Here is a 57,671-nt window from a genome sequence, read left to right as displayed (position 1 = left end):
TCGAAGGGAGCGCCGCCCCAGGGGTTGACCCGATCCTGATTGACACGCGCCGAATCGGCCAGGTGGTGGCGAACCTGGTGAGCAACGCCTTGCGCCACACTCCGGCGGGCGGCAAAGTGCAAGTGCGCGCCTCCAAATCTTCCGCAGGCGTGCTGGTTGAAATTCAAGATACGGGTGAAGGGATTCGGGCTGAAGACTTGCCGTTCATCTTCCAGCAGTTTTATCGCGGCGAAAAATCGCGGAGCCGGGCCACCGGCGGCGCCGGGCTGGGGCTGGCGATTGCCAAAGGCATCGTCGAAGCGCACGGCGGCCAAATCGGCGTCGAGAGCGCAACCGAGCAGGGGGCGCGGTTCTTTTTTACGCTACCACGAGAAGTCTGATCCACAAGGACACGAAGACACACGAAGGAAATCTTAGTGAACTTCGTGTGTCTTCGTGGATTCTTTTTATGGCCTCACAAATTCATTCGTCACCGTCACGTTGAAATCAACCGGCTCGGTGATCAACCCCATTTGCAACAACGTATTTTGCGTTTGCTCCCACTGGCCCAGGTCGGCCACCCCAAGTTCCGGTGCTTGCCACAACTCAATCGAGGCGGCTAAAACCTGGCGGGCGGTGGCGGCGGTCGCTTCGTCGGCGGTCGCCAGAGTCTCCACGTACTTCTTGGAAATTTCAAAGGCCTCATCCGGGTCGGCAATCGTGTCGGTCAACCCTTTGAGCAAAGCCGTCACCATGCCCTGCACCAGTTCAGGATGCTCGGTCAACGTTTGCTCGTTGGTCACCAACCCGTTGCCGGCCAGTTGAGCATAGTCGGACACGTTGATCACGTTGATCTCCTGGCCGGTTGCTTTAAGTTTCACCGGCTCATTGCTGGCATAGCCCACCACCGCCTGCACCTGATCCGCCGTCAGGGCTTCAACTTGCGTGAAGCCGATGGCTTCCAATAGCACATCGCTTTCGGGGATGCCTTGCGAAGCAAGCAGGGCGCGCAGGCCGATATAGCTGGCCCCAAACAAACCGGGCAGGCCCACCGTGCGGCCTCGCAACCCTTCGGGATTCACAATCCCCTCCCCGGCTTTGGAGGCGATCACAATCGGAAACTTTTGATACCAGGCGAAAACATACGTCACGGGCAGGCCCTGCGCCCGCGCTTGAATCACCTGCTCGGCGCTCACATTGGCGAACTGCAACTCGTTTGCGCCAATCAGCGGCACCGAGTCGTTCTCGAACATGGTCACAAATTCGATCTCAATGCCTTGCTCGTCAAAGTAACCTTTCTCGGCGGCCACGTAGAACGGCGCAAACTGAATGTCGGGGATGAAGCCCATGGCCAGCTTGACGTGCGGGATCGGAGTCGCGGTGGGCGCTATCGTCGGGGTAGCCGTCTCTGCCGGGGGAAGCGTGTTCAGCGGAGCGGCAGTAGGCGTGTTGCCGGCGCACCCGGCAACAGCGAGCGCGAGTAGAAGAGAAATTGCCTTTTTCATGTTGATGTTTTTCCTTTGATAGTTACAGAAGTGAGATTAGCCTTTCCAGGCCAGCAAAACTTTTTCCAGCAGGGCCACACAGCCGTAGAGCGTCATGGCAATCGTAATGAGGGCCAGGACGGCCACAAACACCAGCGCCGTGTCGAACTGGCCGCGCGCGGCGCTAATGAGGAAACCCAGCCCGCGATCCGCGCCCACGAACTCGCCGACGACGGCCCCGATCACCGACAGCGTCGCCCCAATTTTCAACCCGCCCAGCAACAGCGGCAGGGCCGAAGGGAGTTCCAGAAGCATGAACGTCTGCCAGCGGCTGGCCCGCAGAGAGCGCATCAGGTCGCGCAAGTCCGGCTCCACCGAGCGCACGCCGACGATGATGTTGATCAGCACCGGAAAGAAAACGATCAGGGCGCAGATCAACACTTTGGAGGTGAGGCCGGAACCGAACCAGATGACGAGCAGAGGGGCGATGGCGACGACGGGCACGGACTGCGACGCCACCAGATACGGCGCCAGCAGGCGTTCGATGGTGCGCGACTGGGCCAGCAGGTAGCCCAGCACGGCGGCCACGGCCAGGCCGAGCGCCAGCCCGCTCAGACTCTCGCCGAGCGTAATGGAAGCGTGCCGAACGAGCGTGCCGTCAGCCAAAGCCTGCATGAGGCGCGCCCAAACGCGCGCCGGGGGCGGCAAAATAAAAGCCGGGTAGCCCTTGAACCAGATCAGGCCCTGCCAGGCCAGCAGAAGCGTCGTCAACGAGATGGGCAACAATAGCGCCTGCTGGACTCGCAGAGCGCGCAGTGAACGTTTCGAGTCCGGCCGGCTGGCCGGGTCTGCCGGGAGAATGGAGTTGAGCGGATTTGCGACGGCCATAAAAAATGCCCCACAGAAAGTTTCACCTGCGGGGCAAAGCAAACCAAACACCTGATCCAGTTGATCAGATGTTAGCCTGAGCGCAAAAAAACCCCGATTCTGGCGGGCCTGAATGACCACCCGCAGTTTCGGGGACGCGCATATAGCAAAAGCCGCGCCACTGCGGCGTTTTGCCCCTTCTTTCATCCAGACTGATCGCCCTGAGTCTCAGCCACGAATTTCACGGATTATCACGAATGAAACCATAGTTTTCAATTCGCGGAAATTCGCGTAATTCGTGGCAAGTCTTTTTCAGGTCGAATTACTGTCGGCTCCGGATTCTAACCGGATCGTGCTTCCGGGCAACCACGATTGCTTGTTCCTCGCAATCGGATTGCCTCTCGGCTCGCGGGCTTGTCGTGATGATGTTCGATGTTTGGCCCGAACACCCTGTGGCCGACTTACCGCCGATCGGGAGTTAGGAATGTCTCTTCCTGCACCCTGCCCCGAAGGTATATATTTAGTTGATCTGATTATAGCGCCCGGTGTTAGGACTTGTCAAAGAATTAATCTGCAGATTTGTTCAATTCATCTGTGGGTGCGCGCAAAACGTGTCAGCCAATTCCTGGCGGGCGCACCTGGGGTGCTGGCTCCTCAAGAGGAATTCGCCAACAGCATCAACCTTTGAGTGCATACTACGTTGCCCGGGCTGGGTGCAAGGCCCACACGACCCACAGCCGCCAACGAAGCTTGAACCAGGTTTGCACAGCGCGAGCGCGCTCGGCTGCGCCCGGCGGGTGCGGGCTGTAGCTGGCTCGCTTATATAACTCAATCAGCCAATCCGAGTCTTTGGCGGCCTCGGCCAGCGACTCGCGCCAGCGCGGGTTCTCGGCCAGCACGGCCAGGCGATTGATGAACGAGTCGGCAAATTCGTCGGCGGTGTCGCCCGTTTCAGGAGAGACGGCCAGACGTTTTGCGAAGCGGCGCAGGCGCTCGTAAATGATCGTCGTCGCCGCAACCGGCGACAGACGGTTGAGCCGCCAGCCTTCGGTGGCGGCCCAGATAACGCCCAGCCCGATCAACACCCCAACGCTCGTGAACAGAATCAACCATCCCTGTGGAGTCGGCCTCACCTGTTGGGCCGGTTCGGGCTGAGGTGTGAGTTGCAGTTCGGCAAAGGCGGCGACGGTCGCTTCCGAAGGTCGCTCCAGTTCAGCCCGGCCTCCGGTCGGCTCAAACTCGATCCAGCCGTAGTCTGGAAAATACACTTCGACCCACGAGTGGGCGTCGGCTTCGGTGACGATGTAGCGGTTGTTGGCTTCGTCGTACTCGCCGCTCACGTAGCCAATGACGAGCCGGGCCGGGAGGCCGGCGGCGCGGGCCAGCACGACCATTGAAGTGGCATAGTAATCGCAGTAGCCGCGCTTGAGATCAAAAAGGAAGTAGTCGGCCACGTCGCGGTCGGCGGGCGGGGCGGCGATGTCGAGGGTGTAGGTGTAAGCGCGAAGATATTTTTCGATGGCCCGGGCGCGGTCGTAGGGCGTGCGTTCGGTGGCGGTGAGGTCGCGAGCCAGGTCGAGGACGCGCGGCGGAATCTCGTCGGGCAAACTCAGGTAATGATCAATCACCCACTGCGGATAATTCGATCCGGCGCTTCGCAATTGCTCTTCGCTGTAAACGGGCGTCATCGAAAGGGCGCGGTAGGTTGTCGCTTCGAGGCTGACGTTGGCGCCAAAATAATCGTCCTCCGAGCGCCAAGCGATGCTGTAATCTTGATCGGTGGTGAGAAGCGTGCCGGCGGCAAACAGCAAGCCGGCCTGATCGCCGACGACTCTCACCTCTTGATCAATCAGCCGGTGGCCGGGGTTGGCCGCGATGGGCGATTCATTCGCCGCGTACTCTATCGTTTGCGTGCCGCTGGTTTGCCAGCCGCGCCCGGTGTACTGATCGTATGTCACACTGCGCCAGTAGAGGCGTGGCGGCGGTTCGTTCGCGGGCAGGCCGCGCACGGTGACCAGCAGGGCCAGTTCGCGCTCCAGTTCCTGGCCGGCGGTGAGCAGGTGACTGCGCGGCAGGCCGGGAGCGCGAATGAAGTCGAGGGGCGAGGCCGGGTTGGGGCCGGTTTGGCGGTTCAACCCCAGCGAGTCGGGAATGGGGTTGGTGTCGTTCGTCGCTTCGGTTTGCGACTCGAACAGTTTTTGAAACGAGCGGACGGCGTCGCGAATCGAGATCGAGGGCAGGAACCAGGCGGCCAGCACCAAAAACAGAGTCAACGGGATGGCCGCCCTGGCGATGTCCTGCCACAGGTCTTCGGGGAAGTCGAAACCGTCAACCCGCCAGTGAGTCAGGCGGGCGCTATACTGAGTCAGGGCGGCCAGCAACAGGGCAACGCCCACCGGAACCAGCATGGCGTTGGGGTTTGCGCCGGCGTAATAGCGAACGACGGCGAAGAGGGCAATGGCCGGAATCAATCCTTGAATGGGTTGCGCGAGACGGCGCACTGCCCAGCCCGCCCAGGCCGAGGCCAGCCACAACATGGCGCTCCACATCAGGGCCGCCGACACCGGGTCGAACGCCGATTGCCCACGCGAGACGGCCACGGCCCATTCTGCGAGTCGTCCCAGCAGAGCGCCAATGCCGATTAAAGTCTCGATGATGGCGATGAGCAGGGGATTTAGATCGGGCGGGCCAGCTATACGCCAACGAAAGAGGCCGACGACGAGCGGCGGCACGGCCCCGATCACGTTCAGCAGTTCGTCGCCCAACTGGCCCACGCGAACGATCAAGAAGAAGATACCGACGACAATGAGGGCCAGCCAGGCTAGCCAGCCGCGCACCGTGAGCCGGGCTAATAACCAGGCGAAGATCATGGCCACGAAAGCAACAGTGACGGCCAGGTTGGCGTCCAGGCCGCGAGTCACTTCCGAGAGGCCGACGGCCACGCCGCGCAAGGCGAAAAACAGAAGCAGAAAGGTCAGCAGAGGCCGCAGGCCAATTTTGCCGATGCCCCAACGCAGAAAGCGAAAGATGGTGTCCATCACGACAGCACCTTCCAGGTCAGGTCGCGGCGCGTGCGAGGCATGGCCTTGCCGTGCGGCGACACTTGCCAATCCCATTGTCCTTGTGTGCCGGGACGCAGTTCGGGCTGGTCGAGCAGATCGCGGGTGATGAGGTAGTGAGCAACGCCAAGCTCGGCGAGGGTCGTCGTCGTGGCCTCGAGTTGCTCCCGGCTCGTCCGCTTGCCGAACGAGATCGTGTCCATGAGCAACACCGTCGGGGCCACGCCACGTTGCAGGAGCGGCAGGATGGATTCGATCCAGCTTCCGTCAATTGCCGGGGTGATGATGATGACGCTGGCGAGTTGGCGGAAGGAGGGCCGCGCCCGCGCCAGCAGTTCGGAGAGCGGTTGCGGGCCACGCGCCACCAGCGCCAGCGCCCGCAAAATTTCCCAGCGTTGGCCCTCGCCCGCTTGAGGCGGCAACCACAACAGTTGATCGCTGTGGGCCACCAGCCCGACGGCCTTACCGGCGGCCAGCCCCCGGTCGGCGAGCGAGGCGGCCAAAATCACGCCATGCTCGTCGGTTGAGTCCAGGCCATGCCCGGCCTGAGCGCGCCAGTCCATGTCCAAAAAAATCCACCAGTCGCCGGCCGGGGTGCTGTCGAAGAGGCGGACAAAAAGCGACTCGCGCCGGGCCGAGGTGGGCCAGTGAATTGAATGAAGGCTGTCGCCGGGCGAGTAGTCGCGCACGCCCGAAGCGCTTACCGTTCGTTCCAGAGTGTTGGCTCGAGGCCGGCCCTCGCCGGCGCGGCCACCGGGTGAGACTTCGATGGCGGGCAGGGGGACGATGGGCGGCATGATCATGAGGGTGCTGGTGGCCGGGTTCTGCAGGGCGACGGTGTAAATGCCAAAGGGGTCGCCGGTTCGCAGGGTGGTGGGGCCGAGGGTGTATACCCCGCGCCGGTTGCACACCGCTTCGACATACCAGCGCAGAGAATCTCTGCCGCCCACGCCCGTCACCCGGCTGGCTCGCGAGCCGGGCAGGGTGGAGTGGTCGGTGATCTCGACCCAGGGCGCGGGGGCGGCGCTGTCGTTGATAAGGGTGAATCGTTCTTCGAGCCGGTCGCCCACCTGTGCCCAGCCGAATCGCATCTCGCGGGTGAGAGTCAGGCCTCGCGCCAGCAGGAGCGCCCACAGCCAGCAGATGAACCACGCGCCGCCCAGCACCACCAGCAGGATCACCCAGCCTTTGTAAGGCATGATCAATTGCAACACGATTAGCAAACCAGTGAGGATTGGCAGGAGACGGTTGTTGAGGCGCAGATCAGGTTTCATTGTTGATAGCAACGTTGACACGAAGACACCAGGGCACAAAGGCACAAAGAAAACCTGGTGTCTTCGTGTCTTGGTGACTTCGTGTTTTACCTGGCCTCGGCGCCAGGCACGGGCAGTTGTTTGAGAATTTCCTGCACGACGGCCTCGGCGGTGATGTCTTTGAGGCGGGCGCTGGGGCCGAGGATGACGCGGTGGGCCAGCGCGGGCAGGGCCAGGGCCTTCACGTCGTCGGGCAGGACGTAGTCGCGGCCTGCGATGGCCGCTCGCGCCTGCCCGGCCCGGTGCAGGGTGAGACTGCCACGCGGGCTGGCGCCCAAATACACCGCCGGGTGTTTCCGGGTGCGGCTGGTGATCTCGACAATGTAACGCTTGACGGCTGGAGAAACATGAATCGTCCGCACTGCTTCCTGCGCCTGGCGCAGTTCGTCCGCCGAGACCACCTGCTCCAGCGTTTGCAGGGGATGGCGAATCTGCTGGCGCTCCAGAATGTTGATCTCGTCTTCCATGTCGGAGTAGCCGAGCCGGATGCGAAGCAAGAAGCGATCTAGTTGGGCCTCAGGAAGCGGGAAGGTGCCTTCGTGTTCGATCGGGTTTTGGGTGGCGAGCACCATGAAGGGCTGAGGCAGGGCGTGGGTGACGCCGTCCACCGAGATTTGATGTTCTTCCATCGCCTCCAACAAAGCGGATTGGGTCTTGGGCGTGGCGCGATTAATTTCATCGGCCAGCACGATCTGGGCCATCACCGGGCCGGGGCGGAACTCGAACTGGCGCGAGACCTGGTTGAACATGGACACGCCGGTCACGTCGCTGGGGAGCATGTCGGGCGTGAACTGAATGCGGTTGAAGGAACAACCCAACGAGCGGGCCAGGCTCCGGGCCAGCATGGTCTTGCCCACGCCCGGCACGTCTTCGATGAGCAGGTGGCCTTGCGAGAGCAGGCTGATGACGGCCTGCTCTACCGCCTCGCGCTTGCCGACGATGACTTTTTCAATGTTAGCGACTATTCTTTCTGCAAAGGGTTGGACTTGAAACATGAAATCTCCGGGAGAGGCTAAAGATGGAACAATGATAGCATGTCGTTGCTAAATTAGAGTGTCTCGGCGGCGAAAAGCTTCATGGCCTATAATTAGTCTCGCCCGCCCCTCGGCACGGCTTCCATTTTTGCATGGGACAAAATTGATTAGATGGATCAACTCGTTTACGCTCTTTTGATTCTGGCCTTTGCGTTCAGCGCCCTCTCTCTCTTTGGCTCGAGAAAGATCAGGCGGGAGATCGCTGAACGCCGACAGGCGGAGGCCCGCACGCGGCAGGCGGCGGCCCACTTTGAAACACTGGCCCGGGTCACGGCCCGCCTCAGTTCATTGCTCGATCTGAACATCCTCCTCGAAGCCGTTGTCGAAGAAACAGCCCGCGCCTTGAACACGCCGGTTGCGGCGGTGAGCCGGCCCGACGACAAACAGGGCGGGCTGGTTTATGTGGCCGCCTTTGGCCTTGCGCCGGAAATTTACCGGCGGACGGCGCCCGCGCCGCGCTCGCTTTACGATCAACTCCTTCAACGCCGCGAATCATTGTTCGTCCTGCCCGACGCTCAGGCGCACACCAACATGCCGGAAAACGGCCTGTATAAATCGTTGAACGTGCGCACGGTAATGGCGGCCGTCATGCTCCGGGGCAGTCAGCTGATTGGCACGCTGGATGTGTTGACGCTCGGCCAGCAACGTTACTTCACTGCCGAAGAGATGTCGCTCTTGCAGAGCCTGGCCACCCAGGCGGCGCAGGCCGTTGCCAACGCCCGTTTGTATTCGGACAGTTTGCACCGCATGGAAAACCTGGTGGCCTTGTATTCCAGCGCCCAGAAGCTCACCCTGGGACTCAATTTGCAAGAGCTGGCCGAAGATGTCGTCCGCACTTGCGTCAATGCCTTCAACGTGCAGTTGGCCTGGCTGGGCCGGGCCGAGCCGGATGGCCGGGTGCGCTCACTGGCCCATTTCCCCGAACACGTCCGCCACCCAAGCCAGATCAACGTCCGCTGGGATGACTCGCCGCAGGGGCAAGGCCCCAGTGGCCGGGCCATCCGAAACGGCTTCCCGGTGGTCATCGCCGATTTGAACAACGAGGTGGAAACTATGTTGTGGCGGACGGCGCTGGTTCAAGGCTTCCAAACAAGCGCCGCTTTCCCCTTGATCAACCGCGACCGGCCATTTGGCGTTTTGAATCTTTACAGCGATCAGGCCGGCTTCTTTACGCCGGAGCGGGTGCAGTTTTTGCAGAGCTTTGTCAACCAGGCCGCCGCCGCGCTGGAGAACGCGCGCCTGCTGGCCGAGGCCGAGCGCAACGCCAATGAACTGGCCCTGGCTTACGATTCGACTCTGGAGGGCTGGTCGAACTTTCTCGACTTGAAAGATCGGGAGACGGAAGGGCACAGCCGCCGGGTGACCGAGATGACGTTGCGTCTGGCTCAGGCGATGGGCATTCACGACGCGACGATGCTTCTGCACATTCGCCGCGGCGCGCTTCTGCACGACATTGGCAAGATGGGCATTCGTGACGCGGTTCTGCTCAAAGCCGGCGACTTGAGCGTCGAGGAGTGGGTGGAGATGCGCCGCCACCCGATGTACGCCTACAACATCCTTTCGCCGATCACGTTTCTGCGCCCGGCGCTCGACATTCCCTACTGCCATCACGAGCACTGGGACGGCTCCGGCTACCCGCGTGGACTCAAGGGCGAGCAAATTCCGTTGGCGGCCCGCATTTTCGCCGTGGCGGATGTGTGGGATGCGCTTCGTTCTGACCGGCCTTATCGCAAGGGTTGGCCGGAAGAAAAGGTGTACGCCGAGCTTAGGGCCGGGGCCGGGACGCACTTCGACCCGCAAGTGGTGGAAGCTTTCTTGAAGCTGGTAGCGCGTTGAGGAAGCATGCCGGCAAAATGTTGAAGCCGTTTGAGGTTTATAAGGACGCGGATGAACACAGATTTTCGCTGATAAAAAATCCGCGTTTATCCGCGTCCAAAATTTCTTTTCGCGCCAACCCGGTAGAGCCTTTCGGGTAAAATGAAGTTGCCATGACTGACACACCCTCTCCCCTTCCGCCGCGCCTGAAAGAGATCGTCGAAGACTTCAACCTCTGCGAAGGCCGCGAAAAACTGGACTTGCTGTTCGACTACTCGCAGCGCATGCCGCCCCTGCCGGCCTCGTTACAGGGCCACCGCGAGCAGTTCGAGCAAGTGCACGAGTGCATGACGCCCGTCTTCGTCCACGCCGAGACGACCGACAACCAAATGAAGTTTTACTTCGACGTGCCCGAAGAGTCGCCCTCGGTGCGCGGCTACGCCGCCCTGCTCAGCGAAGGAGTGGACGGCTCGACGCCCGAAGAAATCCTGGCCATCCCCGGCGACTTTTACTATGCGATGGGCTTGCAGGAGGTGTTGAGCGGCCAGCGGTTGAACGGGATGAGGGCGATACTGGCTTATATCAAGAGGTTGGCGAAGAGGGAGTTGAATGGCGAGAACAACTGACGTGAGGCGGACATCAGCCGTCAAAAAAGAAACGCGGAAACAAATAGAGATTGGTGAGCAGGGCGGGCGCATCGTCCTGACGCCCGTCACCCACGACTTTATTCATAGCCTGCGGGGCAAATATAAGGGGTGGGGGTTGCTCAAGGCGTTGATAGAAGAAAAAAAGCGCGAGAGGAAAACCTGATACTGTATTTCTTTTTGGTCAGAGTTATGAATAATTCAGGAGATATCAACCAGAACAACCAGGAATTGCTTCGTCAAACTGAGACCAAAGGGCCGAGTATAAACTCGCGTGTTTGGATTCTCAAATGCCGACATTGTAACTTTATCTACGGATGTGATAGCACGCGCGCGCGAGAATATAAATGCCCGAAGTGCCAAAGTGGACAATCTGGTCTGGAAATTCCAGTAGAGCATGACGGAGAAAATTGGACGCGCGAAGAACACATTATTGCTTTCCATCTTTACAATCAAATCCCCTTTGGAACGATGCACATGCGCAATCCAAAAGTGATAGAGCTAGCCGCGCTTTTAGGTCGGAAAGCTGGATCTGTTTCAAATAAGCTTGGCAATCTTGCAAGGCATGATCCTGCGCTTCAGGCTCGAGGGATACAGGGACTCACCCACGGCGCGAAAGGCGAGGATGAAATTTGGACAGAATTTGTTGCCCAACCCGAGGCTTTAGCCTACGAAAGTGCGCGCCTACTTGCACAGCGCCTCAATAAGCCTATCGAGCGAGTTGAAGATATTAATGAAGATGAGTTGCCAGGTGAGGGCCGCGAACGCGAAACTTTGCTTCGTGTTCGCGTCAACCAGAGCTTTTTTCGCCGCCGAATTCTTTCCGCTTATAACTACCAATGTTGTATTACTGGATTATCCTTGCACGAGTTGCTCGTAGCCAGTCACATCGCCCCTTGGTCAGAAGACGCAAGAAACCGACTCAATCCAAGAAATGGTCTTTGTCTAAATGCCCTTCATGATCGAGCTTTTGATAGACACCTGATGTGGATAGATTCCGATCTTCGTGTCCGATTTACGAAAAGGCTAAAAGAAGCAGACAAGAACTCCAACGCAACGTTCGATTGGTTAATAAGTTTTGAAGGCAGACAGTTGATCCTGCCAAAGAGGTTTTCGCCTGATCCAGAACTTCTACTCTCTCACGCTAAACGTTGTGTCTAATAACCTCGGCCTTTCACTTTTGTTTTGTTGACATGGACCTCTTCGACCACGCCCTCACCCAGCGCCTCAAAGACGAAGCCCCTCTTGCGGCCCGGATGAGGCCGCGCGCGCTGGACGAGTACATCGGCCAGGAGCACATTGTGGGGCCAGGGCGACTTCTGCGCCGGGCCATTGAGGCCGACCGCCTCTTCTCCTCCATCCTCCTCTGGGGGCCGCCCGGAACCGGCAAGACCACCCTGGCGATGGTCATCGCCAACAGCACCCATTCCCATTTTGAAACCATCAGCGCCGTGCTCTCCGGCGTGGCCGAACTTCGCAAAGTGATCGCCGAGGCCAAAGAGCGCCGCAAATTGAACGGAATACGCACGACGCTCTTCGTTGACGAAGTGCATCGCTGGAACAAAGCCCAGCAGGACGCGCTTCTGCCCCACGTCGAAGATGGCACGATTACGTTGATCGGCGCGACAACCGAGAACCCGTATTTTGAAGTGATCGGCGCGCTCGTTTCGCGCTCGCGAATCTTTCAACTGCGCCCGCTGGCCGACGAAGAAGTGCAAAAGGTGATCGAGCGGGCCGCCGCCGACCCGGAGCGCGGCTACGGGCGCAAGCGAGTCGAAATCGCGCCCGAGGCGATGGCCCACCTGATCAACGTGGCCGGCGGCGACGCCCGCAACGCCCTCAACGCGCTGGAGTTGGCGGTAGAAACAACTTCCCCTGGTAGTGACGGCGTCACCGGAGTCAGCCTTGAAGTGGCAGTCGAATCGATCCAGCGGCGGGCGGTGTTGTACGATAAAGACGGCGACGCCCACTACGACACGATTAGCGCCTTCATCAAAAGCGTGCGCGGCTCCGATCCCGACGCGGCGTTATATTGGCTGGCGAAGATGTTGTACGCCGGCGAGAGTCCGCGCTTTGTTTTACGGCGGCTGTTGATTCTGGCGGGCGAGGACATTGGCCTGGCCGACCCGATGGGGCTGGTGGTGGCCAGCGCCGCCATGCAAGCCTTTGAGTTTGTTGGCATGCCGGAAGGCATTTACCCGATTGTCGAAGCCACGCTCTACCTGGCGACCGCCGAGAAGAGCAACAGCGCCGGCGCGTACTTCAAGGCTTACGCTAAAATTGAAGAGGAAGGCAAAGTGGACGTGCCGCGCCACTTGCAGGACACGACTCGCGACGCCAAAGCACTTGGGCACGGCGAGGGATACACTTACCCACACGAACACGACGGCCACCACGTCGGCCAGCAATACCTGCCGACGGCCATGCTCGGCACGTACTTCTATCGCCCGTCCGACGAAGGCTACGAGACGGCGGTGAAGGAACGGCTGGCCCGCTGGCGTGAAGCGCAACGCAAGGCTTTGAACATTGAAACGACGACCGATTTGCCAGACCTGTCAATGGACGAAGTGATCGCCATCAAACGCAAGATGGCGAAATGGTAACTACTCGCGGCTTCTATTAGAACGCGGATAAAACGCTGATCGTCGCTGATTTTTTTCAAAAATATCTGCGCCAATCTGCGTAATCTGCGTTCCAATTTCCTGCCTGGTGAGCAGTTACGTCAAATGAAAGAGAGCTTGCCATGAGTCAAGTGTATCGCGTGGTCAGCGTCGAAGACGAGCTGGAAAACTTCGCCATCATCAAGCTCACCCTCAAAGACCTGCCTATCGAACTCCTCCATGCCAGCAATGGCGAAGACGCCATTCGCTTGCTCTCGACGACGAAGCCCGACCTGGTTCTGCTCGACGTGACCCTGCCCGATATGCGCGGCTGGGACGTGCTGGACAAGCTGGCCGAAGACGGCAACAAGCTGGACGGCGTGCCGGTCGTCATGCTCACCTCGCACACCGAACTGACTCACCGCGTCATCGCCCGCTTTCAGGGCGTGACCGCCTACCTCAACAAACCCTTCGAGCCTTCGGTCTTGCGCGACCAGGTTCGGGAGGTGCTTGGCCTGACGACGTGACCGCTTCGCGTTCGCGTTCCATCGCCCTCATTCATTATTCGACGCCGCCAATTGTGGGCGGCGTCGAAAGCGTGCTGGCGCATCACGCCCGGCTGATGGCGGACGCCGGGCATGACGTTCGGGTGCTGGCCGGGCGCGGCGAACTCTGGGACGAACGCATCCGGCTGATTCGACTGCCGCTGATGGACTCCCGCCACCCTGAAGTGCTGGCCGTCAAAACCGAACTGGACGTGGGACGCGCCCCGCCCCGGTTTAGCCGCCTCGTCAAAGAAATCGCCTCGGTTCTGCATCCCGCCCTCGCCGACGTTGACATCCTCATCGCCCACAACGTCTGTTCCCTTCACAAAAATTTAGCCCTCACTGCCGCCCTGCATTCCCTCCGCCAGACTGCCGCCTTCCCCAAGCTCATCCTCTGGCATCACGACCTGGCCTGGACGACGCCGCGTTATCGTTCTGAATTACACGACGGCTGGCCCTGGGATTTACTGCGAATGGATTGGGGCGGGCGTCACGTGGTTGTCTCCGAGTTTCGCCGCCGTGAGTTGGCCGGCCTGCTTCACATCTCTGCCCAGTCCATCGTCGTCGTTCCCAACGGAGTCGAAACCAGACATCTGCTCAAACTTGAACCGCAAACTCAAATGCTGTTTGAAAAGCTGAAGCTGGCTGAGGCCGAGCCGCTCCTGCTCTTGCCTGTCCGCCTCACACCGCGCAAAAACATAGAGCTGGCTTTGCGCGCCCAGGCCGAACTGCGCCGCGACCTGCCGCAGGCCGCCCTCGTCGTCACCGGCCCCGAAGGCCCGCACAACCCGGCCAACGCCGAATACAAACGAAGCCTTCTGACTTTGCGGGATGAACTGGGCTTGAAGGGCGTTGCCCACTTCGTGGCCGAGCACGCCGACGCCCTGAGCGGAGCCGAAGGGTTGCCCGACTCAGTGGTGGCCGACTTTTTTAGACTGGCCGATGCCCTGCTCCTCACCAGCCGCGAGGAAGGATTCGGCATCCCACTCCTCGAGGCGGCCATTGCCCGCCTCCCGATCTTCTGCGCCGACATCCCGCCTCTTCGCGATCTGGGCGGCGAGGATGTGACGCGCTTCTCGCCGGAGGCTGAACCAAAAATTGTCGCCGGCCTGATAGCTTCGCGCCTGCAAGCCGACCCGGCTTATCGTTTTGCCGTTCGCGCCCGCCAAAGGTTCACCTGGGAAAAAGTTTACAACGAGCACATTGCGCCGTTGCTGAAAGGAGCCGATCTGTGAAGAAGCATCGCTTTACCTCGCTTCGCTCTGCTCTGGCGCCGGTTGTCTACGATTGTGATTACGATACAACCCTGGCCGCCGCCCGCGCCCTGGCGCCGGACGTGGTGCTGGTCGGTCTGGTGCCAATGCCGGCCGGTGAACCGTTGAGCGCCGGGGCGACCAAAGCGCGGCACGTGCGAAAACTTCTGCGTGAGCTGGCCGATGGCGTGCAGGTGCGGAGCAAATCGGCGGTGCTGGTCTCGCACACGCCCTGGGCCGACTTGTTGGAAGTGATCGAGTCTGAGAAGCCGGACTTGTTGTTGCTGGAGTGGCGATGCCAACTGGACTCGCTCTGCGTGACTGTGGCCGAAGTGCTGGCCCGCCCGCCGTGCGACGTGGCGCTGGTGCGCGGGCCGTTCCCCAAAGAGCCGGGCCGGGTGCTAATGCCGGTGCGCGGCGGGCCGCACGCCGAACTGGCGCTACGAGTAGGTTTAAGTTTGCGCCCTCGACAACTCACCGCGCTTCACCTGACCCTGCAGGATCAGGCCGCGACCGACGCGCCCTTTCGCGGCCTGGAGCAGGTGTTGAAGCGTTTGCCCGAGGTGCAAACAGAGTCGGCGCCCACCGCCGACCCGGCCGGGATAATTTTGGGGCGGGCCGGGGCGTTTGATCTGGTGGTGATAGGGGCGACGGCTCAACCGTTGCTGAGCAACGCCTCGCTCGGCCCGGTGGCCGACCGGGTTTTGCAAGAGTCGCCGGCGGCGGTGATGGCGGTGAAGACCCGCCGCCCGATGCCGCCCACGCCGCTTGACGAGATGGCCGGGACGCAGGCGATTTCGATTCTGGTGGACAAGTGGTTTGCCGAGAACACGTTTCACGCCGGCGAGTTCGCCGACCTGAGGCGCTTGCTGGCCCTCAAAGAGAAGCAGAGCCTTAAGATCAGCCTGGCTCTGCCCGCCTTGAATGAGGAAGCCACCGTGGGCCGGGTGATCGAAACAGTAAAGCGGGCTTTGATGGACGAAACGCCTTTGCTGGACGAGATCGTGTTGATCGATTCAAATTCCACCGACCGGACGCGGGAGATTGCCAAATCGCTTGGCGTGCCCGTTTACATTCATCAACAGATTTTGCCCGAGCTGGACGCGCGGCGAGGCAAGGGCGAGGCTTTGTGGAAGAGTCTGCTTGTGACTGAGGGCGATATTATTGCCTGGGTTGACACCGACATCGTCAACATCCATCCGCGTTTTGTCTATGGCATCATCGGGCCGCTTCTGCTCAACCCGCTCATCCAATTCGTCAAAGGCTTCTATCGCCGCCCGCTCAAAGTGGGAGACAAGACTCAGGCCGGGGGCGGGGGGCGGGTGACCGAGTTGACGGCCCGGCCCTTGCTCAATCTGTTTTATCCCGAACTGTCGGGCGTGATCCAGCCGCTGTCCGGCGAATATGCCGGCCGCCGCTCGGCGCTGGAGCAGTTCTCGTTTTTCTCCGGCTACGGCGTGGAGACCGGGTTGTTGATTGACGTGTTTGAGAAATACGGGCTGGGGGCGATTGCCCAGGTGGACTTGCTGGAGCGCATCCACCACAACCAGCCGCTGGAGGCGTTGAGCAAGATGTCGTTTGCGATCCTGCAGGCCGTGATTCGCAAGCTGGAGCGGCGTTACAACCGCGCGATTTTGGACGACGTGAACAAATCCATGAAGTTGATTCGTCATCAGTCTGGCAACTACTTTTTAGACGTAGAAGAGATCGTAGAGCGCGACCGCCCGCCGATGATCGGAATGCCGGAGTACGCGGCGCGGAGGAAAGACCGGCCATGACATTGCCTTTTCTTGAACTCCTCAAGAATCGAATCAACTTGCGCCAGATCCCATTTAGCGAGCGCGGCTCACGGCTCATGGTCTTTCACGCCGATCATCATCTCGCCGTGCGGCTGGCCGAGCGCTGGTTCAAACGCGAAGGCCAGCTCTCGGCCTATCGCAATCGTCCGCCCATCGTGGACGAATGGCGCTTCACCGACGGTGAAGGCCGGGCGCTCGACTTTGAACTGACCACTTATCCTCATCGTATTGATTGCCAGACTGCCCTCGGCGCTTTCACCATTTGCTTTGTGGATGCCGAGACTTTACTGATCGTTCTGCCGCCCGCCGTCTGCGGCCTGACCTTCCGCGCCAACCTGGATCGCGCCCAAACCGACCGGCGTGGCGGCGTTCTGCGCCTCACCGGCGACATCCGCCGCAACATTGCTTACACTACCAATGCCCGTTTGTTGAAGAACGAGACGACCGCCGTTGACGGCGGGAGCCAGTTGATTCGTTTATCGTTTGACGCTTCACCGGGTGGCCGGTCACTGCTCGTCAACATCACCCCGCGTCTCGGCTTCAACCGGTGGATACCTGAGCCGGCGGTTGCCCTGGAGTCGGCGGCCAAACGCTGGCACGAGTGGTTTGCCGCCGCGCCCGAAGTGGCCGGGCCGTATCGCGCCCAATATTATTACGCCTGGTGGATCATGCGCGCCGGGCTGATCTCCACCCGCTTTTACACCACCCGCGAGGCGATGACGCCGTCCAAGATTCACTACGTGGGCGTGTGGCAGTGGGATGCATATTTCCACGCCCTGGCCTATCGCCACGTTGACCTGAAGCTGGCGAAGGATCAGATTCGCATCGTGCTCGATCATCAGCGGGAAGACGGCATGATCCCGGACGCGGTTCACGACGAAGGCACGGTGACGCGCCTGACGTTCCCGGTGGAGGCCGACGTGACCAAACCACCGTTGGTGGCCTGGGCGGCCTGGAAGTTGTTTGAAGCCGACGGCGACCGCGAGTTTCTCGACGAGATTTACGAGCCGATTGTGCGCTGGAACAACTGGTGGTTTGAGAAGAACGACCTGGACGGCAACGGCCTGTGCGAATATCAGCATCCGTTTTCGTCCGGCCTCGACGACAGCCCGCTGTGGGACGAGGGCATGCCAGTGGAAGCGCCCGACCTGAACACTTATTTGTGTTTGCAACAGGAGTCGTTGGCGAAGATGGCAACCATCATCGGCGAAAAAGCCGACGCTGAGATGTGGGCCGGGCGGGCCGAGGCGCTGGCCCAGCGGATAATTCGCTCGATGTGGGATGAAGAGGCCGGGTTGTTCTGGGCCAGGAAGGGGGGAGCGCCGATTCGCGTCCGCACCCCGTTCAACCTCTTCCCGCTCATCACCGGGCGCATGCCGTCCGAGATCGCAACCCGCCTCGTCGGCCACCTCACCGACAAGAATCAGTTCTGGCCGCAGTTTCCCGTGCCGACAGTAGCACTCGACGATCCTAAATTCGATCCTTTACAAATGTGGCGCGGGCCGACGTGGGTGAATGTCAACTATTTGCTGATGGAGGGTCTGGAGCGGGCGGGTTACGACGACCTGGCCCGCGAACTTCGGCGCCGCACTCTGGCCATGATGCTGGCCGGAGACGATGTCTACGAATATTACAACCCCAACACCGGCGAAGCCCCGCCCAAAGCCGCTTCGATCTTCGGCTGGTCGTCGGCGTTGTTTATTGAAATGGCGATCAGCGAATCGAAGTTGTTGAATATGTAGAGCGAGTTGCCCGCTTCGCGTCGCTCTACATTGTGCTTGGCTAAATGTCTCCCGGTTCGTCGGCCATGCGCACCAGCCTGGGGGTGAACTTGCCAATGATGTCCACCAGATCGCTTTGGGCGGCGATGATCGACTCGATGGGCTTGTAGGCCTGCGGCGCTTCGTCCAGCCCGCCGCCGAGCAGGGTAACGCCGCGTTCGCGCAAATAAGCATCGCGGGCAGTCTTGGTGATGCTGTGGATGGCGGCCTTGCGGCTCATCTGCCGCCCTGCGCCGTGCGAGGCCGAACTTAAAGAGTCGGCTACCCCTTTGCCCCGAACCACGTAACCGGCGTCGCCCATCGAACCCGGAATCACGCCCAGCACGCCCGGCCCGGCCGGAGTCGCGCCCTTGCGATGGACAATCACTTCGCTTCCGTCCGGAGATTTTTCTCGCCAGGCAAAGTTATGATGGTTCTCGACGACGACGAGTTCCTTGAGGCCGGCGGCGGCGGCCACCCGATGATGAATGACGTAATGGTTGGCCGAGGCGAACTTGCCGGCCAACTCCATCGAGAGCCAATACTCTTGCCCTTCTTCCGAGTCGAGTGAGAGCCACGAGAGGTGGCGGGCGCTCTTGTCGAGCGTTGGATGTTTCTCCATCGCCAGCTTCGAGTAGAAGTCGGCAATCTTGAAGCCGACGGAGCGCGAGCCGCTGTGCGAGAGCAAAGCCAGATACTCGCCCGCCTTCAATTCCAACTCCGGCGAATCCTGCTTGAGGGTGAACGTGCCCCACTCGACAAAGTGGTTGCCGGTTCCGCTCGTGCCAAGTTGTCGGTGAGCATTGTCTTGCAGTGAGCGAAGCAGGCGGGTCGCGTTCCAGGCCGGGTCGTCGAGCACGGCGTGCTCGGCGCGGCGGTTGCCCTTCCATTCTGCGCCCATGCCGAACTGTGTTTGCTCCAGCAGTGACTTCTCGAACTGGCCCGGCTTCTGGCCGATGAGGTGGGGTGAGACAGAATATATAGACAGGCGCATTCGGCAGTTATGAACAAATACTCCTGCTGAAAGCGCGAAGTTGTGATGTTGAGGAACGACGAGGCAGTAAACATCTTGACGCGCTTCTACACGTTGCACGGATATAACTTTGTGATTGGAGAGTTTGCCGGTGATCCCAGCCATCCAATGTGCACGATGCCATCGGCCAGAGTAGTTTTGCTGGATTCGGACGTAGCCCTCGTTATCCCGTTGAGAATAAAAGGGCATAAGCGATTGCCCTGCCCCAAGCTCAGAAGCCTTTTGATAGGCGCCGTCTCGCAACATAAATTCGTGCTCAGGCGTGCAAAGGATTTTTTCACCGTTGTCAATCGTCACTTCAACAAGTTCGGCGTTCTCTTGGGTCTTAATCGCGGTTGCCAGGGCTATAACAATTTTGCCATCCGGCTTGCAGGCATACACGTAAAACGGTTCCGTTCTCTTGGCGAGATCAGCCAAAGTGTAATCCTTCCCATCCAATAGAGGAACTTTCGTATCTCCGACGAAGCACGCAATGTCCACGCCCACGGCGTAAGGGATGACGGTGTTTTGGGTGGCGAGGACGCCGCCGATGGGCAGGCCGTAACCCACGTGGGCATCCGGCATCAACGCCCCGGCGGCGCTGATCGGCAGGCGCATGGCCGAGTCCATCTGGCGCAAGGCTTCGCCGTCAATGTGTTCTTCGCCCCAGACTCGGTATTGAAGCGGGAGCGAACGCAGAGTATCATCCTGCTTTGAGGCTTCACGCTGCGCCAGCCGCAAACATTCGCGGGCCAGGTCGGCCAGGAGCGGGTCGGCCAAAAAGTTGCCGGGGTTCTGGCGAACCGAGTCGAGGCGGGCCAGGATCGCGTCCCGGTCGCCGAAGGTGTCGGCTTCCAATTGTTCGGCAACGGCTTTAGCCAGGCCGATGATCTTGCCGTCGGGCCAGCCGTTGAGTTTGAGAATCTTTCCCGAAATCATACCAACGATTATACGCCATTGATTCCAACTATGAGATAATTTTCGGCCACAAAGCATTCAACTGAGGAACGAGTCAAATGTCCATTCGTCCGGTGAGCATTGTTGGGATCGGTCAGGTTGAGGTTGTCAAAGCCAGCCCGCAGAGTTTGCGCGAGTTGGGCGCGCTGGCGGCGCGCAAGGCTATGGAAGACGCCGGGGTGGAGCGGGTGGACGCCCTGTTCGCCGGCAACATGTTGAGCGACGAGCTTCAGGGACAAAAGCACGTGGCGGCCCTGATTGCCGATCAGGCTGGACTGCACGGCATTGAGGCGTTGGAGGTGAAAGCGGCCACGGCCACCGGGGCCGCCGCCTTGCGCATGGCTTACTTTGCCGTAGCCAGCGGCGAGGCTAGTTTGGCCATTGCCGTCGGCGTGGAGAAGATGAGCGAGGGCGTGGCGACACCGGCATTAGCCAAAGCCCTCGACGCCGAAAAAGAATTGCCGGGCGGCGCGACCCTCATCAGCCGCAACGCCGAGTTGATGCGGATGTATCTTGACCGCTACAAAGCGCCGGAAGACGCCTTTGCCAATTTCTCCGTCAACGCCCATCGCAACGCCCGCACCAACCCCAATGCCCTCTTTCGCGACAAGCGCATCACAGCGCGTGAGGTGATGGCCTCACGCCTCATCAGCCCGCCGATCCGCCTGCTCGATTGCGCGCCGATTTGCGACGGGGCGGCGGCGGTGGTGCTGGCCCCTCAAGCCGAGGCGCGGGCTTACTCGGATCATCCGGTTCACATCCTGGCCTCCAGCGTCGCCACCGATCGTTTCCGCGTTTTCGACCGCCGCGATCCCTTGTGGCTTGAGGCGGCTTATACCTCGGCCCAGGCCGCCTTCCGGCGGGCCAACATCCACCGCAACGACGTGGACTTGTTTGAAGCCCACGACGCCTTCAGCATCATGACCTGCCTGCTGTTGGAAGCGACAGGTTACGCCAAACAAGGGCAGGGGTGGCGGCTGGCCGCTGAGGATCAGATCAAGTTGCGCGGGCGGATTCCAATTGCCACAATGGGCGGCCTCAAAGCGCGCGGCCATCCCATTGGCGCAACCGCTCTCTATCAAACTTGTGAGATTGTTTTGCAACTTACAGGACGGGCTGGAAAGAATCAAGTGCCGGGTGCCCAAATCGCCATGCTTCAAAGTGTGGGTGGAGCGGCCACCACCGTCCTCACCCATTTGTTTGGGATGTAAGAAAGAGCCTCTATTTCCAGAGTTCAACTTATCAGGTATCCTTTGCTCACTTTGGAGAAAGGCAAGCTGACCTAAAACATGAGCGGAGTTTTCGGAATTGTTGATCCTGAAAGAAGAATTGAAGCCGGCCTGCTGGCAAAGAAAATGGCCGCCAGCATGTCGCACCGCGACTGGTATGTGAATGATATTTGGGCGGACGAAACGCGCAACCTGGCCCTGGGCCGGCTCGGCATTGGCATCTTCAACAAAGCGCCCCAGCCAATCTGGAACTCAGACCGAACGATTGCGCTGGTGATGGCCGGCGAGATTTACAAAGTGAGAGGCCGGGACGTGAACGACGGCCAGCCACCTGAACAAACGGCGCTAACACTTTACGAAGAGTCGGGCCACGACTTCGCCAAACATCTCAACGGCGCTTTCGTCATCGCCATCTGGGACAAGGGCCGAAACCGGGTGGTGATCGCCAATGATCGATTTGGTCTTTATACCCTGTTTTACACCCATCACGCCGGACGGCTGATCTTTGCCCCCGAAGTCAAAGGTATCCTGTGCGACGCAGCGTTCCCCAGGAAGCCGGACATGACGGCGCTGGCGCAATACATGCGCTTCCAGCACTTGCTGGGTGAGCGCACCTTCTTTGAAGACATTCACTTTCTGCCCAACGCCTCAACGCTGGTTTACGATCTGAACTCAGCGACTTGTGCCATTACGCCCTACTGGACTTTCAAGGATATTCCTCACCGCCCCAACATTGAATTCGGCGAAGCCGCCGAGGAGGTGGGCCGCCTGATGCGCCGCGCCGTCCGCCGCCTCTCCGGCGATCACTATCGCCCCGGCGTCTATTTGAGTGGCGGCCTGGACTCGCGCACCATCCTCGGCATGATTGACCGCCGGCCAGTGGCCTCGATGACCTTCGGAGTCAAAAACTGCCGCGATGTTGTCTACGGTCGCCAGATCGCCGAGGCCGTTGGCAGTGACCACCATTGGACAGAGTTGAAGGATGGAAACTGGATCAAAGACAACGTGGATTTTCACCTGGAGCTAACCGAAGGCTTCCACAGTTGGATTCACGCCCACGGCCTTAGCTCCCTGCCTCTGGCCCGCCAGGTCATGGATTTGAATCTCACCGGCTGGGACGGCGGCACGGTGATGGGCCACGATGATTCCATTGAGCCGCTTCAGACTCAGGCGGTTGACGATCTGGCGCTGACCACCCGGCTGTTTTATCTCTTCAACCAAAAATACACCTGGCCGTCGCTGACCGAAGCCGAAGAGCAGGGCCTTTACACTGAAGCGGCCTGGAAACAAATGAAAGGCCTGGCCTTCGATTCGTTTCGGGCAGAACTCGCTCACTACCTTGATCACCGCCCGGACGTGCGCGGCGAATATTTCTACATCCGGAATCACTGTGACCGCCTGACCCGCAACATGGTCACCTTTGCCCGTTCGCACATCGAAACCCGCTTTCCGTTTTTTGATTACGATCTGTTTGAGTTTCTATACTCCATCCCGGCAACAGTGCGCGGCCACAAGAAGCTGTACCGGGCACTGATCCAGCGTGAGACGCCCAACCTGGCCTACATTCCCTACGATCACGATGAGTTTCTCCCCACCACCCGCGCCCTCATCCGGGAGACGCACGCCGTAGCCGTCAAACTTAAGCGCCGGTTCAACCGCCACGTGCGCCCGATGTTTACCGAGCACCCCACGCTTTACGCCGATTACGAAAACTACCTGCGCACCGACCTCCGCGACTGGGCCGAATCGATCCTCTACGATCCGCGCCTGGCTGAGCGCGGCTTGTTTAGGCCGGAGTTGGCGCGCTCGCTTATGAACCGCCACCTCTCCGGCCAGGAGGAGTGGACGATTGGCAAGATCGCCCCGATCATCACTTACGAAATGATGCTCAGACGGTTGTATGATTAGGGCCGGATGACGACCCAATCTGCTTCCAGTTTGTGGCTTGCCCGACCGACTCCTAAACCTCAGGCCCGCTTGCGCCTGTTCTGCTTCCCGTTTGCCGGCGGCGGGGTGGCCGTGTTTCGCGGCTGGGCGCAAGCTCTGCCGCCCGATGTCGAAGCCTGCTATGTTCAATTGCCGGGCCGCGACAGCCGCCTGCGCGAACCGCTTCACAACCGGCTTCTATCATTGGTTGACGTTCTGGCCGAGGCCATGCTTCCATATTTAGATAAGCCTTTCGCATTCTTCGGCCACAGCCTGGGCGCGCTACTCTCTTTTGAACTGGCTCGCGTCCTGCGAAAACGCCGGGGGCTGAACCCGGCCCATTTGTTTGTGTCGGCCCGCCGCGCGCCCCAACTGCCCGACCCGCTCCCGCCGATCCACCCATTGCCCGAAGCAGAATTCATTGCCGCCCTTCGCCAGCGTTACGACGGCCTTTCTCTGGCGTTCCTGCAGGAGCCGGAGCTGGTGCAAATCTTTTTGCCCGTCTTGCGCGCCGACCTGGCGATGGTCGAAACGTACAATTGTCAGCCAGACGATCCTCTGGCTTGCCCCATCTCGGCCTTTGGCGGTTTGAAAGACGGCACGGTGAAGCAGGAGGCACTGGCGGCCTGGCGCGCTCAAACGCAAAATGTGTTTGCAATGGAGATGTTTCCCGGCAACCATTTCTTTTTGCAAAACGATCAGGCGCTTCTCCTAAAGAGTCTGTCGCGCCAACTTGAGCAAACTCTGACTCATCTGACCTGATGACGATTGACGATGCCTGGCCCTCGCCGCCGGCCAGCCCGGCGCTGAGGGGCAACGACGTTCACCTGTGGCGGGCTGATCTGAATCAGCCGAGCCGGGTCCTTTCGCAACTGGCCCAAACGTTGAGCGCCGACGAGCACCAGCGGGCCGAACGCTTTCACTTCGACGTTCATCGCCATCATTTCATTGTTGGGCGCGGGTTTCTCAGAACGGTGCTCGCCAGTTATTTGGGCATTGAACCTGATCAGGTGCAGTTCAACTACGGGCCGCAGGGCAAGCCCGGCCTGCAAAACAGTGGCGGCTTCCCCGGCCTCCAATTCAATCTGGCGCATTCCCACGAACTCGCCGTGCTGGCCGTGACTCAGGATCGAGAGATCGGCGTTGATGTCGAATACATCCGCCCGGTGCTCGACATGGAACAGGTGGCGGCCCGGAATTTTTCGCCGCGCGAAAACGTCATTCTCAATTCTTTGCCGGTGAGCGAACGGCAACCGGCTTTCTTCACCTGCTGGACTCGCAAGGAGGCTTACATCAAAGCGATTGGCGAAGGACTCTCGCGGCCCCTGGATCAGTTTGACGTGTCGTTGACTCCGGGGGAAGCCGCCAACTTGTTGTGGGTGGCCGGTCGCCCCGAAGAAGCGTTACGCTGGTCGCTTTGTGAGTTGGATGTTGGGGCGGGCTACGTGGCCGCGCTGGCCGTTGAGGGACAGGACTTGAGTATCACGAAGTGGCAATGGCAATCCTTCAAATAAAGAGACCCTGGGATGCAAAAGAAACCTTGACGAGATATTGACCAATCTTTGTCACAGACATCTTAACTTATAAGCCGGATACTCCTAATCCAAATAACTAGCCATAAGCTTCTTCACAGAGGTGAAAAAACCCGCGAAGAAGTTTTTCTATTCTTTCTTTAGCGATGACCATGAGTCTGCCCTCCACCTCAGATGAAAGCCGGACACAAGCTGTTGAGCCAATCGCCATCATCGGCATCGGTTGCCGCTTCCCCGGCGGCGTGAACAGCCCGGAGAGTTTTTGGAATGCGCTGGTGAACGGCCTCGACGCGATCGCCGAAATTCCAGCCAGCCGGTTTGATGTAGACGCATTTTACGACTCCAAACCGGCCACGCCCGGCAAGATGATGACTCGCTGGGGCGGCTTCCTCGACGACATTGACAAGTTCGACGCCCTCTTCTTCGGCATCTCACCGCGTGAAGCCGATCGCATGGATCCGCAACAACGCCTGCTGTTGGAGACGGCTTGGGAGGCATTGGAAGATGCCGGGCAAGCGCCGGATAAACTGGTTGGCAGTCAGACCGGAGTCTTCGTCGGCTTGTGGCTCAACGATTACGAAGCGCGGATGTTCAACGACCCGGCGCTAGTGGACTTCTACATGACCACCGGCAGTGGCCGTTACTCGGCCTCGGGCCGGCTCTCTTACGCCTTCGGTTTTCAAGGCCCCAGCTTTACGCTCGACTGTGCTTGCGCCTCATCGCTCGTCGCCGTTCACCTTGCCTGCCAGAGCCTGCGAACCGGCGAATGCTCGCTGGCCCTCGCCGGCGGCGCAAACGTCATTCTCCAGCCGCACATCACCATCGCCTACTCACAATCCAAAATGATGGCCCCCGATGGCCGTTGCAAGTTCGGCGACGCGCGCGCTGATGGCTACGTTCGCAGTGAGGGCGCGGGCGTGGTCGCCCTCAAGCGCCTCTCGCAAGCCATCGCCGACGGCGATCCGATCTACGCCGTCATTCGCGGCAGCGCCGTCAATAATGATGGCCGCACCAGCGGCTTTCTGGCGACGCCCGGCCAGGAAGGCCAGGAAGAAATGCTGGTCAAGGCTTATCGCCACGCTGGTGTTGACCCAAGCCGGGTTCACTACCTCGAAGCGCACGGCACTGGCACAGCCGCCGGCGACCCTGTCGAACTTGGCGCGCTGGGTGCGGTGCTTGGCAAAGGTCGTTCTCCCGATCAGCCCTGCATCGTCGGCTCGGTGAAGACCAACTTCGGCCACACGGAGGGCGCGGCGGGCGTGGCCGGCCTGATCAAAGTTGCTCTGTCACTCAAACACAAACAGCTTCCGGCGACGCTTCACCTGCAAACGCCCAATCCCAACATTGCCTGGGACGACTTGAAGCTCACTGTGAAGCCGACGCTGACACCCTGGCCTGCCGACTCCGGCCCGCCCACTGCTGGTGTGAGTTCCTTTGGGATTGCGGGGACAAACGCGCACGTCGTTCTGCAAGAAGCGTCTGAGACACCAAGTGTCTTGCGAAGCACCCCGAAGCGAAGCGGAGAGGGCGGGACACTTGGTGTCTCGGAAGATGGAGTGTATTTGTTGCCGCTCTCGGCCCACACACCCGAAGCCTTGCAAGCCCTGGCTCGCGCCTACCGCGACTTACTGTTCACTGATAACTGTTCACTCCACGACATCTGTTACACCGCCAGCGTCCGCCGCGCGCATCACGAACATCGTCTGGCCGTTGTTGGCCGCTCAGGAGATGAACTTGTCCGCCAACTGGATGCTTTCTTGAACGACCAGCCATCTGCCGGCCTGTCTGCTGGCCGCAAGAGCGCCGAGCGGCAACCCGGCGTTGTCTTTGTGTTTCCGGGTCAGGGGTCGCAGTGGTTCGGCATGGGGCGCGGACTGCTGACGAGCGAGCCGGTCTTTCGTGAAACGCTGGAACGTTGCGACCAGGCCTTTCGCCCGTTTGTAGACTGGTCGTTGCTCGAACAGTTGACGGCCAACCCGGAGCAATCACGTTTGAACGAGATTGACGTCATTCAGCCGGCGTTGTTCGCTATCGAAGTGGCGCTGGCCGCGCTCTGGCGGTCGTGGGGAATCGAGCCGGACGCAGTGGTGGGCCACAGCATGGGCGAAGTCGCCGCCGCCCACGTGGCCGGCGCTCTCACCTTAGAAGACGCGGCGCGTGTCATCTGCCAACGGAGCAAATTGCTCAAGCGGGTGGCCGGGCAAGGCGCAATGGCCGTGGTCGGGTTGTCGCTGGTTCAGGCGCAAGAAGCCGTGCTCGGTTACGAAGATAAACTCTCGATTGCGGTCAGCAACAGTCCCAAATCTACGGTGCTCTCCGGCGACCCGGCGGCGCTCGAAGCAGTGCTGGGCGCTCTCCGCGCCGGCAACGTCTTTTGCCGCCCGGTGAAGGTGGACGTGGCCTCACACAGCCCGCAAATGGAGTCCCTGCGCGCCGACTTGCTGGCCGCGCTGGACGGCCTGCAACCGCGAGCCGCCTCAACACCGATTGACTCGACGGTGATTGACGCCACCACCGACGGCTCAACCTTCGACGCGAACTACTGGGCGAAAAATTTGCGCCAGCCGGTGCTGTTCTCGAACGCCGTTCAACGCCTGGCGAAAGCGGGCCACACCGTCTTCATTGAAATGAGTCCCCATCCGATTCTTCTGCCGTCGGTGGACGAAACACTGCATCATCTCAACCAGACCGGCCACACCGTGCCGTCTCTGCAACGCGAGGCCGACGAAAGCGCGGCCATGCTCGGCGCGCTTGGCGTGATGTACACGCTGGGCTACATGCCCGACTGGCGCAAACGCTTCCCGAACGGCGGGCGGCACGTTCGTTTGCCGGCCTATCCCTGGCAACGACGGCATTTCTGGTTGGAGGCCGGAGCGGCCACTTCAACCACTCGCCCGGCCTGGGCGTTGGCTGGCGCTGGCGATCCTCTCCTCGGCCACCGCCTGCCAGGCCTGGCCCACCTGCCCGGCAGCCACTTCTGGCAGAACAAGCTCGACGGGCGCTTTCGCAAATATTTGCGCGCCCATCAACTTGAAGTCACGGCTTCGAGCCTTTATGTTGAGATGGCTCTCACAGCGGCCAAGACAGTGTTTGAGGGACGAGTATGTACCGTCAAGCAAGTTGTGATTCATCAGCCCTTGCCTGAAGACGGCGAATCGGAATCTCAAATGATCCTGACTCGCGATGATGACAATGCCGCCTCGTTCCAGATTTTTAGCCGGGTCGGGGAAGCCGACTCTTGGAAGTGTTGCGTCAGCGGCAACATCGGCGTTTGGCCGTTTGAAGCCGACTGGCTTTACGACCTGACCTGGCAGGCCAAACCGCGTGCTTCAATGCAGAAGCGCGTTGACGCTCCAGGCCGCTGGCTGATTTTGGCAGATGAGGGCGGGCTGGGCGCGGCGCTGGCGAAACTGTTGGAGGCAAAAGGCGAGACTTGCGCCCTGGCGCTTGCCGATGAAACAAATATCGAAGACTTATTGACCAAGCCACATCGAGGCGTCATTTACTTAAGAGGGCTGGAGGCCACGCTGGACTCAGTCACCGCAAGTTGTGAAAGCGCCCTGCGTTTGATGCAGGCCTTGCCGCGAAATGAAGGGGCGAGGCCGCGCCTGTGGCTGGTGACGCGCGGCGCTCAACCCGTGAAGCCCGAATCTTTGGCGCTCGCGCAAGCGCCACTGTGGGGTCTTGGGCGGGTGATGGCGCTGGAGCATCCAGAGTCCTGGGGCGGCCTCGTTGATTTGCCATCCGTGACGACAACCGCCGAAGATGCTGTCACCCTGCTCGACGAAATTTGGGAATCGGATGGCGAGGATCAGATCGCCTTCCGCGATGGCGAACGTTACGTAGCCCGACTGGAACGGAGCCGCGAGAAGCCGGTAGAGGCGCGCCCACTGACTCTTCGGCCTGACGCCACCTACTTGATCAGCGGCGGCCTGGGCGGTGTTGGTTTGCAGGTCGCCCGCTGGCTGGCCGTCAACGGCGCGCAACACCTCCTGCTCACTGGCCGAACCGGATTGCCTGAGCGCAGTGAGTGGAAGACCGTTTCGCCGGACAGCAAATTTGGCAAACAAATTGCGGCGGTGCAAGCTCTCGAAGAACAGGGCGCAACGGTGACGGTTGCCAAAGCCGACGTTGCCGACTTGGCGCAGATGACCGAGTTGTTCCGGCGCACAACGCCGCCGGTGCGCGGCGTTATTCATGCCGCCGGCCTGACGACCAATAAACCGCTGAAAGAATTGGATGCCGACTCCTTTCAGGCCATCCTTCACCCTAAAGTGTCGGGAGCCTGGGCTTTGCATCAACTGACTCAAAAGATGGCGCTGGATTTCTTCGTCATGTTCTCGTCCGGCGCATCGGTTTGGGGTTCGCAGGGTCTGGCTCATTACGCCGCCGCCAATCATTTCCTCGACGCCCTGGCTCATCATCGTCGCGCCTCAGGCTTGCCCGCCCTTGCCGTCAACTGGGGCTGGTGGGCGGGTGACGGCCTGGCAACCGATGATCTGGCCCGCCTCTTCACTCAGGTTGGCCTGAGCGCCATGCCGCCGGAAAAAGCGGCGGCGGCGATGGGCTACTTGTTGGAAACGGGCGCGACTCAACAAGTGGTAGCCGCCGTTGATTGGGGTATTTTCAGACCCGTCTACGAAGCCCGGCGCACCCGACCGCTACTTGAACATCCGGCCGCCCTCACAAAAACGATGACCGAGCCTTCTGCAAAAGCGCCTGATGGGTTTGCCCGGCGCTTACAGGAGGCCGCGCCGCACGAACGATCGGAGATTCTGTTTGGCTATGTGCGCGAACAGGTTGCCAGAGTTCTGGGCTTTACGACGCCTGAGTCGCTTGATGCGCGACAGGGCTTTTTCAAAATTGGCATGGATTCGATGATGGCGGTGCAGTTGCGAACCCGGCTCGAAGTTGCCCTGGGTTGCTCCCTGCCGCCGACGGTTGCCCTGGAATACCCGACGGTGGAGACCATGACCCACTATCTGGCCAAAGATGTGCTCAAGCTGGCCGCGCCCGAACCGGCCAAGCCTCGGCCTGAACTTGCCGCCGCGAGTGACGCGCAAGAAAAAGCAAAGCTGGACATGCTCTCCGAAGATGAATTGATCACCATGCTTGACGATGAGCTTGGCGCAATTGATGATCTGATAAAGGATGGCAGATGAGTAATCGCCCAGAGCCGATTGATTATCAGGCCCGTCTGAAAGAGGCGCTGGTGGCCCTGCAAAAGATGCGGGTCAAACTGGAATCCCTTGAGCGTTCACGCCATGAACCCATTGCCGTCATCGGCCTGGGGTGTCGCTTTCCCGGCAACGCCAATTCGCCGGAAGCGTTCTGGCAATTGATGGCCAACGGTGTGGACGCCGTCCGGGAAGTTCCGCCCGAACGCTGGGATGCTGAGGCCTATTACGACTCTGACCCGGACACGCCGGGGAAAATGGTCACCCGCTGGGGCGGGTTTTTAGAGGCGGCTGACCAGTTCGACGCCGCCTTCTTTGGCATTGCGCCGCGTGAAGCCCGGAAAATTGATCCACAACAACGGCTGTTGTTGGAAGTTGCCTGGGAGGCGCTGGAGCGCGCAGGCCAGCCGCCGGCCGGCTTGATGGGCAGTCGAACCGGAGTGTTTGTCGGCGTCAGTTACAACGACTATTTGCTTTTGCAGAATAACCCCGAAGACATTGACGCTTATCGTGTGACCGGCGCTTCACTCAACGCCGTCGCCGGTCGGCTTTCTTACATTTTTGGTTTGCACGGCCCCAGCTTGGCGGTGGACACCGCCTGCTCGTCGTCGTTGACGGCGGCGCATCTGGCCGTGCAGAGTTTGCGAAGCGGCGAGTCGGACATGGCGCTGGCCGGCGGCGTGAACCTGATCCTGACTCCGGACCTGACGATTGGCACGTCGAAGGCGAAGATGATGGCCGCCGATGGCCGTTGCAAGACGTTCGACGCCCGCGCCGACGGCATGGTTCGCAGTGAGGGCTGTGGCGTTGTCGTCCTCAAGCGCCTCTCGGACGCCCAGGCAAACGGCGATCCCATTCTGGCCGTCATTCGCGGCACTGCCGTCAACCAGGACGGCTTCAGCAGTGGCTTCACCGTGCCCAATAAGCTGGCCCAGGAGATGATGCTCCGGGCGGCGCTGGCGAACGCCCGAGTCGAGCCGGCCCAGGTGAGCTACGTGGAAGCGCACGGCACCGGCACACCGCTGGGCGACCCGATTGAAGTGCGGGCGCTGGCCGCCGTGCTGAGTCAGGGGCGGCCCAAAGAGTCGCCCTTCATGCTCGGCTCGGTCAAAACCAACATCGGCCACGCCGAGTCGGCGGCGGGGGTGGCCGGATTGATCAAGGTCGTGCTGGCTTTGCAAAACGAGGAACTGCCGCCTCACCTGCATTTGCAAAGCCTCAATCCCAACATCAACTGGAGCGCAGTTCCCGCCGTCATCCCCACCCAGCGCACGCCCTGGGCGGGCGGCGACCGGATCGCAGGCGTGAGTTCGTTCGGGGCCAGCGGCACCAACGCCCACGCCGTCGTGGCGGCGGCCCCGGCCTCCGATCCAACCCCGGCTGTCGAGCATTCATCTTATCTCCTCACGCTTTCAGCCAAGACCGACTCTGCCCTCAAGCAACTTGCCGAGCGATACGAGCATTACTTGACAAAGCCTTCGGCCTCGCTGGCCGACGTGTGTTTCACTGCCAGCGCCGGGCGCTCACATTTCAATCATCGTCTGGCCCTCACGGCGGAGTCGGTTGAGCAGGCGCGTGAGAAGTTGTCGGCCTTTCTCGCCGGGCAAACGACGGGCGGTCTGGTGAGCAGTGCTTTGCCGGGCCGGACTCAGCCAAAGGTGGCGTTCTTGTTCACCGGGCAAGGCTCGCAATATGCCGACATGGGCCGCAAGCTTTACGAGACCCAGCCCGTCTTCCGCGAGACGCTCGACAGGTGCGACGAATTGCTTCGGCCCCACCTCAATCAATCTCTCCTCTCTCTTCTCTATTCTCCTTCAGAGTTGCCTCTGCTCGATCAGACCGCTTACACCCAACCGGCCCTGTTCGCGATTGAATACTCTTTGGCGAAATTGTGGCAGTCGTGGGGCGTCCAGCCGTCGGCGGTGATGGGCCACAGTGTGGGCGAGTACGTGGCCGCCTGCGTGGCCGGCGTGTTTAGTTTGGAAGACGGTTTGAAACTGATCGCCGAGCGTGGCCGCCTGATGCAGGCCCTGCCTGCCGGCGGAAAGATGGCGGCCATTTTGGCCGACGAGGCCCGGGCGCGAGAGGCGGTTGCCCCGTATTCGAATCGTGTCGCCATCGCCGCCGTCAACGGCCCGCGCAACGTCGTGGTCTCCGGCGAGGGCGAAGCCGTTGAGGCCATCCTGCAAAAACTGGAAGCCGACGGCGTTAAGACACGCCGTCTCAACGTCTCCCACGCCTTTCACTCGCCGCTTATGGAACCGATGCTCGACGCCTTCGAGTCGGCGGCTCGTGAGGCGCAGTTCAACGCGCCGCGCCTGACGCTGTTCTCGAACGTCACCGGCCAGCCCTTCAAATCCGGCGAACTTCCGGACGCCGCTTACTGGCGGCGGCACGTGCGCGAGGCCGTGCGCTTCTCGTCGGCTATCGAAGCCATGGACGCGCAGGGCTTTGAATTGTTTTTGGAGCTTGGCCCCAGCCCGACCCTGATCGAAATGGGCCAGCAATGTTTGCCCGACGGCGCGGGCCTGTGGCTCTCTTCATTAAGAAAGAAGCGCGACGGCCGGTTGCAAATGCTCGAAAGTTTGGGCGGCCTCTACGCGCGCGGCGTGGACGCCGACTGGCCGGGTTTTTATCAGGGTGAGTCGCGCCGCCGCGTGATATTGCCCACCTACCCTTTCCAGCGCGAGCGTTACTGGCTCCCGGCTTCGGCACGGCGAACGACGGCGCCTTCTGCCAGCCGTTCCCTGCCCGGCCAGCGACTGCGCTCCGCCGGAAAAGAAATTGTCTTTGAGACGGCGCTCGGCGCTGACCAACCCGCCTTCTTGAATGATCACCGCATTTTTGGGACGGTGGTTCTGCCCGCTACCGTTTACGTGGAACTGGCGGCCTCTGCCGGGGCGGCGGCTCTTGACGCTAACGGTTTCACCGCCGTTTCTGTGGAAGGCCTGATCCTTCATGAAGCTCTGACTCTGCCGGACGAAGGCGCGCAGACCCTTCAAACGGTGATCACGCCTGAGTCGGCAGAACTGGCCTCGTTCAAAATTTTCAGCCTGACAGATGAAAAGACCGGGGCGTGGCGTCTTCATGCCAGCGGGCAGGTGCGGGCAACGCTTGCCAGCAACCCTGTTCCAGTTAAATTAGAAGAGGCGCGAGCGCGTTGCCGCGAAGCGATTTCTGCCGAAACACACTACCGGCAAATGCGTGAACGCGGGCTGGACTTCGGCTCTCGCTTTCGGGGCGTGAAGCAAATTTGGCGGCGCGAGGCTGAAGCCCTGGGCGAGATTCAATTGCCCGATACGTTATTGCCCGAAGCTGATGTCTATAAAATTCACCCGGCTCTGCTGGATGCTTGTTTGCAAGTGGCGGCCACGATCCTGCCCGACGGCGCAGAGACTTACCTGCCCATGGGCGTGGATCATTTTCAGCTTCACAGACGCCCTGAGGTTCACCTGTGGAGTCATGCCCGCCTGCGCCCTGCCGATGGCGCAAACACCCAGACCGTGACCGCCGACGTACAATTGCTTGATGAGGCCGGGAACGTCGTCGCCGAAATCAAAGGCTTCCATCTCAAACGCGCCAGCCGTGAAGCCCTGGGACGCGCGGGTGAGCGTAGCGAGCGCAACTACGACGACTGGCTGTACGAAGTCGAATGGCAACTCAAGCCGCTTGAGGCGCAAGGCAAACCGGACGGGCAAGGCAAGTGGCTCATCCTCGCCGACTCGCAAGGCGTGGGTGAAACACTGGCGAAGCGATTGGCGGAGTTGGGCGAGACTTGTGAGACCCTAAGGGTCTTGCGAAGCACCCCGGAGCGAAGCGAAGTGGGCGAGACCCTTAGGGTCTCAGACCAGTTGCTGAGTCAGCAAAACTGGCGCGGCATCGTTCACCTATGGAGTCTCGACGCCAACTCCGAAACCGCCGACCAGGATTTGGTTTGCGGCAGTGCGCTTCAGCTCGTGCAGGCCATCGCCAAAACGCAAGCCTCAACGCCGCCGCGCCTGTGGCTGGTCACTCGCGGGGCGCAGGCGGTGAACGACGAGCCGGTGGCAGTGGCGCAATCGTCACTGTGGGGCCTGGGCGGCGTGATTGCGCTGGAGCATCCCGAACTGCGTTGTGCGCGAGTCGATCTGAGTCCGGCGAGCGACGAAACCGAGTCGCTTCTGGCCGAGTTATGGTCGAATGAAACCGAGACTCAAATTGCGTTGCGCCGCGAGGGTCGCTACGTGGCCCGCCTGGCGCGAGCGACGAACGCAGAGAAGCGCCAACCCGTTCAATTACAAATTACCAACTACGGCACGCTGGACAACCTCACGCTTCAACCCGCCTCCCGCCGCGCGCCCGGCCCCGGCGAAGTTGAGATACAGGTGCATGCCACCGGCCTGAACTTCAAAGAAGTGTTGAACGTTCTCGGCATGATCGGCGAAGACGTGCCGCTTGGCAACGAGTGCGCGGGCACGGTGGTCGCAGTCGGCGAAGGCGTGAGCCGCTTCAACGTCGGCGACGAAGTGATTGCCCTCGCCCCGCACAGTTTCAGCACCTTCGCCATTGCGGACGCCGATCTCGTGATTCACAAACCGGCGGCGATGAGTTTTGTCGAGGCGGTCACCATTCCGATCACCTTCCTCACCGCTTACTACGGCCTGCATCATCTGGCGAAGATGAGGGCGGGCGACAAGGTGCTTATCCACGCGGCGGCAGGCGGGGTGGGGCTGGCGGCAGTGCAGTTGGCCCAACGCGCCGGGGCGGAAGTCTTCGCCACCGTTGGCAGCCCCGAAAAGCGCAAGCACCTCGAGTCGCTCGGCGTCGCACGCGAGCGCATCATGAACTCGCGCGCCCTCGACTTCGCCGACGAGATCAAAGCGGCCACGAACGGGCAGGGCGTGGACATCGTCCTCAACTCGCTGAGCGGCGACTTCATCGCCAAGAGTCTGTCATCGCTCGCGCCGAATGGCCGCTTCCTCGAAATTGGCAAGCGCGGCATTTGGAGCAAGGAGCAAATGACGCAAGCCAGGCCGGATGTGTTCTACGCCGCTTTCGACCTGACCGACACCATTCGCGCCGACCCGGCCTTCATTCAAACAATGCTTCAAGAATTGCTGGCCGCCTTCGCCGACGGCTCGCTCAAGCCACTGCCGCGCCGCGCCTTCCCGCTCGGCGACGCCGCCAGCGCCTTCCGCTACATGGCGCAAGCCAAACAGATCGGCAAGGTCGTCATCACCCAGCCTCATCCGGTAACGATTCGCGGCGATGCTTCTTACTTGATCACTGGCGGCCTCGGCGGACTTGGATTGCGCGTGGCGCGATGGCTGGCCGATCAGGGGGCGCAGAATCTGGTGCTGGCGGGCCGCCGCCAACCCGGTGAAGCCGCCTCTCGCGTGGTGAGCGAATTACAGGCAATGGGCGTCCACGTTCAGGTCGCGCAAGTTGACGTGGCGAAGGCCGATCAGATTCAAAAACTGCTCGCCGGTATCGAGCCGCCGTTGAAAGGCATCGTTCACGCCGCCGGCGCGCTCGACGACGGAATCCTGCAACAACAGAACTGGCAGAAGTTTACCAACGCAACCGCGCCCAAGATTGACGGCGCGTGGAACCTGCACACGCTCACTCAGCATTTGCCGCTCGACTTCTTTGTAATGTTCTCCTCGGCGGCGTCGCTGTTAGGCTCGCCGGGGCAGGGCAACTACGCCGCCGGCAACGCCTTCATGGACGCGCTGGCGCATTACCGCAAAGCGCAAGGCCTGCCCGCCCTCAGTATCAACTGGGGAGCGTGGAGCGAGGTCGGCATGGCGGCGGCGCTGGAGGGTCAGGATCAGCGGCGGTGGGCGGCGCAGGGCATGGGCGCAATGACGCCGGAGCAGGGCATGGCCGTTTTGGGGCAACTGCTCAGTACTGCTGAGTCGGCGCAAATCGGAGTCCTGCCTATCAACTGGACAACGTTGAGCCAGCGCGGCAACGTGTCGCCTCTGCTCTCAGACTTGATCGCTCAGGCGCAAGCCAAACAAACGCAACCGGCCAAAGACCAGTCCGAAATTTTGAGCCGCCTGGCCGAGATTTCACCGAACAAGAAGTTGTCGGTGTTGGCGGCGCACGTGCGTGAGCAGGCCATCAGAGTGCTGGGCCTGAATCCGTCGCAAGCCATTGACCCGCGCCAGCCGTTGAACGAGATGGGACTCGACTCGCTGATGGCTGTCGAACTGCGAAACGCGCTCGGCCAGTCGTTGGGCCGGACACTGCCCGCGACCCTCCTCTTCGATTACCCGACTCTTGAAACTTTGGCCGGGTACGTGTTCGACGACGTGCTGGCCTTGAAAGACGGTCGGGCCGAAGAGGAAGCTGAAGTGAAACAGGAAGCCGACCAACACGCGGCGGCGGTGGCCGAGTTGGAACAGCTTTCGGATGATGAAGCTGAAGCGTTGCTGTTGGCTGAACTGGCGAATTCAAAGACAAAGCAAGCACCCTGAGCGGAGGCCCGTCCTTCGACTTCGCTCAGGATGCTACTGCTCGTAAGCAAGGGAATTTAGATGATCAACGCCAATCAAACAGAGACGGACACCACTGCGAATCTATCGCCCGTGAAGCGGGCGCTTCTCGAAATCCGCGAACTGCGCGAGAAGCTGGATCAGGCTGAACGACAGAAGACGGAACCCATTGCTATCGTCGGCCTCGGTCTCCGATTCCCCGGCGGCGCGAATGATCCTGAGTCGTTCTGGACTCTTCTGCGCGACGGCGTGGACACTATCGCCGAAGTGCCGCCGGAGCGTTGGGACATCAATGCTTACTACGACGCCGACCCCGACAAGCCGGGCAAGATGTCCACCCGTTTCGGCGCGTGGCTGGCCGACGTGGACAAGTTCGACCCCTACTTCTTCGGCATCGCCCCGCGTGAGGCGGCCAGCATGGACCCGCAACATCGCCTGCTCCTTGAAGTAAGTTGGGAGGCGCTGGAGCACGCCGGGCAGTCGCCGGAAAAATTGATGGGCAGTCAGACGGGCGTGTTCGTCGGCATCAGCAACAGCGACTACTTTCGCATGGTCTACGCCGACCCGGATCGCATTGACACTTACGCCGCGACCGGCAACACCTACAGCGTGGCCGCAGGCCGCCTCTCGTACTTGCTCGGCCTGCACGGGCCAAACGTGGCGATTGACACGGCCTGCTCGTCGTCGCTAGTGGCCGTGCATCTGGCCGTGCAAAGTTTGCGCAAGGGTGAATGCAATCTGGCGCTGGCGGGCGGCGTCAGTGTGATCCTGACGCCCGAAGTTCACATCAACTTCTCTAGGTCGCGGATGATGGCCGCCGACGGGCGGTGCAAGACGTTCGACGCGGCGGCGGACGGCTACGTGCGCGGTGAGGGTTGCGGCATGATTGCCCTCAAGCGACTCTCGGACGCGCAAGCCGACGGCGACAACATTTTAGCCGTCGTTCGCGGGGCGGCCATCAACCATGATGGCCGGAGCGGCGGCCTCACCGCGCCGAACGGCCCGGCCCAGGAAGCGGTGATTCGTGAGGCGCTGGCGAACAGCGGCGTTGCGCCGCACGAGGTGAGTTACGCCGAAGCGCACGGAACCGGCACCTCGCTCGGCGACCCGATTGAAGTGCGGGCGCTGGGCGCAGTTCTCGGCCAGGGTCGAGAGGCGGCCAACCCGTTGATGATCGGCTCGGTGAAAACAAACGTCGGTCATCTGGAAGCGGCGGCGGGCATCGCCGGACTCATCAAGGCCGTGCTCGCGCTTCAACACAAAGAGATTCCGCCGCACCTTCATTTGAAGACGCTTAGCCCGTTCATCCCCTGGGCCGACTTGCCAATCACTGTTCCCACCCAACGCGCGCCCTGGGCTGGCAAGCGCATCGCCGGTGTCAGCTCCTTCGGCTTCAGCGGCACGAACGCGCATATTGTTTTGGAAGAAGCGCCGGTGGTTGAACGCAAAACTGCGGACGTTGAGCGGCCACTGCATTTATTGACTCTCTCGGCCAGAAGTGAGACGGCGCTCAAAACGTTGAGCCGCCGATTTATCAATCAACTTGACTCTCAATCGCTGGCCGACGTTTGCTTCACCGCCAACTCTGGCCGCTCCCACTTCGCTCACCGGCTGGCCGTAGTCGCCGACTCTGTTCCTCAGGCGCGAGAGAAACTTGTTGCCTTTGTTGAAGGGCGCGAGTCGCTTGGTATGGCGAGTGGGCACATGATCCAACCGACCCCGCCCGAAGTCGTCTTCATGTTCACCGGGCAGGGCGCGCAGTACGTGGGCATGGGCCGCCAACTCTACGAGACCCAGCCTGTTTTCCGAAAGACACTCGACAAGTGTGATGAATTGCTTCGTCCGCACCTCAACCAATCTCTCATCTCTCTTCTCAACTCTCAACCGTCGCCGCTCGACGAAACGATGTACACCCAACCGGCTCTGTTCGCAATCCAGTACGCGCTGGCCGAGTTGTGGAAGAGTTGGGGCATCGAGCCAACCGTTGTTCTCGGCCACAGTGCGGGCGAGATTGTGGCCGCCTGCGTGGCGGGCGTGTATAACCTTGAAGATGGATTGAAGCTGAGCTACGAACGCGGGCGGCTGATGCAAACCAAGTCGCTGGCGGGCGAGATGGTGGCCGTGTTTGCCGACGAGGCCCGTGTGGCAGAGGCGGTTGCCCCGTTCGCCGACAAGATTTCGATTGCGGCCATCAACGGCCCGTCGAACGTCGTCATCTCTGGCGCGCCCGAGGCCGTTCAGTCGGTCGTCGCTAATCTAAAAGAGGCGGGCATCAAATCGCGGCGGCTGGAAATTTCGATTGCCTCTCACTCGCCGATGATGGCTCCGATGCTCGACGAGTTCGAGCGTGTTGCCGCAACGATCAAATATTCCCCGCCGCGCATCGGCCTGATCTCAAACCTGAGCGGCCAACTGCAAAATGAGTTTGACGCCGGCTACTGGCGGCGACACATTCAACAGCCGGTGCGCTTCGCCGACTCGCTGAAGACGTTGCACGAGCAGGGCTACAAAGTGTTCGTGGAGATCGGCCCCAAGCCGACTCTGCTGGGCATGGGCCAGCGGTGCTGGCCGGGCGGCGAGGGCGCGGGCCTGTGGCTGCCGTCTTTGCGCGACGGGCGGAGCGACTGGGAGCAAATTCTTGAGAGCCTGAGCGCTTTGTACGTTCGCGGCGCGAGCGTGAACTGGGCCGGCTTCGACAAGCCGTACTCGCGCCGGCGCCTGCCACTGCCCACTTATCCGTTTGAGCGTTTGCGTTATTGGACGGACGCGGCGCAATCTCGGCCTGAGCCGAAGCGCGACGTTTGGGAATCTGTCGTGCGGGCGGGGCAGGGCCAGGCGGGACAAGGCCCGCTCGATCTGACTCTTTCAACTTACTCGGCCAAGTGGGACTGTTTGCACCGTTTGACCGTTGCCTACGTGGCCGCCGCCTTCCGCGAGTTGGGCGTTTTCGGCAAGGCGGGCGAGAAGCAGACGGCAGAGTCGCTGATGGCCCAGTGCAACATTGCCGACACCTATCGCCACCTGCTGAGGCGCTGGCTGGAGAAGCTGGCCGCCGAAGGCCTGTTGACTCAGGATGGCGAAACATTTGTCAGCCTCAAGCCGTTGCCTGATCCCGAACTGACTTCGATTTTGAATGAAGCGCGGGCGACGCTGGCTGACGCTCCGACTCTGTTGAACTACGTCGAAGGATGCGGGTCGAAGCTGGCGGCGGTGCTAACCGGCAAAGAGAGTCCGCTGGAAACCTTGTTCCCCGGCGGCGAGTACACGGTCGTCGAATACATTTATCGCGATTGGGCAGTGGCCCGCTACTTCAACAGCATCGCCCGCTCGGTGGTCGAAGCGGCGCAGAAGGCGAAAGGCGGCAAGCAACTGCGGGTGATTGAAATTGGCGCTGGCACGGGCGGCACGTCGTCGGCGTTGTTGCCCGCCCTCTCGCCCGACTCGGTTTACCACTACACCGACGTTTCGGACTTCTTCCTGGCTCGCGCCGGACAGAACTTCAAAGACTATGCGTTTGTGCGTTACGGCCTGCTGGACATCGAGCAAGACCCGGCGGCGCAAGGCTACACGCCACACAGCTTCGACGTGGTGGTGGCCGCCAACGCCCTGCACGCCACCCGCAACCTGCATCAGACTTTGCAGAACGCGAGAACGCTCCTCGCGCCAGGCGGCCTGCTGGTGCTGTACGAAGCGACCGATCATCAATCGTGGTTCGACATCACCACCGGCCTCATCGAAGGCTGGCAGTTGTTTGAAGACGACCTGCGAACCGACAACCCGTTGCTGTCGGCGGAGCAGTGGCTGGCGACGTTCCAAGCGAACGGCTTTGACGAAGCGATGGCTTTGCCAGAGCGCGGCTCGGCGGCGGAAATTTTGCGTCAGCATATTTTGGTGGCGCGCGCGCCGTTGACGGGGCAGAGGGCAGAGTCGGCTGAACCGGAGTGGGAAGGGACTCGAACGAATCAAGTTGCCCAATCCGTATCGGCTTCCCCGACTCCGGCTGAGGAGTTGCGGAGTCAGTTGGAGTCGGCTTTGCCCGACGAGCGCGAAGAGTTGCTGGTCGGGTTTGCGCGAACCCAGGTCACCAAAGTCCTGCGAATCGATCCGTCACACCCGCTCGACCGCAAACAGCGCTTGATGGATTTGGGCGTGGACTCGTTGATGGCGGTTGAACTGCGGAACCTGCTGACGAGCGGCCTGGGGCTGGCGCGCAAACTGCCGGCGACGTTGATGTTCGATTACCCGACGGTTGAAGCGATTGCGCGTTATCTGGAGCGCGAGATGTTTGACGGCGAGAAGCCGGCGCAGACTCAGCCGCGCCTCGAGGCGGCCCAGTCCGCGCTCTCGGCAGACGCGATTGAACAACTTTCGGAAGACGAAGTGGAAGCGTTGTTGTTGAAGAAGCTGGATGGGATGACGAAATGACAGACACTTCAAACTCCGCCCAACTCTCGCCCCTCAAGCGGGCGCTGTTGGCGCTGGAGAACATGCAGGCCAAGCTCGATGCCGTTGAGCGCCAGCGAACCGAACCGATTGCCATCGTCGGCCTGGGGCTTCGCTTTCCCGGCGACGCGAACGACTCCGAGTCGTTCTGGCAGTTGCTGCGCGACGGCGTGGACGCGATCTCCGAAGTGCCCGCCGACCGCTGGGACATCAACGCTTACTACGACCCCGACCCGGACGCGCCCGGCAAGATGTCGTCGCGCTGGGGCGGCTTCGTCAAGCGCGTGGCCGAGTTCGACGCCCAGTTTTTCGGCATTGCCCCGCGTGAGGCGGCCAGCATGGATCCGCAACAGCGGCTCTTGCTCGAAGTGACGTGGGAAGCGCTGGAGCACGCCGGCATCGCGCCCGACAAACTTTCCAGCAGTCGCACCGGCGTCTTCATCGGAATCACCACTTACGACTACAGCCAAATCTCTCTCAAGGACGGCCTGACACACCTCGACGCTTATTACGCTTCCGGCATTGCCCACAGCATCGCCTCTGGCCGTCTCTCCTACGTTCTTGGTTTGCAAGGCCCCAGCCTCTCTGTTGACACAGCCTGCTCATCGGCGTTGACGGCGGTGCACCTGGCTACGCAAAGTTTGCGGGCGGGCGAGTCGCGCCTGGCGCTGGCCGGCGGCGTGAACCTGATGCTCTCACCGGAGTTGACGGTCACCTTCTCCAAATATCATATGATGTCTGCCGACGGGCGTTGTAAGACCTTTGACGCCGAGGCCGACGGCTTCGTGCGCGGCGAAGGATGCGCCGTCATCGTCCTCAAGCGCCTCTCGGACGCCATCGCCGACGGCGACAACATCCTCGCTCTCATTCGCGGCACGGCGGCCAATCAGGACGGCCCCAGTAGCGGCCTCACCGCGCCCAACGGCCCGTCGCAAGTGGCGGTGATTCGCGAAGCGCTGGCCAATGGCGGCGTGTCGCCGCTCGACGTGAGCTACGTCGAAGCGCACGGCACCGGCACCTCGCTCGGCGATCCCATCGAAGTCCAGGCGCTCGGCGCGGCGCTGGGCGAAGGCCGGACCGAGCCGCTCATGATTGGCTCGGTGAAAACAAACTTCGGCCATCTCGAGGCCGTCGCCGGAATCGCCGGTCTCATCAAAGTTGTGCTTGCCCTGCAACACAAAGAAATTCCGCCGCACCTTCATCTCAAGACGCCCAGCCCGCACATCCCCTGGGCCGACTTGCCAATTACTATTCCTGCTGAACTCACACCCTGGACTGGCAAGCGCATCGCCGGCGTCAGTTCTTTCGGATTCAGCGGCACGAATGTTCACATCGTATTGGAAGAAGCGCCGACTCTGGCCGTGACCCCTTCGGCGATTGAGCGACCGCTTCATCTTTTCACCCTTTCGGCCAAAGGTGAAGCCGCCGCCCGCGAACTGGCCCGCCGATTTGCAGACTCCCTCGACTCGCGCTCGCTGGCCGACGTTTGCTTCACCGCCAACACTGGCCGGGCGCAACTATCACATCGTCTGGCCGTCACTGCTTCGTCCACCGACGAAGTGCGCCAGAAGCTTTCGGCATTTGCCGGCGGCGACGCCTCCAGCGTGACCAGCGGCGAAGTCTACGGCAATGAACGCCCGAAGATCGCCTTCCTCTTCACCGGCCAGGGTTCGCAGTATGCAGGCATGGCCCGCCAACTCTACGAGACTCAGCCGACGTTCCGTCAAACTCTCGACAAGTGCGATGAAATTCTGCGCCCGCACCTCAACCAATCTCTTCTCTCTCTTCTCTACTCTCAACCGTCTCTGCTCGACCAAACCGCCTACACCCAACCCGCCCTGTTCGCGATTGAATACGCCCTGGCCGAATTGTGGCGCTCGTGGGGTGTCCAGCCGACGGCGGTGATGGGCCACAGTGTGGGCGAATACGTGGCCGCCTGCGTGGCCGGTGTGTTCAGCCTTGAAGACGGCCTCAAGCTGATTGCCGAGCGCGGGCGCTTGATGGGCGCTCTGCCGGCGGGCGGCGAAATGGCCGCCGTGTTCGCCGAAGAAGCGACGGTGACGAAGGCCATCGCAACCCACTCGGAGTCGGTTTCCATCGCCGCCATCAACGGCCCCAAAAACGTCGTCATCTCCGGCACAGGCGAAGCCGTCGAAGCCATCGTCGAAAAGTTGAAGGCGGAAGGCATCAAATCGAAACGGCTCACGGTCTCGCACGCCTTCCACTCGCCGCTCATGGCGCCGGTGCTCGACGAGTTTGAGCGGGTTGCGAGTCAAGTGAGCTTCAACGCTCCCCGCCTTTCCTTCATTTCCAATATTTCCGGCCAACGCCTGCGCGAGGCCCCCGACGCGGACTACTGGCGCCAGCACGTGCGCGGCGCAGTGCAGTTCGCGGCTTCGATTGAAACTTTGCAGAAGCTGGGCTACCAACTCTTCGTCGAAATCGGCCCCAAGCCGACTCTGATGAGCATGGGCCAACAGTGCTGGCCGGGCGATGCTCAACCTGCGTCCTGGTTGCCGTCTCTGCGCGAAGGCCGCGATGACTGGCAGACGATACTCGACAGCCTGGGCGCGCTTTACGTTCAAGGCATCAACGTTGACTGGGCCGGGTTCGATAAAGATTATTTGCGGCGCAAAGTGGTTTTGCCCACCTATCCTTTCCAACGCCAGCGCTACTGGCTCACGCCGGCCAAACCGGCGCAACAGGCCGCACCCGCGCGCGGCGGCAAAACCGTTCACCCCTTGCTCGGCCAACGGTTGCGCTCGGCGCTCAAAGAGATTCAGTTTGAGTCGCAGTTCAGCCTCGACGGCCTGCCTCTCTTGAACGACCATCGCGTTTACGGCGTTGCGGTTCTGCCCGGCACGGCTTACATGGAAATGGCGCTGGCCGCCGCGAACGTAGCTTTGGGCGCGGGCCGGCATGTGCTGGAAGATTTGATCATTCACGAAGCGCTCGTCGTCGGCGAAGACGAGACGCGCTCGATTCAATTTATTCTGAAGTCCGACGGTACGTTCCAGCTTTTCAGCTCCGGCGATGACGACGATTGGCAACTGCACGCCACCGGCAAAGTGCGCGCCGCGTCGTTCGACGGTGAAGCCGCCTCTGTTTCATTGGCCGAAGTGCAAGCGCGTTGCGTCGAGCAGGTTTCCGCCGAAGCGCATTACCAAATGTTGCGCGAGCGCGGCCTGGAGTTTGGCCCCAGCCTGCACGGCGTTCAGCAGATCTGGCGGCGCGACGGCGAAGCGCTTGGCAAGCTTCAACTTACAGCCACGCTCGAAGCCGAAGCCGGCGACTACCACGTTCACCCGGCCCTCCTCGACGCTTGCCTGCAACCGCTGGCTTCCGCCGTGCCATCCAACGGCTCGACCGACGTTTACATGCCGGTGAACATCGAAAGCTTCGTCTTGCATCGCCGCCCCGGCGCGCAGGTGTGGAGCCATGCTATCGTGCGCTCGACAGAAGGCAAGGAAACGCTGACCGCCGACGTGCGCCTGCTCGACGAGAACGGGCAAGCGCTCGGCGAAGTGAAGGGCGTGCACCTCAAGCGCGCCAAGCGCGAAGCCCTCCTGCGTCTCTCCGAAAAGCAGTTGGACGATTGGCTGTACGAAGTGCAGTGGCGGCCACAACCGCGAACCGAGTCGGCGTCGTTCATTCCGGCTCCGGCTCAAATTTCAGAGACGGCCTCTGCTGACGTGACTCGCCTGAGCGCCGAACACGGGTTGGCCGCCTACCGCGAACTCAATCCGTTGATTGACGCCCTGTGCGCCGATTACGTTTTGCTGGCTCTGCATCAACTTGGCTGGAAGCCGAAGGTCGGCCAGCGCGTGGCCGCTGAGTCGTTGGCGAAAGAGTTGGGTGTGCTGGATCAGCATCGCCGACTGTTGGGCCGCTTTCTGGAAATGTTGGCCGAAGATGGAGTCTTGCGGGCAACCGGCTCTGGGTGGGAGGTGGTCAAAGTGGCCGCCCCAACCGAGTCGGCTTTGCAGGCGCGCTACGACTCGTTGCTGAAACAATATCCGGCCTTCGACGCCGAGTTGGCCTTTGCTCAGCGTTGCGGCTCGCAGTTGGCCGGGGCATTGTCGGGTTCGGTTGATCCGCTTCAACTATTGTTCCCGGCTGGCTCGCTCGGCGTGGCCGAGAAGCTCTATCAAGAGTCGCCGTTCGCTCGAACGTACAACGCCCTCATTCAAACGGCAATTGATTCCATCATTGCTCAACTGCCTAAAGATCGAACTTTGCGCGTTCTCGAAATCGGGGCCGGCACCGGCGGCACAACCTCGGCGGTGCTGCCGCGCCTGCCCGCCGGCCGCGCCGAGTACACATTCACCGACATCTCGCCCTCGTTCACGGCCAAAGCAACGCAGAAGTTCGGCGGCTATCCGTTCGTCAAGTATCAAATGTTGAACATCGAGAACGATCCGGCGGGGCAGGAGTTTGAGCCGCATCAGTTCGATCTCATCATCGCCGCCAACGTCATCCACGCCACCGCCGACTTGCGGCAAACGCTCAAACACGTTCATCAACTGCTTGCGCCCGACGGCCTGTTGATGATGAGCGAGATTACGGCCAAACAACGCTGGGTGGACGTTTCGTTCGGCCTCACCGACGGCTGGTGGCGCTTCGTGGACGCCGACCTGCGCCCGTCGTATCCCTTGCTCCAGCGGCGCGAGTGGACGCAGTTGCTTGAAGACTCAGGGTTCTCCGCCTCCGCCATGATTCCGGCAACCGAGGGCGGCGAACTCTCGGTGCAGGCCATCATCATGGCTCGAGCGACGACGACTCTCAAGGGCGACTGGCTGATCCTGAGTGATGCCAACCTCGGCGAGAAGTTGGCCGGGGCCATCGCCGCGCGCGGGGGCAACCCGGTTCTGGCCCGGCCCGGCTCGGCGCAGAATGCCGACGACTTCAGGCGACTGCTGAATGAAAAAGACTCCTGGCAGGGCGTGATTCATCTGTGGAGTCTGGACGTGACAACGCCGGATGACACTTTGGAACCCGCTCAAGCCTTTGCCTGCGGCAGCGCCCTGCATCTCGTTCAGGCCCTGGCCGCCTCTGGTTCGCAGTCGCGCTTGTGGCTGGTCACACGCGGCGCGCAAGCAGTGAACGGCTCGCCGCTGGCAGTTGCTCAATCGCCGCTGTGGGGTCTGGGCAAAGTCATCGCCCTCGAGCATCCCGAACTTCACTGCGCGCTCATTGACCTTGACCCAGCGGCTGACGGCGTTGACTTACTGCTCGCCGAAATTGCCTCGCCCGACTCCGAAGACCAAATCGCGCTTCGCGACGGCGTTCGCCACGCCGCCCGGCTGGCGCACAACGAAGTCAAGAATGAGCCTGAGCATGACCTGGCGCGCCAGCCGGTGGGGCTGGAGCTTTCGCGCCACGGCGTGTTCGACGAGATGAAGCTGAAGCCGCTAACCCGCCGCGCGCCCGGCCCCGGCGAAGTCGAGATTCGGGTTCGCGCCACCGGCCTTAATTTCCGCGACGTGATGAATGCGCTGGCAATGCGCGACGATCCACAGCCGGTGGGGAGTGAGTGCGCCGGGGTAGTCTCCGCCGTCGGCCAGGGCGTCAGTGACTTCAAAGCGGGCGACGAAGTGGTTGCCATTGCCGGCGGCTGTTTCAGCACGTTTGTGATCGCTTCCGCGACTCTTGTTCTGCCCAAGCCAAAAAACCTGAGCTTTGAAGAAGCGGCGGCGATTCCGCTGGCCTTCCTCACCGCGCACTACGCGCTGAACAAGCTGGCCCGCCTCTCGGCTGGCGACAAGATTCTGATTCACGCCGCCAGCGGCGGCGTGGGGCTGGCGGCAGTTCAACTGGCTCAACGAGCCGGGGCGGAAATTTTCGGCACGGCCGGTTCCCCGGAGAAGCAAGCCTATCTCAAGTCGCTGGGCGTTCAGCACGTCATGGACTCGCGCTCGCTCGAATTCGCGGCTGAAATCACGTCACTCACCGGCGGGCGCGGCGTGGATGTCGTTCTCAACTCGCTGGCCGGTGAATTTATCCCAAAGAGTCTTTCGGCGCTGGCTCAAGGTGGCCGCTTTGTCGAAATGGGCAAGCGTGAGGCCTGGAGCCAGGCGCAGGTGGCTGAGGCCCGGCCCGACGTTTCTTATTTCACCGTGCCGCTGGCTGATGACATTGAAGAGCGCCCGACGACCGTCCGGCCCGTTTGGCGCGAGTTGATGGCCGATGTGGAAGCTGGCCGGCTGCAAGCCTTGCCCCTTCGCGCCTTCCCGCTTGAGCAAGTGGCCGAAGCGTTCCGCTTCATGGCCCAGGCCAGGCACATTGGCAAGATCGTCGTGACCCAGCCAGAGGCGGTTGCCCCGGACTCGTTCCGGGCAGAGGCAACGTACTTGATCACCGGCGGCCTGAGCGGGTTGGGCCTGCTGGTGGCCGAGTGGATGGTCGAGCGCGGGGCGCGGCATCTGATGTTGATGGGGCGCAGTGGCCCAACCGAGTCGGCGCGGAAAGTTTTGGATGAATTGGAACTGGCGGGCGCTAAAGTGATTGTCGCTCAGGCCGATGTTTCTGACCGCGATCAGGTAGAGAAAGTGTTGGCGGGCATCAAACAGTCCATGCCGCCTTTGCGGGGCGTCATTCACTCGGCGGGCGTGCTGGACGACGGCGTGTTGGTGAAGCAGGCGTGGAGCCGCTTTGAAACGGTGATGGCCCCGAAGGTGGCCGGCGCGTGGCACTTGCACACGTTGACTCAGGATGCGCCGCTCGATTTCTTTGTGCTGTTCTCGTCGGTGGCCTCTTTGCTCGGCTCGCGCGGCCAGGGCAACCACGCGGCGGCCAACGCCTTCATGGATACGCTGGCGCACCACCGCCGCGCGCGCGGCCTGCCGGCCCTGAGCATCAACTGGGGCGCGTGGGCCGAAGTCGGGGCGGTGGTTAAGCACAACGTCGGCGAGCGCATCCAAATGCAAGGTCTGAGCATCATCGAGCCGAAACAGGGCTTACAGGTGTTGAGCCGGCTCATGCGCCAGGCCAAAGCTCAGGTGGCGGCGATGCCTCTGAACTGGCCGGTCTTCATGCGCCAATTTGCGCCGGGCCGCGAGCCGCGCTGGCTTTCCGAAATGACGGGCCAGGCGCAGGCGCGCGTCGTTGCCGAACAACCGGCGACAGCCGAGCCTGAAATTTTTCGGCAGTTGACCGACGCCCTGCCGGCGCAACAGCGAAAGTTGTTGCTGGGCTACGTGAGCAATCAGGTGATCAAAGTTTTGCGGCTCGGCTCGACTCAGGTCAACCAACGCCAGCCGTTGAACGAGATGGGGCTAGACTCGTTGATGGCCGTTGAACTGCGCAACCTGCTGGGAACCGGACTCGGATTGAAGCGGCAGTTGCCGGCCACCCTCGTCTTCGATTACCCGACCGTCGAAGCCCTGGCCGATTATCTGGCGAAAGAGGCGCTGGCGTTGACCCCGGTTGAGCCGCCACTGATAGAAACGCCGGTCGAACTGGAGCCATCCGGCAACGGAACGGGTGAAGTTCTGGATTCAATTGAAGAGCTTTCGGACGAAGACGTGGACAGATTGCTGGCCGAAAAAATCAAAGGGACACAATAAGCAATGAGCGAGTTTCTGGATCGAATTTCAAAGCTGTCGCCGAAGCGCCTGCAACTGCTGGCGCTGGAGTTGCAAACCAAGCTGGAGACGCTGGAGCGCCAGCGCCACGAGCCGGTTGCCGTCGTCGGCATGGCCTGCCGGTTTCCGGGCGGGGCTAACGACCCCGAATCGTTCTGGCAGTTATTGCAAAACGGTGTGGACGCCATCACCGAAGTGCCGGGCGACCGTTGGGACGTGAACGCCTATTACGATTCTGATCCGGATGCGCTCGGCAAAATGTCCAGCCGCTGGGGCGGCTTCCTGGCAGACGTTGATAAGTTTGACCCGCAGTTTTTCGGCATCTCGCCGCGTGAGGCCGAGAGCATGGATCCGCAACAGCGGCTTCTGCTGGAAGTGAGCTGGCAGGCGCTGGAGAATGCCGGCCTGTCTGCCGATAAACTGGACGGCTCTTCGACCGGCGTCTTCCTGGGTATTTGCAATCGCGATTATGCCCAGTTGTTGCTGGAGCGCGGCCCGCAGGCGATTGACGCTTATCTGGCCTCAGGGAGCGCCCACAGTGTGGCCGCCGGGCGGCTGTCGTACTTCCTCGGCGTGCATGGCCCCAACCTGGCCGTAGACACAGCTTGCTCGTCATCGCTGGTGGCCCTGCACCTGGCCGCGCAAAGTTTGCGTAACGGCGAGTGCCGCGCCGCGCTGGCGGGCGGCGTCAACCTCATTCTTGCGCCGGATGTGACGGTGGCGCTTTCAAAGGCGCACATGATGGCAAGCGATGGCCGGTGCAAGGCCTTTGCCGCCAGCGCCGATGGTTTCGTGCGCGGCGAGGGGTGCGGCGTCGTCGTCCTCAAACGGCTCTCGGACGCCCTGGCTGACGGCGACACCATCCTGGCTGTGATGCGCGGCTCGGCAATTAATCAAGATGGCCGAAGCAACGGCCTGACCGCGCCCAACGGCCCGTCGCAGGAAGCGGTGATTCGGGCCGCGCTCGCCAATGCCGGCGTTGAACCCGGCGAGATGAGTTACGTTGAGACACACGGCACCGGCACTTCGCTGGGCGACCCGATTGAGATGAAGGCGCTGGGCGCAGTGTTGGGCAGGGGGCGGTCGGCGGCTAACCCGTTGCTGATCGGGTCGGTGAAAACGAACGTGGGCCATCTTGAAGCGGCGGCGGGCATCGTCGGTTTCATCAAGCTGGTGCTGGCCTTGCAACATCGGGAGCTCCCACCGCATCTCCACCTGAGCCAACGGAATCCGCACATCGCCTGGTCTGAGTTGCCGATCGCCATTCCCGTCGAACGGACGCCCTGGGCCGCCGACCGCCGCATTGCCGGACTAAGTTCGTTCGGCTTCAGCGGCACCAACGCGCACATCATCGTCGAAGAAGCGCCCCAGCCCGAAATGGCCAAGGCGGACGTGGAACGGCCATTGCATCTGTTGGCGCTTTCGGCCAAGAGCGAAGGCGCGTTGAAAGAACTGGTGCAGGACTATGCGGCTCATTCGCTTGAACCTGTGGCCGATGTCTGCTTCACAGCCAACGCGGGCCGCGCCCATTTCAGTCATCGCCTGGCCCTCATCGCCGACTCTGGCCCGCAACTGCGCGAGAAGTTGAATGACGTTACGGCTGGGAAGAGTCAACACAGCGTGGTGAAGACCACGCCCGAAGTTGCCTTCCTCTTCACCGGGCAAGGCTCGCAGTACGCCGGCATGGCTCGCCAGCTTTACGAGACTCAGCCTTCGTTTCGCAAGACGTTGGACAAGTGCGACGAATTGCTTCGGCCCTATCTCAACCCCTCTCTCCTCTCGCTTCTCTATTCTCCAACGGGGTCGCCGTCTCTGCTTGACCAAACCGCCTACACCCAACCGGCCCTCTTCGCCGTCGAATATGCGCTGGCCGAGTTGTGGCGGTCGTGGGGCGTGGAGCCGACGGTGGTGCTGGGCCACAGCGTGGGCGAGTACGTGGCCGCATGTGTGGCCGGGGTGTTCAGCCTGGAAGACGGCCTGAAGCTGATTGCCGAGCGCGGGCGACTGATGGGGGCCTTGCCCGGCGGCGGCGAAATGGTGGCCGTGTTCGCCGACGAGGCGCGGGTGACGAAGGCGATTGCAACCGCGCCTGCGCCCGAGGCGGTTTCCATCGCCGCCATCAACGGCCCGGCTAACGTCGTCATCTCGGGCGCGGGTGAGGCCGTTCAAGCCGTTGTCAAGACTCTCGAAGCGGGCGGCGTCAAATCCAAACGGCTCGCCGTCTCGCACGCCTTCCACTCGCCGCTCATGAAGCCAATGCTCGATGAGTTCATGCGAGTCGCCTCAGGCATTAATTACTCGCAACCGCGCATTGCCTTGATCTCAAATGTGACCGGGCGGGCCGTGAAGGGCAGTGAGATTGCCAACGCCGCTTACTGGCATCGTCACGTCATGGCCGCTGTTCAGTTCGCGGCGGCGATCCAGTCGGCGCGTGAACTGGGGCCGAGCGTATTCCTGGAGATCGGGCCGGGCACGACTTTGCTTGGGCTGGGGCAGGCATGTTTGCCTGAAGGCGAGGCCGCCTGGTTGCCCTCGCTCCGGAAAGGGCGCGACGATTGGGCGCAGGTGCTGGAGAGTTTGGGCGCGCTCTACGTTCGTGGCGTAAATGTGGATTGGGCTGAGTTCGACCATGACTATCCACGCCGGAAGATCGTTTTGCCCACTTATCCCTTCCGCCGAGAACGCTATTGGTTTGCAGGCGGCTCGCGCCGCGCCGAGCCTGTGAGCCGGGCGCCCGCTCAAGCCGGTTTTGCCGATTGGCTGTACGAGATCGAATGGCAGGAACAGCCGCGGACGATTGGGGCTAATTTTCTGCCCGCGCCGCAGGAGATTGCGTCTCAGGCGCAGTCGCATGTGGCCGGATTGAGAGCGCGCCATCACATTGAAGCCTATGACGAGTTATGGCCCCGGCTCGATGCCATGTGCGCCGCTTATGTGATTCAAGGTTTAAGCAAGCTGGGCTGGAAGTGGCAAGTTGGGCAACGCCTTTCGGCGAAGATATTAATGCAACAGTTGCCTATTCAAAGCCAGCACCGCCGCCTGGTTGAGCGCATGTTGGGCATGCTGGGCGAAGATGGCTTGCTCACCCTGGCCGGCTCCGAATGGCAAGTGCGCCGCCTGTCCGAAACTCAGGACCCGGATGCGATCTGGCAAAAGCTGTTGGCCGACTATCCCGCCCACAGCGCCGAACTAATGTTGACCGGGCAGTGCGCGCAACAACTGGCCGAAGTGCTGAGAGGCGACGTTGATCCGTTGCAGTTGTTGTTCCCCGGCGGCTCGCTCACGGCGGCTGAGAATTTGTATCAAAGCTCGCCGTCATCGCAACTGTACAACACGCTGCTGCGCGAAGCCGTGAGCGCCGCGCTGGCGACATTGCCCGCCGGCCGCCGTATCCGAATTTTGGAGATCGGCGGCGGCACAGGCGGCACGACCTCACACGTTCTGCCAAGATTGCCCGCCGGTCAAACCGACTACGTCTTCACCGACGTCTCGCCTTTGTTCACCAACAAGGCCCGGCAAAAATTTGCCGCTTATCCTTTTGTTCAATATCAGGTTTTGGATGCCGGCAAGAACCCGGAAGGGCAAGGCTTTGAAGCGGGCCAGTTCGATATGATTTTGGCCGCCAACGTTTTACATGCCACCGGCGATCTGCGGCAGACCCTGCGGCATGTTCAGAACTTGCTGGCGCCCGGCGGCCTGCTGGTATTGCTGGAAGGCGTCACCCCTCAACGTTTTGGCGACCTTACGGTTGGCCTGACCGGAGGCTGGTGGTCGTTTACCGACAGCGACCTGCGGCCTTCGTATGCGTTGATCTCGCAGGCGCAGTGGCTGAAGGTTCTGACGGAGATCGGCTTCGAGGGCGTTGCCTGTGCGCCGCAGACTAAAGACAACAGCGACTTCCTGTCGCAACAGGCGGTGATTTTGGCGCGCAAGCCGCTGGCGCAAACTCAGGCGGCGACGGCAGAAGGCAAATGGCTGATCCTTGCCGACGAGGCCGGCCTGGGCGAGCAAGTGGCCGGGCAGTTGCAAACTCGCGGCGCGCAGATCACGCTTGCCCGGCCCGGCCCGGCTTATGAGCGAATGCCCGACGGCAGTTACACATTGAACCCGGCTCGCCCTGAAGATTTTGAACGTTTGTTGACTGTGTCGTCGTATCGGGGCGTTCTTCACCTGTGGGCGCTTGATGCAACTCAATCAGAGACGGCTTCCCCGGCCGGCCTGGACAAGACTCAGATGCAAGGCACGGCCAGCCTTCTACATCTGACTCAGGCGTTGGCGAAGTCCAACAACAACTCGACGGCCCTGTGGCTGATGACGCGTGGCGCGCAACCGGCAGGCGAGCCGGCGCCGCTGGCTGTTGCGCAATCGCCAGTTTGGGGGTTGGGCGGGGTGATCACGTTGGAGCATCCTGAGTTGAATTGCCTGCGCATTGACCTTGACCCGTTCAACCCGGCGGCCCAGATTGAGGCGCTGATGGATGAAATCCTGACTCGCGATTCCAAAGAGGATCAAATTGCCCTGCGCGGGCAAAAGCGTTACGCCCGCAAACTGGTGCGCGGCGCGGTGGACAGTCGGACGATCAACGCTTCAACCACCTTCCGGGCCGAGGCCACTTACCTGATCACTGGCGGGCTGAGCGGCCTGGGCCTGCTGGCGGCGGAGTGGATGGCGGGGCGCGGGGCGCGGCGTCTGGTGTTGATGGGGCGCAGTCAGCCGACTGAAACGGCGCGGGCGGCGCTGGAGAAGCTGACTCGCGCCGGCGCGCAAGTTGTGATCGCGCAGGCTGACGTTTCCAAATTCGAGCAGGTGGAGCAGGTGTTGGCCGACATTGCCTCGTCGGGCTTTCCGCTGGCCGGTCTTATTCACTCGGCAGGTGTTCTGGATGATGGCGTGATCCTGCAACAAAACCGGGATCGCTTTACCCGGGTCATGGCGGCCAAAGTGGATGGCGCGTGGAATTTGCACGTGTTGACCCAGGCCCTGCCACTGGACTTCTTTGTGTTGTTCTCGTCGGGCGTTTCTCTGCTGGGCCGGATGGGGCAGAGCAACCATGCGGCGGCCAATGCCTTCTTGGATGCGCTGGCCCATCACCGCCGGGCGCTGGGTTTGCCCGCCTTGAGCATCAACTGGGGCGGGTGGGACAAAGTTGGCTCGGTAGTGACTCACAAGGTTGGCGAGCGAATCCTCATGGAAGGCCTGGGCGTCATTGAGCCGGAGCAGGGCCTGCAGGCGCTCGATTACTTGATGCGGCAGGCTCAGGCGCAAGTGGCAGTGATGCCAGTGAACTGGCCTGTGTTTTTGCAAAGCTTTGCCAACGGCGTGCCGCCGCTGTTCGCCAAATTTGCGGATCAGGCGCAGACCCCGGCCAGGATCGAGAAGAGGGGGACGACTAAACACAGTCTGACACAGCAGTTGGCGGTTGCTCCGCCGAATCAGCGCCGGGCGGTGCTCATGGATCATGTTCGCGCCCAGGCGGTTAAAGTCCTGCGGCTCGATCCGTCGCAGATCGATCCCGAACAGCCGCTCAATCAACTTGGCCTTGACTCATTGATGGCGGTTGAATTGCGGAACGTGCTGAGCCAGTCGGTGGGGCGGTCTCTGCCCGCCACCCTGCTCTTCGATCACCCGTCGGTCAACGCCCTCACCAGTTATCTGGGCCGCGACCTGCTGGCCGAGCAGACCGAGAAACCAAAGGCCGGGTTGAAGGCGCAGGCTGAGCCGGTCAGGGCCGGGTCGGAACACGATCATCTTTCAGAAGACGAATTGGCGGCTTTGCTGGCCAAGAAGTTAAAGCGGATTGGGTAAAGGAGTCACTCATGAATAATACTTCGGAACAATTGGATCGCCGGGCGCTGTTGCAAAATGCGCTCGTGGCCCTGGAAGAGATGCAAGCCAAACTCGACGCCAGTGAGCAGGCCCGGCGCGAGCCGATTGCCATCATTGGCTTGAGTTGCCGCTTCCCACGCGGCGCGAACAGCCCGGAAGAGTTCTGGCAACTTTTGCGCGACAACGTGGATGCCGTGACCGAAGTTCCGCCCGAGCGCTGGAATGCGGACGAGTATTATGACGCCAACCCGGATGCGATGGGCAAGATGTACACCCGTCACGGCGCATTCCTCGACGCCTTCCCCGACAAGTTCGACGCCGCCTTCTTCGGCATCTCGCCGCGTGAAGCGATCACAATGGATCCTCAGCACCGCCTGCTGTTGGAGGTGAGTTGGGAGGCGTTGGAAAACGCCGGCATGTCGCCAAATAGCCTGGCCGGGAGCCAGACCGGCGTGTTCGTGGGCATGTGCACCAATGACTATTCTCAAATGCAGGCTCGGCTGGGCGGGGTCGAGATCATGGACACCTACTCGGGGTCAGGCGCGGCTCACAGCATTGCCGCCGGCCGCATTTCGTACACGCTTGGCCTGCACGGGCCGTGCGTGACGGTGGACACCGCTTGCTCCTCGTCGCTGGTGTCCATTCATTTAGCAGTCCAGAGCTTGCGGCTTGGTGAGAGCGCCCTGGCCCTGGCCGGCGGCGTGAATCTGACTCTGGGGCCGGATGGGGCCATTGCCACCTCGCGCGGGCGCATGTTGTCTGCCGACGGGCATTGCAAAACCTTTGACGCTTTGGCCAACGGCTACGTGCGCGGCGAAGGGTGCGGCGTCGTCGTCCTCAAACGGCTCTCGGACGCCCTGGCCGCCGGCGACACCATTCTGGCCCTTGTTCGTGGCTCGGCGATTAATCAGGATGGCCGGAGCAACGGCCTCACCGCGCCGCACGGCCCGTCGCAGGAGGCCGTCATTCGCGCCGCCCTGGCCGACGCCAAACTTGAGCCGGGCGACGTAAACTACATCGAAGCGCACGGCACAGGCACTTCACTTGGCGACCCTATCGAAGTCAACGCCATCGGCGCGGTAATGGCCGACTCTCATTCTTTTGAAAACCCGCTGATGATTGGGGCAGTGAAGAGCAACATCGGCCACCTTGAAGGCGCGGCGGGCGTGGCCGGGCTGATTAAGATCGTGCTCGCCATGCAAAACGGCGTCATCCCCTCCAACCTGCACTTCCACAATCCGAACCCGCTCATTCCGTGGGACGAATTGCCGGTCAAGATTCCGACTCAGAATCTTTCCTGGCCGGCCGGCGACAAGAAGCGAGTTGCCGGAGTCAGTTCATTTGGCTTCAGCGGCACCAACGCGCATTTGATTATTGAAGAAGCGCCAATGCGAGAGAAACCGCCCGCGCCGCCGGTGGAACGACCGCTTCACCTGCTGGCGCTCTCGGCCAAAGGGGAAGCCGCCACTCGCGACCTGGCCCGCCAGTTTGTCGAGACACCGAATATCTCGCTGGCCGATCTGTGTTACACCGCCAACACCGGGCGCTCACATTTCTCCAGCCGCGTCGCGCTCACGGCCAACACAACCGAGCAGTTGCGCGAGAAGCTGGCCGCCGTCGCCGACGGCAAAATGCCCGTCAACACCACAGTTGCCAAAGGCCAGCCCCGTGTGGCTTTCCTCTTCACCGGGCAAGGCTCGCAATACGCCGGCATGGCTCGCCAGCTTTACGAGACTCAGCCTTCGTTTCGCAAGACGTTGGACAAGTGCGACGAATTGCTTCGGCCCTATCTCAACCCATCTCTCCTCTCGCTTCTCTTTTCTCCAACGGGGTCGCCGTCTCTGCTCGACCAAACCGCCTACACCCAACCGGCCCTCTTCGCCGTCGAATATGCGTTGGCCGAGTTGTGGCGGTCGTGGGGCGTGGAGCCGACGGTGGTGCTGGGCCACAGCGTGGGCGAGTACGTGGCCGCGTGTGTGGCCGGGGTGTTCAGCCTGGAAGACGGCCTCCGGCTCATCGCCGAGCGCGGGCGGCTGATGGGGGCCTTGCCTGCCGGCGGTGAAATGGTGGCCGTGTTCGCCGACGAGGCGCGGGTGACGAAGGCGATTGCAACTGCGCCTGCGCCCGAGGCGGTTTCCATCGCCGCCATCAACGGCCTGGCCAACGTCGTCATCTCGGGCGCGGGCCAGGCGATTCAAACCATCGTTGAAAAGTTGAAGGCTGAAGGCGTCAAGTCCAAGCGGCTTGTGGTCTCACATGCCTTCCATTCGCCGCTCATGGAGCCGATACTGGACGAGTTTGAGCAGGTGGCGGCGGGCGTGAGCTTTGCAACGCCGCAAATTGGCGTGATGTCCAACGTCACCGGCCAAATGGCGACGGCGGACGATTTGACGAATGCCGATTACTGGCGGCGGCACGTGCGCGGCGCAGTGCGCTTCGCCGACTCAATTCTGGCTCTGCAACAGCAGGGTTACGACTTGTTTATTGAAATTGGCCCCAAGCCCACGTTGATGAGCATGGGCCAGCAGTGCTGGCCGGGCGGGGGTCAGCCGGCCACGTGGTTGCCCTCTTTGCGCGAAGGCCGCGACGACTGGCAATCGTTGCTCGACAGCCTGGGCGCGCTTTACATGCAAGGCCTGAACGTGGACTGGGCCGGTTTCGACGCCGACTACGCGCCAGCGCGTAGCAAAGTGACTCTGCCCACTTATCCGTTTCAACGCGCGCGCTACTGGTTCACTCTGCCTGAGTCGCGTCGTGACGACCGGGCCAGGGATCGCAAAGTGCTACACCCGCTTTTGCACGGGCGCCTGCGCTCGCCGGCTCTCAAAGAGACGGTGTTCGAGTCCGAGTTCAGCGCCGACTGGCCTTCGTTTCTCAAAGATCATCAGATTTATGAAACGGTGATCTTCCCCGGCACAGGCTATTTGGAAATGGCGCTGGCGGCGGCCTCCCAGCTTGGGCCGGGGCCGCTCGTGTTGGAATCGGTGTCCATCCTGAATCCGTTCATGTTGCCTGAAGGCGAAACGCGCGTGGCCCAGGTGGTGCTCTCGCCGGTTGAAGATGGCAGGGCGTCGTTCAAGATTCTCAGCCTGGAAGTTGAAGACAGCACCGACTCGTGGAAGCTTCACGCGACGGGCGAGATCCGCGTGGGCGAAGCGCAAACGGCGCTCAAGAAGATTGACCTGGCCGAAGTCGGCGGCGAGGCGGTTGACGCCGGCGACTATTACCGGAGCCTGAGCGAGTTGGGCGTGGAATATGGGCCGACGTTTCAGGGTGTGAAGAAGTTGTGGCGCGGTGAGGCCGCCGCCTGGGGCGAGATTCGACTCGCCCCGGAGGCCGGCGAGGCCTCGTCGTT

The 57,671-nt window shown here is 61.3% G+C and carries 25 protein-coding genes (1 of these 25 running past the window's edge); 19 read left to right on the top strand and 6 right to left on the bottom strand.

Annotated elements, in window-relative coordinates; translation table 11 throughout:
• Positions 1-380: the final stretch of a HAMP domain-containing protein gene (locus HYZ49_14600; protein MBI3243510.1), read on the top strand. The gene continues 880 nt to the left of window position 1, outside the view; only the last 380 of its 1,260 coding nucleotides appear in the window; its start codon lies beyond the left edge, outside the window; the stop codon is at positions 378-380.
• Between the two features lie 66 nt (positions 381-446).
• Here the strand turns inward: HYZ49_14600 and HYZ49_14595 are convergent, their stop codons facing one another.
• The 5 genes from HYZ49_14595 to HYZ49_14575 all read right to left on the bottom strand — a co-directional run bounded on the left by HYZ49_14595 (position 447) and on the right by HYZ49_14575 (position 7,697).
• A complete protein-coding gene (locus HYZ49_14595; GenBank protein MBI3243509.1) occupies positions 447-1,484 on the bottom strand; it encodes an ABC transporter substrate-binding protein in 1,038 nt (345 codons plus the stop codon).
• 36 nt (positions 1,485-1,520) lie between these two features.
• A complete protein-coding gene (locus tag HYZ49_14590; GenBank protein ID MBI3243508.1) occupies positions 1,521-2,351 on the bottom strand; it encodes an ABC transporter permease in 831 nt (276 codons plus the stop codon).
• 674 nt (positions 2,352-3,025) lie between these two features.
• Positions 3,026-5,368: a DUF3488 domain-containing protein gene (locus HYZ49_14585; protein MBI3243507.1), complete on the bottom strand. Its 2,343-nt coding sequence runs from the start codon at positions 5,366-5,368 to the stop codon at positions 3,026-3,028.
• Complete coding sequence (locus HYZ49_14580; protein MBI3243506.1) at positions 5,368-6,663, bottom strand: DUF58 domain-containing protein; 1,296 nt, start codon at positions 6,661-6,663, stop codon at positions 5,368-5,370. Before HYZ49_14580 ends, HYZ49_14585 begins: the two co-directional genes overlap by 1 nt.
• An 86-nt stretch (positions 6,664-6,749) precedes the next feature.
• Positions 6,750-7,697 carry a MoxR family ATPase gene (locus HYZ49_14575; GenBank protein ID MBI3243505.1) on the bottom strand — a complete coding sequence of 316 codons (948 nt, stop codon included), beginning with the start codon at positions 7,695-7,697 and terminating at the stop codon, positions 6,750-6,752.
• A gap of 150 nt (positions 7,698-7,847) precedes the next feature.
• Here HYZ49_14575 and HYZ49_14570 point away from each other — a divergent pair, with 150 nt between their 5' ends.
• From HYZ49_14570 to HYZ49_14535, 8 genes are all read left to right on the top strand, one after another.
• Positions 7,848-9,572 (top strand): GAF domain-containing protein, encoded by a 1,725-nt coding sequence (locus tag HYZ49_14570; protein ID MBI3243504.1) that lies wholly within the window; start codon positions 7,848-7,850, stop codon positions 9,570-9,572.
• Positions 9,573-9,724: 152 nt separating this feature from the next.
• On the top strand, positions 9,725-10,177 hold the full coding sequence (locus tag HYZ49_14565) for a SufE family protein (GenBank protein MBI3243503.1): 453 nt from the start codon (positions 9,725-9,727) through the stop codon (positions 10,175-10,177).
• A gap of 489 nt (positions 10,178-10,666) precedes the next feature.
• Positions 10,667-11,356, top strand: a complete 690-nt coding sequence (locus HYZ49_14560) for an HNH endonuclease (protein ID MBI3243502.1) — start codon at positions 10,667-10,669, stop codon at positions 11,354-11,356.
• 32 nt (positions 11,357-11,388) lie between these two features.
• A complete protein-coding gene (locus tag HYZ49_14555) occupies positions 11,389-12,798 on the top strand; it encodes an AAA family ATPase (protein ID MBI3243501.1) in 1,410 nt (469 codons plus the stop codon).
• Between the two features lie 140 nt (positions 12,799-12,938).
• Positions 12,939-13,322, top strand: a complete 384-nt coding sequence (locus HYZ49_14550; protein ID MBI3243500.1) for a response regulator — start codon at positions 12,939-12,941, stop codon at positions 13,320-13,322.
• Positions 13,319-14,575, top strand: coding sequence for a glycosyltransferase family 4 protein (locus HYZ49_14545; protein MBI3243499.1), 1,257 nt, complete (start codon positions 13,319-13,321; stop codon positions 14,573-14,575). The genes HYZ49_14550 and HYZ49_14545 overlap by 4 nt, the downstream gene beginning before the upstream one ends.
• Positions 14,576-15,369: 794 nt before the next feature.
• A complete protein-coding gene (locus HYZ49_14540) occupies positions 15,370-16,371 on the top strand; it encodes a glucosyl-3-phosphoglycerate synthase (protein MBI3243498.1) in 1,002 nt (333 codons plus the stop codon).
• Complete coding sequence (locus HYZ49_14535; protein ID MBI3243497.1) at positions 16,368-18,134, top strand: hypothetical protein; 1,767 nt, start codon at positions 16,368-16,370, stop codon at positions 18,132-18,134. Before HYZ49_14540 ends, HYZ49_14535 begins: the two co-directional genes overlap by 4 nt.
• Before the next feature lie 40 nt (positions 18,135-18,174).
• Here the strand turns inward: HYZ49_14535 and HYZ49_14530 are convergent, their stop codons facing one another.
• Entirely contained in the window at positions 18,175-20,160 is a 1,986-nt protein-coding gene (locus HYZ49_14530) for an RtcB family protein (GenBank protein MBI3243496.1), read from the bottom strand.
• Positions 20,161-20,186: 26 nt separating this feature from the next.
• Between HYZ49_14530 and HYZ49_14525 the strand changes: the two genes are divergently transcribed.
• The 10 genes from HYZ49_14525 to HYZ49_14480 form a co-directional block, all read left to right on the top strand.
• Complete coding sequence (locus tag HYZ49_14525; GenBank protein MBI3243495.1) at positions 20,187-21,332, top strand: thiolase domain-containing protein; 1,146 nt, start codon at positions 20,187-20,189, stop codon at positions 21,330-21,332.
• Positions 21,333-21,410: 78 nt separating this feature from the next.
• Positions 21,411-23,258, top strand: a complete 1,848-nt coding sequence (locus HYZ49_14520; GenBank protein ID MBI3243494.1) for a hypothetical protein — start codon at positions 21,411-21,413, stop codon at positions 23,256-23,258.
• Positions 23,259-23,264: 6 nt separating this feature from the next.
• Positions 23,265-24,038 (top strand): thioesterase, encoded by a 774-nt coding sequence (locus HYZ49_14515; protein ID MBI3243493.1) that lies wholly within the window; start codon positions 23,265-23,267, stop codon positions 24,036-24,038.
• Positions 24,038-24,790, top strand: a complete 753-nt coding sequence (locus tag HYZ49_14510) for a 4'-phosphopantetheinyl transferase superfamily protein (protein ID MBI3243492.1) — start codon at positions 24,038-24,040, stop codon at positions 24,788-24,790. The genes HYZ49_14515 and HYZ49_14510 overlap by 1 nt, the downstream gene beginning before the upstream one ends.
• Positions 24,791-24,960: 170 nt before the next feature.
• Positions 24,961-29,970, top strand: coding sequence for an SDR family NAD(P)-dependent oxidoreductase (locus HYZ49_14505; GenBank protein MBI3243491.1), 5,010 nt, complete (start codon positions 24,961-24,963; stop codon positions 29,968-29,970).
• Positions 29,967-36,446, top strand: coding sequence for an SDR family NAD(P)-dependent oxidoreductase (locus tag HYZ49_14500; protein ID MBI3243490.1), 6,480 nt, complete (start codon positions 29,967-29,969; stop codon positions 36,444-36,446). The genes HYZ49_14505 and HYZ49_14500 overlap by 4 nt, the downstream gene beginning before the upstream one ends.
• 60 nt (positions 36,447-36,506) lie before the next feature.
• Positions 36,507-40,889: an acyltransferase domain-containing protein gene (locus HYZ49_14495; GenBank protein ID MBI3243489.1), complete on the top strand. Its 4,383-nt coding sequence runs from the start codon at positions 36,507-36,509 to the stop codon at positions 40,887-40,889.
• Positions 40,886-48,472, top strand: coding sequence for an SDR family NAD(P)-dependent oxidoreductase (locus HYZ49_14490; protein MBI3243488.1), 7,587 nt, complete (start codon positions 40,886-40,888; stop codon positions 48,470-48,472). Before HYZ49_14495 ends, HYZ49_14490 begins: the two co-directional genes overlap by 4 nt.
• A 3-nt stretch (positions 48,473-48,475) precedes the next feature.
• Positions 48,476-54,295 (top strand): SDR family NAD(P)-dependent oxidoreductase, encoded by a 5,820-nt coding sequence (locus tag HYZ49_14485; protein ID MBI3243487.1) that lies wholly within the window; start codon positions 48,476-48,478, stop codon positions 54,293-54,295.
• An 11-nt stretch (positions 54,296-54,306) separates the two neighbouring features.
• A partial coding sequence (locus HYZ49_14480; GenBank protein ID MBI3243486.1) for a type I polyketide synthase occupies positions 54,307-57,671 on the top strand: 3,365 nt, incomplete at its 3' end.

Source organism: Chloroflexota bacterium (genome assembly GCA_016197225.1).
In the GTDB taxonomy this organism is placed as follows: domain Bacteria; phylum Chloroflexota; class Anaerolineae; order Anaerolineales; family VGOW01; genus VGOW01.
This window is presented reverse-complemented; position numbering and strand designations above follow the sequence as displayed.

Bases quoted from the DNA above. Each gene is read 5' to 3' on its own strand.
- HYZ49_14560 (MBI3243502.1), top strand. From the start codon at position 10,667: ATGCACATGCGCAATCCAAAAGTGATAGAGCTAGCCGCGCTTTTAGGT.
- HYZ49_14490 (MBI3243488.1), top strand. From the start codon at position 40,886: ATGACAGACACTTCAAACTCCGCCCAACTCTCGCCCCTCAAGCGGGCG.
- HYZ49_14575 (MBI3243505.1), bottom strand. From the start codon at position 7,697: ATGTTTCAAGTCCAACCCTTTGCAGAAAGAATAGTCGCTAACATTGAA.
- HYZ49_14585 (MBI3243507.1), bottom strand. From the start codon at position 5,368: ATGGACACCATCTTTCGCTTTCTGCGTTGGGGCATCGGCAAAATTGGC.
- HYZ49_14580 (MBI3243506.1), bottom strand. From the start codon at position 6,663: ATGAAACCTGATCTGCGCCTCAACAACCGTCTCCTGCCAATCCTCACT.
- HYZ49_14520 (MBI3243494.1), top strand. From the start codon at position 21,411: ATGAGCGGAGTTTTCGGAATTGTTGATCCTGAAAGAAGAATTGAAGCC.
- HYZ49_14535 (MBI3243497.1), top strand. From the start codon at position 16,368: ATGACATTGCCTTTTCTTGAACTCCTCAAGAATCGAATCAACTTGCGC.
- HYZ49_14570 (MBI3243504.1), top strand. From the start codon at position 7,848: ATGGATCAACTCGTTTACGCTCTTTTGATTCTGGCCTTTGCGTTCAGC.
- HYZ49_14515 (MBI3243493.1), top strand. From the start codon at position 23,265: ATGACGACCCAATCTGCTTCCAGTTTGTGGCTTGCCCGACCGACTCCT.
- HYZ49_14530 (MBI3243496.1), bottom strand. From the start codon at position 20,160: ATGCTTTGTGGCCGAAAATTATCTCATAGTTGGAATCAATGGCGTATA.
- HYZ49_14595 (MBI3243509.1), bottom strand. From the start codon at position 1,484: ATGAAAAAGGCAATTTCTCTTCTACTCGCGCTCGCTGTTGCCGGGTGC.
- HYZ49_14495 (MBI3243489.1), top strand. From the start codon at position 36,507: ATGATCAACGCCAATCAAACAGAGACGGACACCACTGCGAATCTATCG.
- HYZ49_14550 (MBI3243500.1), top strand. From the start codon at position 12,939: ATGAGTCAAGTGTATCGCGTGGTCAGCGTCGAAGACGAGCTGGAAAAC.
- HYZ49_14510 (MBI3243492.1), top strand. From the start codon at position 24,038: ATGACGATTGACGATGCCTGGCCCTCGCCGCCGGCCAGCCCGGCGCTG.
- HYZ49_14540 (MBI3243498.1), top strand. From the start codon at position 15,370: ATGGCCGGGACGCAGGCGATTTCGATTCTGGTGGACAAGTGGTTTGCC.
- HYZ49_14485 (MBI3243487.1), top strand. From the start codon at position 48,476: ATGAGCGAGTTTCTGGATCGAATTTCAAAGCTGTCGCCGAAGCGCCTG.
- HYZ49_14565 (MBI3243503.1), top strand. From the start codon at position 9,725: ATGACTGACACACCCTCTCCCCTTCCGCCGCGCCTGAAAGAGATCGTC.
- HYZ49_14590 (MBI3243508.1), bottom strand. From the start codon at position 2,351: ATGGCCGTCGCAAATCCGCTCAACTCCATTCTCCCGGCAGACCCGGCC.
- HYZ49_14500 (MBI3243490.1), top strand. From the start codon at position 29,967: ATGAGTAATCGCCCAGAGCCGATTGATTATCAGGCCCGTCTGAAAGAG.
- HYZ49_14505 (MBI3243491.1), top strand. From the start codon at position 24,961: ATGAGTCTGCCCTCCACCTCAGATGAAAGCCGGACACAAGCTGTTGAG.
- HYZ49_14555 (MBI3243501.1), top strand. From the start codon at position 11,389: ATGGACCTCTTCGACCACGCCCTCACCCAGCGCCTCAAAGACGAAGCC.